Genomic DNA, 56,313 nt, shown 5'->3' with positions numbered 1-56,313 from the left:
CGGCAGCGTCGTCAAGATCATCCTGCTGGGCGCACTCATCACCGGTGGCTACTACATCGCCTCGGTGTATGCCGCAACGTACCTGCAGACCACCGGCGGTCACTCGTCGCGCGTTGCCTTCCTTTCCACTTCTCTTGCGCTGGTTCTCGGCGTCATCACGTTGCCGATCTCGGGATACATGGCAGACAAGTACGGGCGTCGGCCGGTGCTGTTCGCCGGTAGTGCCGCCGCAGTGGTTCTCGGAATCCCGATGTTCATGATGATGGCCGGTTCTGGTATCTGGCAGGCGGTTGTCGGTCAGTCGGTGCTCTTCATCTGCGTTTCCGTTGTCAACGGTGCTTCGTACGTGACCTATGTCGAAATGCTGAAAGCATCTGTGCGGTACAGCGGTCTGGCCTTGGGCAACAACGTCACCAACATGTTCCTCGGTGGCACCGCGCCCTTCATCGCCACCTATCTCATCAGCTTGACCGGTAACTCTCTCGCCCCGGCCGGATACTTCGTGTTCTGTGCCGTGATCACCCTCGTCACGGTCTTCTTCATCAAGGAGACCAAGGGCGTTGAACTGCAGGTTGATTGATCACCTCGGGAGAACAGGAGACGTGTTGTGTCCCTCGCTGACAAGCAAGAAATCACCGAAGTTCTGTATCGCTACGCTCGGGCCGTCGATCGGAAAGATTTCGACAGCGTAGCTCTCTGCTACTTCGACGACGCGATAGACAACCACGGTGGTTACATCGGAACCGTCGACGGGCTCATCGAAGACATGAAGCTCAGGCACAAGACGATCGACTCTTCGATTCACTGCATTTCCAACATACTGATCGACGTCAACGGCGATGTCGCTCAGTGTGAGTCGTACTGTTTGTGTTTTCTGCGGCAGGAGCGTTCCGGTACGGATTCGGTGCAGACGCTTGCCACGATCAAGTGCCGTTACGTCGACAGGTTCGAAAGGCGCGGTGGTGAGTGGCGAATCGCCGATCGGATCGTCGTGTTCGACGAATCCCGTGAAGACATGATCGAGAACATCCTGCCCACTGACTGGGTGACGCAACGTCGATCCTTCGACGATCCGGTGTACACCAGGACGCCTTGACCAGTAGTGCAGACGAAAGGCCTTCACACACGATGTGTGTGAAGGCCTTTCGCCTGTTCGTTGGTCGTGTCAGCCCACTGCGTCCGGTGCGGCGACCTCGGTCAAACGGCCGTCCGAGAGCCTGAGCCAGCGTTCGACCTTGACCTCGGCCAGGAATCTCTCGTCGTGGCTAACCACCACGAACGCGCCCTGATATGCATTCAGGGCACTTTCGAGTTGAGCAACGCTCACCAAGTCGAGGTTGTTGGTCGGCTCGTCGAGAAGAAGCAATTGCGGGGCCGGATCGGCGAAGAGAACGCATGCCAAGGTAGCCCGCAGTCGTTCACCGCCCGAGAGTGCAGCGACGGGTAGGTGAGCACCCGCACCCCGAAAGAGGAAGCGCGCCAGGATGTTCATGCGTTCCGGTGCCGGAAGGCCTGGAGCAGACAATGCAAAGTTCTCGGCGACGGTGCGTGCGGGGTCGAGTAGGTCGAGCCTCTGCGACAGATATGCCACCCGGCCGTCGGCTCGCTTGACCTCACCGGAAGTCGGCGCAACATCCCCGTTGACGATGCGAAGTAGCGTCGACTTTCCGACGCCGTTCGGCCCGGTCAACGCGATACGCTCCGGTCCTCGAATGGCCAGGTCAATGCCGGGGTCGGCGAAGATCTCACGATCGCCGAACGCGAATTGCATTCGCTCACCAAGGAACACCATGCGTCCGGCGGGTACGTGAGTGCCTGGCAGTTCGAGCGAAATTGTCTGGTCGTCTCGAAGAGCGCGGCCCGCTCTGTCGAGTCGGTCCTTTGCCGCGTCGACCCGGGCGAGGTGTGTCTCGTTCGCCTTGCCGGCCGACTCCTGAGCATTGCGCTTCATGGTCCCCGCAAAGATCTTGGGCAAGCCCGCGTTCCCGAGATTGCGGGCAGCGTTACTTGCGCGTCGTGAAGCGCGTTCTCGGGCCTGCTGCAGTTCGCGCTTCTCGCGTTTGACGTCCTGCTCGGCGTTGCGGATGTTCTTCTCCGCCACCTCGCGAGCCGAGCGTGCCGCAGCTTCGTAGTCGGTGAAATTGCCACCGTAGAAGCTGATCTCGCCGCTGTGAAGTTCGGCGATGCGGTCCATGCGGTCGAGTAGTCCTCGATCATGGCTGACTACCAACAGACAGCCACTCCAGTCGTCGAGAACGTCGTAAAGTCTGCGGCGCGCGTCAAGGTCGAGATTGTTGGTGGGTTCGTCGAGGAGAAGGACATCGGGGCGTCGCAGGAGTTGAGCCACCAGTCCGAGCGAGACGACCTGCCCGCCGCTCAGAGTGTCGAGACGACGATCAAACGTCATGTCACTCAAACCGAGTCGGCCGAGTTGGGCTCGGGTCCGCTCTTCGATGTCCCAGTCGGACCCGATTGTCGTGAAGTGTTCTTCTCGTGTGTCTCCGGATTCGACAGCGTCCAGCGCAGCGAGCGTCGGGGCGATGCCCAAGACCTCGGCAACGGTCAGATCGCCCGTCAGTGGAAGGTCTTGCGGAAGGTATCCGAGAACGCCGTCGACGGACATACTGCCGGCGCGTGGGCGGAGTTGACCGGCGATCAATGTGAGCAGAGTGCTTTTCCCGACGCCGTTCTGGGCAACCAGCCCGGTTCGACCACCGGGCACGGTGAAGGACAATTCGTCGAAGACCGGAGTGTCGTCCGGCCAGGCAAAAGACAGATTCGAGCAAACGATGTAGGTATCGGACATGAATAGACCTCAGGTGTCGTGCGGGCGCGGCAACGCTGCTCCGCAAAAAGTCGGGTAAGTGAACGACAACATGGCCACTACGGCAGCGCTCCGAGGCGTCTGCCGGTGGCCGTCATGCCCGGTTTTATCCGGAGATGTCGAGTTCACCAACCATGTCTGATCCTTTTTGGTCTGTGCGGTTTCATCCGACGATAACAGGAGCCGGTATTTACATACGAGCAATACCGGCGCAGAGAAGTTCGACCAGTCTTCGGTAAACCCGATCCGGGTCGGTGCCGGCCGGTTGGCCCTCTACCGATTCGAGGATGCAGAAACCGTGCAGCGCGCTACGAAGAGACCACGCCGCCTGCTCCGAATCATCCGGGCTCAGACCGTATCCCGCGATCACCTTGTTGATGACGTCTACCACCTCGCCCACGGCGGAGACCAGATCGGGATGCGGAGCAGTGGGGTAGCGGTCGGTGATGGCGTAGAGCCCGGGGTGCACCCGGACGAAGGCACGCCATGCGTCTGCGAGCGCCATGACGGCGTCGTCGCGCGAGAGACCAACCGCGGCGGCACGCAGTTGTTCGGCGAGAAGGTTGCGTGCGAGGAGGCTGAGTTGATGGTGGACGTCGTCGACCCCGTCGACGTGTTTGTACAGGGCTGACTGCCGGACGTCGAGGGTCTCGGCGAGTTGACTCAGTACCAGAGCGTCGGCGCCTTTGCTGTCGACCAGGTCGGCTGCGGCAGCGATCACGCGTTCACGGGTAACCGGAGTTCTCATGCACGCATCTTCCCTGTATGACAGGCTTTGCGTCGGTGATACATTATCACCATGAGTGATGCAGTATCGCCACGCGTGCCGTCCGGCGATCAACTACGCCGTCGTGACCTGCGCGTAGTCGTCACCGGTGCATGCATCCTCGGGTTGACCTCGGTGCTCTATGAACTCTCAGGAGTGTCTCCGTCGACGGGTGCCTTCTTTCGGTGTCTCTATGCGCTCATCCCTCTCGGCATACTCGTGCTCGTTCAGCGTCGTCGGTCATCCCGGTCTTCGATCTCGGCGCCCTGGATCGTGAAGTCTTTGCTTGCCGGCGCGTTCCTCGGAATCGATCTGGTGCTCTGGCACGAGTCGATTCATTCGATCGGGGCAGGTCTTTCGACTGTGATCCTGAATTTGCAGGTGCTGTTCGTCGCAATCCTCGGCTACGTTGTTCTGCGCCAACGGATCGGCCGGGAACTGGTCGCCAGCCTTCCGTTGCTCTTCGTCGGAGTTGCTCTGGTAGCCGGGACGAGCACAACGCTCACCGGGTCGAATCCTGCTGTCGGAGTGTCGTTTGCCGTGATCGCCGCAGGCGCCTACGCGGTCTACATCTTCCTGATGGGTCTGGCTACTCGGGCGGCGGGTAGAACGGCTCTGCCGATGTTCGTCTCGACGGGAGCCACTGCCCTCACTGCAGGTGCATACGGCCTCGTGAGTGGAACTTTGGATCTGACGCCTTCGCTCGTAGCTCAAGGCTGGCTTGTCCTGCTCGCGTTGGTATCTCAGGTGATCGGGTGGCTCCTGGTGGCCAGCGCCAGTCAGCGTCTGCCTGCCAGTGCAGTCGCCGCCAGCCTGGTGTTGCAATCGGCGTCGGCACTGCTGTTCGGCGCGGTGATGCTTGCGCAGACCCCAACTCTCGTCCAACTTGCAGGTGCCGGAATGATTTTGGCCGGAGTGGTTGTGGCGACGCGGATACCTGCGAAGAAGTCCTCGACGACTGTAGTCGGAAAACGAATGGAGACAAGCGTATGACACCGGTGGCTGACCACATCTACATCAACGGCGAGATCAGGACCATGGACGGTGCTGTCAGCGATAACGCGACCGCTGTGGCAGTCAAGGACGGCAGATTCGTCGCCCTCGGAACTGATGCCGAGATCTCGGCGCTGACCGATTCCGAAACCTCCGTTGTCGATCTCGCCGGAGCGGTGGTTGTTCCGGGGTTCATCGAGACGCACCTTCATCCGATGATGTGGGGTTTGATGCTCAGTGGGGTCGACGCAACGACGAGTGCGTGCCCGACCATCGAGCAGTTGATCACGGCGTTGGCCGCGCGGGCCGCGATCACACCAGTTGGCGAGCCCATAGAAGCGTGGGGCTTCGACGACAGCCTCGTGGCGGAAGATCGAGGTCTGACCGCAGCTGATCTGGACAAGGCATCCACCGAGCATCCGATTCTGGTGCGGCACTTGTCTGCTCACGGGATCTATGTCAACTCGGTCGCACTGGAGAAGGCCGGGATCGATGCCACCACGGTCGATCCGGAGGGTGGTGTCATCGTTCGGGACAGCGCCGGTGTACCCACCGGTGAACTGTGCGAGGTTCCGGCAATGTCTCTGGTGCACGGACTTGTTCCGGATATGAACCCGGATGCGTCCAAGATCGCGATGCTGCGGGCGCAGGAAGTCATGGCTTCGGTGGGCGTGACAAGTTTTCACGACATGTACGTCACAGCCGAGATGTACGAGGCGTACCGACAACTGGACGCTGATGGTGACCTGCGTCTGCGTGCGCGCCTCTATCTCGGCCACGGGGTGCGCGATCAATTGGGCGAACTCGCCGATTCGACAGATCGAGTTCGTGTGGGCGGCGTCAAACTCATTTCGGACGGGTCGATTCAGTTGCACACCGCTGCGCTGACCGAGCCGTACCACGATCTGGGCGGATGCCACTGCGGCGGAATGGCAATCCCGGCAGGTGCACTCGGGGTGCTCGTCGCGGAACATCACGCTGCCGGCCGGCAGGTTGCGATCCATACCAACGGTGATCAAGCCATCGATTTTGCACTGGACGCAATTGCAGCGGCACGGACGGCACACCCGGACGTCGAAGTTTCGCATCGACTCGAGCACGTTCAGACGTTGCGGGAAGATCAGATCGCGCGGATGGTCGACCTCGGGGTGGTGGCGTCGATCTTCGTGAACCACGTCTACTACTGGGGCGACCGGCACCGTGATCGGTTCCTCGGACCGGGTCGTGGCGAGCGGATCAGCCCCGTGGCGTCGGTCGTGGCGGCGGGGCTTGCCTACGCGCTGCATTGCGACTGCCCTGTCACTCCCGTGAACCCGCTCTTCACGATGAACACAGCCGTACACCGTGTGACGCGAGAAGGTCATGTTCTGGGTGCAGAGCAACGGGTTTCCGCGTCCGATGCGTTGGCCGGTTACACAAGCGCTGCCGCCCGTCTCACCGGTGAGTCATCGGACAAAGGTCGGATAGCGGTGGGACTTTTGGCGGATTTTGTTGTGCTCGACGGAGATCCGTTGCGGAGCGCTTCTCAGGAATTGAACGAACTGTCGGTCCTGCGCACGGTTGTCGGCGGTGAGACCGTCTTCGAGGTGTAGGTGCTCGTAGTTTTACCTTGGGATTGGGTGCCGGTAGTCAACTCCTTACCGGCTTCGCAACTGTAGACGCACGTGGGCCGGGTAGCGAATTCGCTTCCCGGCCCACAGCTTTGGACGCACCAGGGGCAGTCGCTATTCAATGGTCGGACAAAGTTATTGGTGGAGTGCTGGTTTCGGAGCGTGCGAGGGTTTGTCGTGGCCGTCTGATCCGGCGAGGCGCGGCGATCGATGATGCCCGTGTCCGTGGCGTTCGTGAACGAAATGCAGCACGTGCTCGAAACGGTTCGATCCTTCTGTTTGCTCGAGGGTCGCTGTTCTCGACGAGTTCGTTCGTGAATATCCTCGGACATACCAAGAGTATGTAGAACGTGTTCTCGTATCGAGCGGAACGAATCGCCCGTTCGACGCCAAAGGGTTTTTCGGGAACAAGTTACGAAGCGCAGCTAACTGTTTCTAACAGTACTGGTCAGCGCGCTTAATTCATCCGCATGGGGTGTTCGAATTCCTCCTGAACGTTTGACCAGTAAAACCGCCACAAAAGCTGATACGTGTGATAAAAATTGATCCGAAGCGGAGCAGTAGCTATGTATGAGCGAGGGCATGCACAGCGTCACGGTTCGGCTCGCAAGCCTTCTGCAACATGTTCGGCACCGATGGCGGATGTACCTGGATCTGTCGTCTTATCACCCCAATGCCCGGCAACGGGACAGACGAAATGAGTCTTCACATGCCTCGATTTTTCCCGGTCGGGGACGGACGCGAATCCCGTCTCCCCCGGCGCGCCACTGCTGTGTTGGCTGCGCTGCCGGCTGCATTGCTCCTCGCGACCTCGGGTGCGCTGCTTGCTCCCGGTAGCGCCGTGGCTGCCCCGGGCGACGACATCACTGACCAGTGCCTGGAGATGTCCCAGAACGGTGGACCCTGGGTCAAGCCGCCAGCCTTCGGGCCCAATGGAACCGACTACATCCCGATCCCCGGAGATGAGGGCACGCAGATGGCCTTCGACGTCCGCAATGTCTGCGACCTTCCCGCCACGCTCACACTCTTCAGCGAGGGCTGGTCCGTCTCGGGCGGCGGCACCGCGACAGTACGGGGCAAAATCGGCAGCCAGGTCGGCCAGCAATTCGTGATCGGACCGGATGCGAATTCCGCGACTCGGATCGAGTTGGTGAAGACGCCTCTCGCGCAGAACGTCAACGTGATGGTCGGTTTCATGATTGGTATCCCGGCCAGCGAAGTCCTGCAGGGATACGAGATCAACCCGGGCTGGGGTCTGGTCCTGGTGGAGGGCGAGCCTGCTGTGGTCGCCCCCAGTGCTCCGACCGACTTGTCTCTGGGCGCCGCCGAGGTAGAGGCGGGTACACCCGTCAAGGTCTCCGGCAAGGCAGAGCCGAACAGCACCGTCACTGTCACCGGAGGGGGTGCCACCTGCACCGCCACCGCGGATGCGAGTGGGGACTTCAGCTGCAACCTGACTATCACCACACCCGGCAGTCATCCGATCACCGCCACTGCGACAAATGCGGGTGGGACCAGCCCCGCCTCCGCGGGAGTCACGGTCAAGGTCACGGCGAAAACTACCGATCCGGGTGGCAGCAGCAGCGGTTCGCTCGGCAGTAGCACCGGTTCGCTCGGAAGCCTGGACCTCTTCGGAAGCCTCGGCGGATAACCACTCCGGCCCAACCGGCCACTTAGACCTCGCGATGTGCGGGGCGATCTCGACCATCTCCGCGCATCGCCGGCCTTCTCGGTCACCGAATTCAATTCGGCGGCTTCGTTTCCCATGCCCCTTCCTGGGGCTGTTTCACCGGAGTGCACATCCGCACGGCCCGGGCTCAACCAAGCGCGTCGGATGTCCCGCCGCGAACTGCACAGGAGGAATACCAGATGAACAAGACCACAAAGGGTGCGATCGCCGCAGGTGCGGCTGCTGTTCTGCTCGCAGGCGGTGCGGGCACCATGGCCGCGTGGAATGCATCGACCGGCACTGGCGGAAGCCAGACAGTAGGCGCGGGCTCGATGACGATCAGCGAAGCGGCGGGCTCCGGTGTGTGGAAGCTCGGCGGGAATGCATTCAACCCGACCACCGACAAAATCGTCCCCGGTGACGTCCTCACCTACACCGCGACGTACAACTACAACCTCGTCGGCACCAACCTCAAGGCCACGCTCACACCGACCGTCGGCGGTATTTCCGGGGCTCTCGCGAGCAAGCTGGAGGTCGCGACTGCCGGTGGCCAGAACGCGAGCGTCACCGCGGGCACCGGCACGCGGGATATCACCACCACGATCACGTTCAAGCCAGCCACCACCGACACGGACGGTGCGGGCGAGGCCGCCACGCTGTCCGGAGCCTCGGTCACCCTCGAGCAGACGCTCACCCCGTAATTCGAGACCAGAAGAAGGTCACGTGAAGACCCAATACAAATGGGCGATCGCAGCGTCGTCGGTTCTGCTCATCGGGTTCGTCTCGGTGCAGCAGACCGGCGCGCTGTGGCGCGATACCGCAGAATCGACCGGCGGCACTATTCAGGCAGGCATGCTCGATATCTCTGCCGGCGGTGAAGGGGTCAAGCAGTTCAACCTCGATGGGTTCAAGTTGGACAACAAGGGCCCGGGCGACAGCATTCAGATGCCCTTGCCGGTGATCAACTCCGGCAATGTGCAGATGAACTACGTGCTTTCCGATGTTGTACTCAACGGCGCCACCCCACCGCCGCTGAGCCTGCGCGTGGCCAAGGTAGCCAACGAGGCGGCCTGCACCGCCACTGGTGACGTGGGCACTGAGCTCTACAACGGTGCCATGGACGGTGCGGCCTTTTCGGAGCAGCTGGTTCCGGCCGGGCAGATGCAGGTGTTGTGCCTGCGGGCCACGCTGGGCCAGGGCGCGGCAGCGAGCCAACAGTCCAACGCGACGTTCACCTTCGACGCAAGCTCAGTGAGCCAGTCATGACCGTCACCGCGAGAAGCCGGCGCGCGGGCGAACGTGCCGAGTATCGACCCCGGCACAGCGCACACGTGGAAACATCTGAGCGGCAACATGATCCCGAACAAGACTCAGGAGAGAAGACCACCCTCTGGTGGTGGACTCGCACCATCGTCTCGTGGGTGCTGTTGCTGTTGATGATCGGCGTTCTCGCGGTGATGGTCGTTATCCCTCGACTCACCGGCTCCACCGCGTACACGGTTCTCACCGGCTCGATGGAACCCACCATGCCCCCTGGCACGCTCATAGTGGTCAAGCCGACTCCCAACGAGGATCTGACCACCGGGGACGTGATTACGTTCCAGCCCGTCTCCGGCGATCCAGCGGTGGTCACCCACCGCATCGAGGGCATCTACTACACCGGGGAAGGGGAGCGTCGCATCCACACTCGCGGCGACAACAACCCCGTCGCCGACTCGTGGTCGCTGGTGCCCGAGCAGATCCGTGGTCGGGTCATCTACTCGGTGCCGTATCTGGGCCGGGTGAACTCGGTGATCAACGGGCAATCGCGTTCGATTCTCACGACGGGAGTGGCTGCGGGCCTGGCTGTATATGCCGTGTGGATGGTCGTCAGTGGCATCCGCGACAAGCGGGGCAAGGCCGATGACGACGAAAGTGGCACCGACCCGACTCTTTCCGGCCCTGAACTCGGCGCGCCGGTATTGCCCGCCGATCCATCGGCACCAAACTCCGAATCGAAATAGGACAGCAGAATGTCTACAGAACAGAAATCGGGCGGCGGCGCGCGTCTCGGGGCGCGGATGCGAAGCCGTCTGGGCGAGACCGGTTGGATACGTACCCGGGCCGTGCTCTCTCTCGGCATGGTCCTGGGCCTCGGAGCGGTCGGCACGATGGCGGCGTGGTCCGACAGCGCTACCGCGACCACCGGCATGTTCAGCACTTCGTCGGTCCAGCTGAAAGTCGACAACCAGCGGCCCGCACACCAATTCACCGAACTCAAGCGCAACAGCATGCTGCCAGGCCAGAGTGAGGCCGGGGCATTGACGGTTCAGAACACCGGAACGGCCAACTTCCAGTGGGCAGTATCGGCAACGGCCACCGGCTCGTCCGCGCTGATCGGGAAGCTCAAGGTTTCTCTACATCAGAGCGGTGCCAACGACGGCAGTACCTGTTCAGGACCGATCATCGGGACGCAGCAAGCGTTCTCCGGCAACCCGACACTCGTCTCCGGCAGATCACTCGCTGCCGGTGTTTCGGAGCAGGTGTGTATCAAGGTGACCGTCGATTCGACCGCAGGTCAGACGGAGCAGTTCAAGATCGCCGATCTGGGCTTCAACTTCACCGCAACGGGGCAGTGATCATCGCGATGGACAGCACCGATGAGGAGGTGACCGTGGGACGCAGTCGCGGCAAGGAAATTGCCCTGAATGTGGCTGCGGTCGCCGGGCTCATCTGCATAATCGCCACTCTCGCGTCCCTGATATTCGGGATCAAACCACTGGTGTTCCGCTCGGGTTCGATGGAACCTGCAATCTCCACCGGTGCGCTGGCGCTGGCGAAGACCGTGCCTGCAACTGAACTCGCTGTCGGCGACGTGATCAGCGTCGACAACGACCAAGGCGTGCGCATCACCCACCGCGTGGTCGAACTCGAATCGGCAGGAGCGGACACCGTGCTCGCCACGCTCAAGGGCGATGCCAACAATGTGGCTGATCGGCTGCCGTACACCATCACCGAGGCGGACCGCGTGTTCACCAGTGTCGGTGGGCTCGGCTATGTCGTTGCTTGGCTTTCCAGTCCGCTCGCAACTTTCCTCGGTGGCGGATTGGTAGGCGCGGTGCTGGTCATCGCATTTGGACGAACTAAAGACCGGCGTCTGGAGAATGCCCGCGCCGCCACTACAAATGACGCCCGCGTCGATGCTGACGAAACCTGCGGGGAGCTTCAGGAGGCTCATAATGATTGAAATGCGTCGGGCTAGCACCCGCATGAAGTCGCTGCGGTCGTTGATCGCCATCGGCGGCGCTGCTGCAATGGCTTTCGGCCTGGCTCAGACCACCGGGACGTTGGCCAATCCAACTGACGCGGTCAATTCGACTGGCGCACAGGTGGCGACGGGCAACTTTTATCCGACGCCGTTGACCTCGACTGTGAACTGCTCGACGTCGGGAGGAGCAGACCTATTGGGACGTAGAGCAAACCTGAGCTGGCCCGCGGTTCCAGGTGTCACGGGGTACAAGGTGGTTTTCGTGAGGAAATCCGATCCGAGCTACATCGTTCGAACGGATAATCTGTCGGCGAGCCAAACGTCGATCAGTGGAATTACCCATGGCAGTCGCAATGTGATGTGGGCGCGGGTGTACACCGTGAACGGGCCGGCAATCTCATCTGGTTTCATGTCGTCTGTCGAGATAACCCATAAGGACCTCGTAAGTAACAGGACCGAATGCGAGGGTAATCGTGGTCCGCAATTGGCTAACCAGGCCTGGGAAAATACCAACACCTGGGATCCGACGACACCGGCACCCAACGGGGCGAACCCTCTGAGCAGGATGCAGGCCGAAGCGATGGTGCCGAACGAGCCGGATGCGTTGGAGACGACCACTACCCAAGCTCCGTCCACGAGCGAGACCGTCGATCCGACGACGTCCACCGAGCCGACCAGCACAACCGAGGCCACGACCACGACGGCACCGAGCACGACAACTCCGGCCCCGACCACCCCGGAAACCACGTCGCCGGAGACCACTCCCTCGGCGGATCCGAAGCCGGTTCTCACGGACACAGTCGAGAGTGGTGGCCTCACCGGCGGCTGGACTGCGGGTGGCAACAAGGTTGCAGTGGTCGACGCCGACGGCAACGAACTCGCAAGTGGCCGTGTCGAATCGGGTTCCACTCTGCACTGGTACGACGGCCAGTTGTGGATTGTCGGGGCAACCGAGGTCTACCGCATCATGGAGTCGCCGCAGGACGGCACGTGGAAGTTCTACAAGGACAGCGGGCAGAACATGCCTGACTTCGGGTAGCAGCTGATCACGAGCCCTCTCGATTGTGCCCCCGAGTCTCCAGGACTCGGGGGCACAATCGTAGATCCGCTTGTCTGACGGTGTCCGGCAAACAGGTAACCGGTCGGTCACCGGCTGGTGAGGTTTCGGCGACCCGGGGACGGGATAAAGCAACAGTGGCTGGCAACGACGTGTAGAGATACCTGAATCGCTCGCAGTGGATTCGCATTTCTTCAGGTCTCGAGTTATCTTACTGCAAAGTAAGTTTGGTATCGGCAATCGATCGGGGCGATTGCCGATCTGAGTACGGGGATCGATATGCGGTTAAACCTGGGGGCCGTAGTTCGGCGACGTCGTTGGGCGCGCGGCGTAGTGGTAGCAACGACGGCATGTGCGCTGACGATGTCCGCGTTGCTGTCGGTCCAGACATCAGCCTCGGCGTCCGAACTGGACGAGTATGTGAACTTGCCTTTGGTGAATCGGAATGCCGAACACGGTCCGGGCGGTGTCCATCCCGCGTTGCCGACTGATCTCGGCACCTTGCAAGCCCTTGTGGAAGAAGCCCGCGCCAGTGGTCGCAGTCCGGAATCCTATGCGGCCTTGCTGTTTCAGTATCGATTGGTCGCTGCCACGGAAGCCGCCGGAATCGATCTCTCATCGTGGAACCCGCGCGCCGGAGTGTCGGCTAATCGCACCAACCTGGTGAAGTCGTACCGCTACTACGAGGATCTGCAACTCGGGCACCCGGAATTGCAGTGGGCGGGCATGGGCGGACAGGTAGGCGCAGACTTCGGCGGGGGACTGATCGACTTCGAACTGATGGCGGACGTGTACTCGTTTCCGAATCTCCAGCAGGTTGCCAATTCGATAGTTTCTCAGGTCACGGATCAGGTTGGCGTGCAGGCGCTGAACCAATTGCCGGCAGGGCTGCGCGCACTCGCGGCGGTGGGCAGGAACGTCACGGCGGACGACTTGGATTATGCGCTGGGGATGATCCTGGTGATGCAGAAGAACATCTTCTCGGATCTGATGCCGATGCATCAGGCGTACGTGGATGAAGGACTTTCGGCGCTGGAGGAAATGCAGCACGCGGGATTGTTCGGCCACGACGTCATGGACGCCTGGCGCGATGTCGCGTCCGGCAATCCGGATCGAATTGCACTGGGGAACGCGGCGCTGCTCCAGCGTGAGCAAGGGGTGATCATCCGCGACCAGTGGGATACCGTGCGCGCCTACAAAGGTGATGTGGGAGAAGCGATCACCTACGCATCGACCGTTGCCGGCTCGCCCTCGGTCGCCGGCGTGGTCCCGCCTCGCTCGTTCCGGCCCCTCGAGTTCACGACGACACTTGCCGACGGACGCACCGCGAACGTGACGATGCCACTGCCGGATTGGAACTGGTCGGTATACGAGGACCGGTGGGACTACATCACCTCACAGCTCTTGCCGAAGTACCGAGCGATGGTCGAAGAAGATTGGCCACGGCTCGTAGCCACATTGAGTGTTCCCTACGAAATTCAATTGGAGAGCCACCGCCCGATGATGACCCTCCCACAAACTCTCGAATCGGCCCTCTCCAGTTTGAAAGTGACGGTTCAGTGATGTCGTCGGCCACATTCCGAAGGTTGGCGCCGCTGGTGGCGCTGACCGTTGCGCTGGTCCTGCCAGCAACGGCTGGAGCTGAGGTGCCGGACAGTGATGTCCCGAAAGACGTGCAAACTCCTGTATCCGAGGAGTTTCGGACCGACACCCCAACTCTGGGAGAGGTATTCAACGGGTTCACCGTCGGTGCTCTCAGTTCAGGGGAGTTCGCATCCGAAGAGGAGATCTTCACTGCACTCACCGCCGATGATCCGTTTTACGACGAGCCGGTGTTGACCGGCGCCGAGCGTCCCGGTGATCTCCTGAAGTCGAAGAAGGTGGATGTACTGTTCACCGGATACAAACCGGGACAGCTCGACGCCTACAAGATCATGTATGTCACAACCGGAATCGACGGTTCGACGCCGGTAGTGAGCACTGGAATCATGATGATCCCGATCGACGGAACGCCGGCGTCGGAGAAGAAGATCATCAGCTATCAGGAGGCCAACGACAGCGTCGGCGGCTACTGTCATCCGAGTTCACACTGGACCGGCGGCGATCCGCTGGACGGCGCCTCCTGGTCGGCCTTGGGTCCACTGGCGCTGATGTTCGGAAAAGGCTATGCCGTAGTGATTTCCGACGTCGGGAACAACGGAGACCGTGATCCCCACGGTGTCTTCGCGGGTAAGTTCGCCGGGCACGCCCAGTTGGATGCAGTGCGCGCAGCATTTCAGCTGCAGGATTCCGAGCTGAATCCGGAGGCGGAGATTGCGTTGTTCGGGATCGCTGGTGGTGGAGTCGGTTCGGCATTCGCCGCAGAATCTGCGCAGTCCTACGCGCCGGAACTCGATATCGTCTCGACAGTCCTCGAGGGCATGGTGATCAAGCCCCGAACATTCATGGAGACAACAGATTCCTCGGTCGGCGCGGGCTTCGGATTTGCGACGCTCCTCGGTCTCGAACCGTGGTATCCCGAGATGAAGTTGAACGACAAGCTCAATCCCGTGGGCCGAGTGATTGCCGACGTGTACCGGGGTGAGTGTCAGATGCCGGCGTACTTCACCCTTCCGTTCGTGCCGTTGGCAAGCCTTTTCGCGCCGGGAATCGATCCGATCACAGAACCCAGCTTCCAGCGTGCGTACGACGACAACGTATTGGGCCACGGTGCTCCGGCGTCGAAGGTATTGATAACTTCGTGCGCAAAGGACGACTCCCCGATGTCACTTGTACCGGCAGCTGATGCGCGAGAACTGGCGGACACGTACAGAAGCCGAGGGACGGACGTGAGCTATCAGCCCACGGACTGCAGTATGGATCGCGCAGTCGCGGATCCATACGGTTGGGGGACAGACCTGTTCGGAATGCAGACAATCGATTGGATAGCCCACAATTTCGACAACTGAGTGAAACTATCCGGTGACAGCGAGACGCAAACTCTGATGGCGGCGTACGAACATGCTGGGGACCCAACGTGGCGGGAATTCGGAATCGACTGTGACATGCGAACTGTTTTCGAGAAGTACACCGATGGCGGTCTTTGCTTCCAGTCTGGCCAGCGCGGCCCCGACACAGAAATGTGCTCCCCTGCCGAAGGCGAAATGCGCTCGGAGATTGGCCCGGTCGAGGTTCATCGCATGTGGCTCGGCGAACGACTCCGGGTCGCGGTTCGCCGAGCCCCACAGCAGTATGAGATGACTGCCGGCGGGTAGCGCCACTCCGCCGAGGGTTGTGTCCGCATTGACATGTCGGTGGTGTCCGCGAAAAGGCGACTCGAGTCTGAGCGTCTCCTCCAGGAATGCGCTCACGAGTAGCGGGTCCTCGCGCAGTTGCGTCTGTATCTCGGGGCGCTCGGCGAATAGCCGAGCAGAGTTGGCGATCAGTCCGGCGGTCGATTCGCCGCCTGCACCGACGAGTTGCACCAGCATCAGAACGGCCACGTCTTCACTGAGTTCGCCTGCGTCACAGCAACGGACGAGGTCTCCGAGTAGATCGTCGACCGGGTTTGTCCGCGCCTCACGAAACTTGCTGTAGAGGTACCCGGTGAGTTCGGCCGCCGAGGTGACGACGTCCGTAAACCGTTCCGCCGTCACGATGCCGCTGAGAAGTTCGGTGCTGTCGTAAGACCACGCCAGCAATTGGGGGACGTCGGCTGTCGGCAAGCCGATCAGTGCGGCAACCATCTGCAGTGGGAGGGTGTCCGCTATTGACGTGACCCAGTCGATGTGGCGACCGTCGAAGCCGTTGTCCCACAACTGCTGCGTGTACTCGAGCATTGTCGGCTCGAGTGCTCGTATGCGTTTGGCGACCAGTGTCGGCAGGACAAGTTTGCGATGGTGCTGATGGTCGGGTTCGTCGGCGGTCGCGAGGACATGAACGGCTTGCCCGCCGCCGTTCATTACGAACGTCACGGCCGATCCGTCCGGTGTTCGAACCAGTACGCCGGTGAGGTTGGAGGAGAAGTCCTCGGTACGGGAAACGGCTTCGGTGACCAGTTCCCACGTCGACACCAGATAGAAGTCGGTATCGGGTATTCGATACACGGGGTGCTCGCGCCGGAGTACGTCGTAGAGCGGGTAAGGGTCGTCGATATTCGACGGGAGGAAGGGGTTGATGTCCAGCGTCGGTGGTGTCACGAATGGAAGATTTCACGGCCAGCGAGGAGAAGTCAACAGGTGGAAAATGCCTCTGAACTGGCATTTTGAGAAAATCTCACGCACATCGACCCCCTCGTACTTCTCCCAGGTCAGAGGCTCGCGGCCTTCCATAGCGTTGAGATTGCTGATTGAATCTGTCTCGAGGTGAGACGAGGTGACGGAGAGTGACCGGTGTGAACGAGCGCCGCGCCGCCGACTGGTTGGCCGGCGGTAACCGCCGTGAACTCGCAACCGAGCGCATCTTCGCGGCTGCAGCAGAGCTGATTCGAGAACTGGGATTCGATCGGCTCAATGCCGACGACGTCGCTTCCCGCGCAGGCTGTTCGCGGGCGACGCTCTACCGCTACGTGGGTGGCAAGTCCGCGATCCGTGAGGGGCTGTTGTCGCGAGGTGCGGCGTCCGTGGCGAGCCAGGTTGCGGCTGCCGTCGAATCACTGCGTGGCGACGAGCGGATCGTGGAGTCGATCCTCGTCGCCGTCGACGCGATCAGAGCCGACGCCGCCATGAGCCATGGCCTTGCGGCGGCGCGGGCCAACGGTATCGACGAGTATCTCGTGTCTTCTCCGTTGCTACCGCGTACTGCACTCGAACTTGCTGGATTGGATCCCGAAGGTCAACAGTCGCAGTGGGTGGTTCGGATCGTGTTGATGCTGTTGGCGTGGCCACTGGCCGACAGGGCAGACGAACGACGGATGGTCGAGTCGTTCGTCTGCTCCTGAGCAGGGTTCCGTGTTCGTGAACAGTGCGGCGGGTCGGTCGCTGCTGCAGACGGTTCGGTTCATGCATTCGTTCCTCGGCTCGGTACCCTGAAGCCTGTCCGCTGCCGCGAAGGAGAAAGTCACGATGGTGGTACGCAGTACGTCCATGTGTTTCGACGCAACAGAACTGACGATCGAGGAACACGCGCTTCAGGCTGAAGTGCGGGAGTACCTCGACAAGCGGCTAACCCCCGGCAGCTACCCTCTCGGACTCGGGATGTCCGGGGCGGTGGATCCGGCGTTCTCGCGAGATCTCGGTAGCCGTGGGTGGCTCGGAATGTCACTGCCGAAGGAATACGGCGGGGGCGGACGGTCAGCAGTGGATCGATTGGTCGTCGTCGAAGAACTTCTCGCGCGGGGAGCGCCGGTCGGTTATCACTGGATCGGAGACAGACAGTCGGGTCCGAGCATCGCCGCCAACGGCACGGAAGAACAGAAGCGGTACTTCCTTCCCGGTATCGCGAGCGGTGAGTTCTCGTTCTCGATCGGGATGAGTGAGCCCGACTCGGGTTCGGACCTGGCATCGGTACGCACTCGCGCCGAACGTGTCGATGGTGGCTGGAAAGTCAACGGCACCAAGATCTGGACCACCGGCGCCTTCCACGCCACACACATACTCGCCCTGCTGCGAACCTCGGCAGACAAGCACAACGGACTCACTCAGCTGATCGTCGATCGCGACAGCGAGGGCCTGACCGTCTCACCCATTCCGTTCATCGACGGAAGCGAGGACTTCTGCGAGGTGTCGTTCCAGGACGTTTTCGTGCCGGACTCGCGTCGCCTCGGAGACGTCGGAGCGGGCTGGGGACAAAACACCGGTGAACTCGCACTCGAGCGAGGTGGCGTCGACCGCTGGATGTCGCTGATGCCGGTCCTCGAGAACTGGGCAGCCAACCAGGCGGCGCAGGGCGGTCCCTCTGCCCTCGCCGATCTGGGCTCGATTACGGCGCGCTGCTGGGCTTTTCGTGGGATGTCGCTGTCCATTGCACGGATGGTCGACTCCGGTCGCTCGCCGGTCACGGAGGCCGCGCTGATCAAGGAGATGGCAACACGCTTCGAACAGGACTGTGTTGCGACCGTCGCGCGGCACCTCGGCCGGGCTCCAGACCTTGCCTCCGACGATCCGTACGAGTCGCTGCTCGCCCGGGCCGTGCTGGTGGCGCCGTCGTGGTCGATTCGCGGTGGAACCAACGAAATTCTCCGCACCGTGATCGTGAAAGGATTGAACCGATGAATTCGGGGTCAGAGATCAACGCGTACACATTCGACGCCGACCTCGAATCGATGGTAGAACAATTTTTCGCCGAGAAGTCCGGCACCGAGGTGGTAGCGCAGGCGGAGATCGACGGTCTGTCCACCGGATTATGGAGCGCGGCAGTCGAACTGGGGTTGCCGCTGGTCGGTCTTCCCGAATCCGTTGGTGGTTCCGGTGGCTCGCTCCTCGACGCCGTGACTGTCCAGCGCGCGGCGGCGAGGCACGCTGCGCCGTTGCCGCTCGCCGAGACGTACCTCGCGGGCAGGCTGGCAGCAGCGGCCGGGCTACCGGTGCCCTCCGGAATCGCAACCGTCGCGCCGGGATCGCAGCGCGACGATGTGCGTCGCACCAACGACGGTTTCCTGTCGGGCACCTTTCACGATGTGCCGTGGGGTAGCGCCGCATCAGTGCTGGCAGCAGTTCTCGGTGATCGCGTTGTACTCCTGAACATCTCCGACGCCGAGATCGGTGGAGGGACGGATCTTGCCGGGCAACCGCGTCAGAGCCTGACGTTCGCAGAAGCGCGGATTGTCGATGGCGACAACTTTGTCGACCCGCGGATTCTCAACAGGCTCGGCGCGTTCTTGCGCTCGGTACAGATGGCAGGAGCCATGGAGTCGGTGTCGACGTTGACCCGTCGCTACGTGTCGGAGCGGGTGCAGTTCGGTAGGCCCATCGCGCAGTTCCAAGCCGTCCAGCAGCATATCGTCACTCTCGCTCAGATGGCATCGATGTCCACGCTGGCTGTCGATCGCACTGCACATGCACTCACCAGAGGCGATGCCGACTTCGAAGTGAGCGCAACCAAATTGGTGGTTTCACAAAATGCGCTCGCGAGCGTGCGCGCCGCCCACCAGGCACACGGTGCGATCGGCATGACCCGCGAATACCGCTTGCAACAACTCACCCGACGACTGCATGCCTGGCGATCGGAGTTCGGCGACGAAATCGCGAGCGCTATGCAACTGGGAGAGGCCGTAGCTGCATCGCCGTCACTGCACCGCTTGATCACTGATCCAGAACCGACATTGCAGCTGTAATCCTGACTGTCGTAGAGGATTACGTTGCGTTGCAACGAAGATCGCGCTTCAGTATCTTGCCTGCTGCCGACAGTGGCAATGCATCGACGAATTGGAAGGTACGCGGAGATTTGTAACCGGCGATCAGCGTTTTCACGTGAGCGCGCAGTTCGTCGGCGTCGGCGTCGAAACCATGCCGAAGGACGACTACGGCATGGACACGCTCGCCCCACTGGGTATCGGGCAGGCCGATCACGGCACAGGACGCGACGGATTCATGTTGTGCCAGAGCGTTTTCGACCTCGGTGGAGTAGACGTTCTCGCCACCGGTGACGATCATGTCCTTGATGCGATCGACGATGAACAGGTAACCGCGGGCGTCCAGGTATCCGGCGTCGCCGGTATGCATCCACCCGTCGCGGAGCACTTCTGCGGTCTCTTTCGGTTTGTTCCAGTATCCGAGCATGACGTGGCTGCCGAACGTGACGATTTCGCCCACCTCGCCGGGTGGGAGTTCCGCGCCGGTCGGGTCGACGATTTTCACCTCGCAGTGCGGCAGTACTCGACCGGCGCTGCGGAGGAGATCACCACCTTCGAGGTGATCAGCCGGGCTCAGCATGCTGATGTGCGCGGTTTCAGTCATCCCGTAGCCCTGCACAAACGAGCTGTTGGGGAACATTTGCATGACTCGTTCGAGAAGCGTCGGTGAAATGGGCGAGGCGCCGTATCTCAGGATCCTGACGCTGGACAAGTCATAGGTGGTCGAGTCTTCGTAGTCGACCAACATCTGAAGCATCGTCGGCACCAGACCCACAGTTGTCGGGCGATGGTGATCAACGGCCTCGAGGAACGTGCGTGGGCTGAAGTTCGGCATGAACACCTGGGTGCCACCCATCAGCGACTGAGCCAACCATCCAACTATCCCGGCGATGTGAAACAGAGGGTTGATCGCGAGGTTCGTTCCGTTGCTGACAGCCACGCTGCCTGCCGCGAGAGTACCAAGCGCCGAGGTCATCAGCGCTTGATGACTGATCATCACGCCTTTCGGCACTCCGGTGGTCCCGCCGGTGTAGAGGAGTAGTGCCAGCGTGTCGCCGCCGACGCGCAGATCGTCGACCGGAGTCGCCTCCGCGATCACCCGTTCATAGTCGAGCATTCCGTCGCGAACCGGGCCGCTGCCGCAGTAGACGACAGTGGTCAGGCCTGGACACGCCTCGCGAAGGGTAGATCCGACGGAAGCAAAGTTCTCGTCCACGAGTAATACCGTCGATCCTGAATCTTCCAGGGCGTACGTGATTTCCGCCGTGCTCCAGCGAGAATTGACCGGACTGGCCACTGCTCCGAACCACCAGCAGGCCAGGAGCGCCTCGTGGTAGTAGTCGGAGTTCGATGCCAAGATTGCGACTCTGTCACCGGTGCGCAGGCCCAAAGTCTGAAACCCGCCGGCGAGTCTGCTCGTCCGGTCCACCGATTCCCGGCACGTGCGCAGCCGGCCGTCGAAGATCGTCATCACCGCATCGGGTGATGCTCGCAGGGATCGGTGAACGAATTGAGTCAGCTGCATGCGATTCCTTCTGCGGGTGTGGGCCGAGTGCTCCGACTCGGATCAGTTCCAGCCATGATGCTATTTGCCTGATAATTTCCTTCACTCACCGCCTGAGACCGCGCCTCACCCTCGATGCAGTCTCGGACGATTGTCCAGTTGTCTCTTCCGATTCCGTCCTGCAGCGGCGTGATTTCTGCGAGAGTGTCGAACATGCGTGGAATTCTGGTAGCCGGTGTGAGTGCATTCGCGGCGGTCGTCTCGGTCGTCTCGGCTCCCATTGCCGGTGCCGAGACGACTGCGGACCGAGCTCGCTCGTTCTCCGAGACCACGTCCGTCGGCGTCCACAACTCCTACGAGAAGGCGACATTTCCGTACTTCGCCGACGCTTTGGACTCCGGGGCCTCGCTGCTCGAATTGGATCTGTGGACCAACGGCGGTGGTCCGGACTGGCGTGTCTCGCACATGAATCCGGTGGCGAGTGACAGCAACTGCGTCGGCGCGCAGGACGCATCCGGGTTGCGAAGTGGTCAGCGAGATCAGGGACTGCGCGGATGCCTGGCAGATATGCGGGCGTGGCACGAAGCCGACCCCGAGCATCCTCCGGTGATGATCAAGTTGGAACTCAAGGACGGTTTCACCACCGGCTACGGACGCGGACCTGCCGATCTCGACGCCTTGATCCTCGGGACTCTCGGCGACGCGGTCTTCACTCCATCCGATCTGATGGGTGAGTCCTACTCGACCCCGGATGCCGCCGTCACCGACCGTGGATGGCCGAGCATGTCCGAGATGAACGGCAAATTTCTGTTCGAGCTGATTCCGGGAACGATCGAGGAGGGAAACCCGCTCGACACGGAGTGGACCGACCGGCAGTACGCGACGCACTTGCGAGATCTGTCCGCTGGCGGGCTCGTCCAACTCGGCGCCGCCTTTCCCGCTGTTCACCGGGCGTCACCGGGAGACCCACGAATCGACCGTTACGCCGACCCGGGCATCCGCCCGTGGTTCGTGATCTTCGACGGCGACGCCCTCGATTACACCTCGGGCGTTGTGGATCCGCAGTGGTACCACGATCGTGGCTACCTGCTCGTCATGACCGACGCGCACAAGGTCGCTCCACAGATCGACGGTGCGCATGCCACCGAAGCCGAGGCGAGCGAGCGTCTCGACCGGTTGGCGGGTGATCACGCAAGTTACATCACCGCGGACTGGTCGAGGTTGCCGAACGTACTGTCCACCGTGGTGCCGCGTCGGTGATCTAGAGGGCGGCAATTTTCAGGAACAGGGTGCAGGATGGGTTCATGCGCACTGTCACGTGGAATCCCGAAGTCTACGGCCGCTATTCGGGTGAGCGGTCACGCCCGTTCGTGGACCTGGTGTCACGGGTGGCGACCGAAGACCCGACGCGGGTAGCCGACCTCGGCTGCGGATCAGGTAGCTTGACCGCGATGCTGGGGGAACGATGGCCGGACGCGGCGGTATCCGGTCTCGATTCGTCTCCCGAAATGGTGGCGCAGGCCCCGACAGACCTACCGGGAAACGTCACCGTCGAGTTGGGGGACATCATGTCCTTCGATGCCTCGGGTTACGACGTGGTCGTCAGTAACGCTGCATTGCAGTGGGTTCCGAGCCACCGTGAGCTGATCGACCAGTGGGCGGACACCCTGGCATCCGGGTCGTGGTTGGCGTGGCAGGTTCCGGGAAACTTCGATGCACCGTCACATGCGCTCATGCGAAGCCTCGCGGAGTCCGCGGAATGGAGCGAGCGACTGGGTGGCGTCCTACGCGGCCCGGAAGGCGTCGACAGTCCGGTTGCGTACGCGCAGCGTCTGCAGGAGCACGGATTCGACGTCGACGCCTGGGAGACGACGTACGTACACGTGCTGGCCGGTGCTGATCCGGTGCTCGGATGGGTTCGGGGGACTGGACTTCGGCCGGTGCTGGACGTTCTCGGCGAGGCCGACGCTCCGGAGTTCGAGCGCCAGTATTCGGATCTGCTGCGGGAGGCGTATCCCGCAACAGCCGCCGGAACGCTGTTTCCGTTCCGGCGGGTGTTCTGCGTGGGACGCAAGCGGTAACTACTCGGCTGTGCTGCGGTCCGCCGATCACTCAGCGGTGACAAAGCCTTCCGAGACCAGCCAGTCGCGAGCCACGTCCGCCGGCTCCTTGCCGTCGACGTCGACCTGCCGGTTGAGCTCGGTCATCACCTCGTTGGTCAGTTTCTCCGAGATCGGCGCCATGACTTCGGCAACCTCCGGATGCGCTTCCGCGAAGTCCTTTTTCATGACCAATGCCGGATTGTATTTCGGGAAGAACTGCAGATCGTCTTCGAGCAGAACGAGATCGAGTGCGATGATGCGACCGTCGGTGGTGAACACCTCGCCGAACTTGCACTGATCGCTGTCGGCTGTCGCCTGGTAGATGATGCCGGTCTGCAGGATCTGGCGCTGGGCACGCGAGGCGTCGAAACCGTATTTCGCTGCCAGGCCGGGGTATCCGTCCTGGCGGACGTTGAACTCGGTCTCGACGCACGTCACCGCGGCGCCGGGATCGGATTCGACCAACTTCGCGTAGTCGGAAACCGTCTTGACGCCGGTCTTCTCAGCGGTCTCCTTGCTCATCGCCAATGCATACGTATTGTTCATCGGCGCCGGATCGGTCCACACCATGTCGTTCGCAGCAAGGTCCGCATCACGGACGGCCTCGAACTGCGCCTGCGAATCGGGAAGCGGAGTCTCGTTGCCGAGGTAGTTGATCCAGCCGGTCCCGGTGTACTCGTACGCAAGGTCGATCTGCCCGTTCAACTGTGCGTCACGGGTGCTGTTCGAGCCCTGGATGTTCGTGAGATCTCGAACATCTGCGCCCGCAGCGGCCATCGCGAATTCGATGACGTATCCGAGCACGATCTGCTCGGTGAAGTCCTTGGAGCCGACGGTCATCTTCACACCCTCGAGCTCAGGAACCGGCTCGATGCTGCCGGGGCCGACAGCCAGGGGCAGTGCGCCACCGGACTCGAGGCCACACGAAGCGACAAGTGTGAGGCCGATCGTGGCAACCGCGACTTTCCAGCCCCACGTTCTGGTGATCGAAGTCTTGGTCATCGTAATCCCTTGGGCCCGAGATAAGTTTCGGCGAGCGCGCCGAGCCAGTCGATCAGCAAGGCCAACGACACCGCCAGTACGGCACCGACCACGAGGGTGACGTTGTCGCGGAGCTTGTATCCGGTGTCGATCAGAATGCCGAGTCCGCCGGCACTGACCAGGAAGCACAGCGTCGCGGTGCCGACTGCCAGAACGAGCGAAGTGCGCAGTCCTGCAAGGATGTACGGGACGGCCATCGGGAATTCGAGTTGACGCAGGACCGTGAGCGAAGACATTCCCTGCCCGCGCCCGGCATCGATCAAGGTCTTGTCCACTTGCTGGTAGCCGAGGATGGTGTTGCGCAGCACCGGGAGCAGCGAATAGAACGCGATGGGAAACACGCCGATCCAGAAGCCCGTCGTTCTTGTTGCGAGATAGAACAGCACGAGCAGGCCGATGGCCGGCGCTGCGGCTCCGATGTTGGCTATTCCCACGAAGAACGGTGCCAATCGGGTGAATTTCGGCCTGGTCAGCAGGGTTCCGAGTGGAACCGCGATGGCGACGACGATGATGACCACGGCGGCCGTGATCAGTACGTGCTGCCAGGTCAGTGTGACGATGTTGTCGAGATTGATGCTCGCCTTCTGCGTCGCGTTGAGATCTCGGCTGAATGCCCAGATCAACACGCCCGCAACCAGGATCAGGACGATGACCGGTTGCACATACAGTCGCATCCGTTCCGCACGGCGCGTGGCGGCGTTCTCGGCCGCACCCAGATCGGGGGCGTCCGGTTCCATCTCAGGCGCGGAGACGCGCTCCTCTGTCGTGGCAGTCATGTTCAACCCTCGACGTTCTCGGTGTCTGGCTCTTCGTCGTGGTCGTGCGCATGCTCCTCGCGCATCTCGGAGAGATGGCTGACCAGTGTGTCGATGGTGATGAGACCGACATATTCGCCACGCCGTCCGGTGACCACAGTGGACGCATTGCTTTCAGCGAGAAGAGCCTCCAAGGCATCCTGCAGGGTGGACTGGATGGACACGGCTTCGCCGATCTCGTTACCGACACCTCGAAGCGTCGACGCATGGGCGAGGTGGCCGGGCGAGACCCAGCGAAGCGGCCGTCCACGCTGATCGAGAATCAAGGCCCACTTCCACTTACGCGCTGCGAGTGCGGTTCTCAAATCATCGACCGAATCGGTTTCGCGGGCGGTGAGGCACTGCTTGAGTTTGATCTGGCGCACGCGTGTCAGGGTCAGCTGCTTGAGCGAGGCGTCCGCCCCGACAAATCCTGCGACCATGTCGTTTGCGGGATTGGCGAGAATCGCTTCCGGAGTGTCGTACTGCATGATGCTGGACTGATTGCCCAGCACGGCAATACGGTCACCGAGTTTGACTGCCTCGTTGAAATCGTGGGTGACGAAGACGATGGTCTTACCCAACTCCGACTGCAGACGCATCAGTTCGTCCTGCAGCAGGCCGCGGGTGATCGGGTCGACGGCACCGAAAGGCTCGTCCATCAACAAGACAGGGGGATCTGCAGCCAGAGCCCGCGCCACGCCCACACGCTGTTGCTGGCCACCGGACAACTGGCGAGGGTAGCGGTCGCGATAAGTATCGGGATCGAGGCCGACGAGGTCGAGCATCTCGTCGGTGCGAGCTGCGATACGTTTCTTGTCCCAACCGATGAGGCCGGGCACCGTCGCGACGTTCTTCGCAATGGTGAAGTGCGGGAACAATCCTGCCTGCTGGATCGAGTAGCCGATGCCGCGGCGAAGCTTGTCCGGGTCGATGGACAGCGCGTCCTTGCCGTCGATGGTGATCTTGCCCGAGGTGGGTTCGATCAGACGGTTGATCATGCGCATCGTCGTCGTCTTGCCGCAACCCGAAGGTCCGACGAAGACCACGATCTCACCGGCCGGAACAGTCAGTGAAACATTGTCCACCGCTGCAGCTTTCTGGCCCGGGTAACGCTTGGTCACGGATTCGAGAACGATCTCGACCCCGGATACCTTCTGATCTGCAGATACGTCAGACGGAATGGTTTCAGTCATTGCAGCCCCTTCGAAGTAGTGAGACGACCGATGACGACGTAGATTCCGTCGAGAATCAGAGCGAGAATGACGATCAGTACGGTGCCGACCAGCGCTTGAGGAACAGCGTTCGGGCTACCGACACGCGAGAGTCCGGAGAAGATCAGGTTTCCCAGACCAGGACCCTTGGCGTACGCCGCGATGGCGAGGATGCCCATGAGCATCTGTGTGCTGACCCGCATGCCGGTGAGGATCGACGGCCACGCAATCGGCAGCTCGATTCGACTCAGAACGTGCATGCGATTCATTCCGACACCGCGGGCTGCGTCCGTGATCGCCGGGTTGACCGCATCCAGACCGATGATCGTGTTCCGAATGATCGGGAGCAGGGCATACAAGATCAACGCGGTGATCGTAGGAGCGACGCCGAGACCGAGAATCGGAATGAGCAGTCCGAGGAGGGCGAATGAAGGAACCGTCAGGATCGTGCTGGCCAACGCCGTAGCGATGGAGGATCCCGCCGGGCTCCGGTAGACGAGAATGCCGATGATCACGGCGGCAATCGTCGCGATGATCACGGACTGGATAACTGCTGAAACATGTAGGTACGAGTCGGTCATCAATTGCTGTCGTCGTGCAACGACAAAATCCCATAGCGCGCCCATATTTCCGAACCCACTTTCTTCGGACTTCTGCTCGCTCGAACGTCTTCCCTCGACACCGACCGGCGCACAAGGGCTTTCCCCGCAGCCTCCGTAGGCCGAGGGGTTTCCCTCGACTGTCGTCCAAAAACTGAGATACTGCAACTAATTCCGATTGCAGCGTGTCGGATGTTGTTCTGGACGTGAGATTTTGCGGGACGCGGGTATGTACCCACTGCGTGCGGAGTTGAAACGTGCTGGAGACAGCAAACGCTCGAGACAGCAATGCGGGAGGGCTCCGGAGAACCCTCCCGCATTGTGGGAACCGTACGAATCGGCCTCAGGCCCAGCTGAGCGCATCCTCATTGGACAGCCGCGGCAGACGGTCGAACCACGGGTTCTCGCCGGGATGGCCGATGTTGACCACCAGGGTGGTCTTGAAGCGTCCGTCCGCGAAGAACTCGCCGTCGATGCCGTCGGCGTCGAAGCCGGCCATCGGGCCGGCGACCAGGCCCTGCGCCCGAATCGCGAGGATCACGTAACCAGCCTGCAGTGCGGCGTTGAACTTGCTGCTCGATGTGGCGGCAGCGTCGTCGGACTCGAAGTAGTCCTTCATCTCCGGACGGATGGGGAACAGTGCCGGAATGTGCTCGTAGAACTTGGTGTCGACGGCAAGAACCGCGACAGCAGGCGCCGATGCGGTCTTGGCCTTGTTGCCGTCGGACATGTGCTCGACGAGGCGCGCTTTGCCCTCCTCCGTACGCACGAACAGCACGCGCAGTGGATTGGTGTTGGCCGCGGTCGGTGCCCACTTCGCGAGCTCCCAGATCGCAGTCAGTTCGTCGTCGGTGACCGGTTCGTTGGAGAAGGAGTTTGCCGTGCGGGCTGCTGTGAAGAGCAGTTCACGGCCGGCTGCGTCGAGCTGCTGTGCGGTAAATGGGGTGGCTGCGTCGAGTGACATCGGTGGTTCCGTTTCCGTTGTAGCTCATCCGAGCGTTACCCGGTAAAGCTAGTTGCTAGTAAAAAGAAAGTACTTGGATACGGTAGCACCAGTCGTAGGGTTCAGCGCGGGGGAGTGACGAGTCAGACCGTCTGGGTGGCGAGAATCCTCACCGCCAGATCCTCGATCGCGCACTGTCGTGATTCGAGTCGGACGCGCGTGAGGTCGTTGATCATGCTGATGGTTGCCAACACCGTCGCCCGTGCATCCGCGGTTTCGTTACCGAGCAGGTGTACCCACTCGTCGATGTACTCGCGTTGTGCAATCTGCGTCGAGGCCTGCGCTTCTTCGGGCAAGTTCGCTGTTTCTTCGATGAGAATGGCAATCGCGCTGTCAGGTGAGATCACCGAATTGGTGTACGAATGTACGACGCGGGCAATCGCGTCTTCCCGTGAGTCTGCGTTCCTCAAAGCCTGGACCAGGCCGAGCCGGAGTGTTTCGTTCCCGCGGGCCAGAATTGCTTGCAGCACTTCGGCTTTACTTCCGAAATGGGTGTAGATGCTCGAACTCGGAACACCGGCGGCGCTGCCGATGTCGTCCATTGTCACGGATCGGTAGCCGCGTTGATCGAACAGCGTGATTGCGGCGCCCATCAAACTTTCGCGACGCGAAGTGTGGCTGAAGTTCGAAGTCGGCTGCGGCTGTGCCGCCGGCTCCTCGGGAAGGGCCGGAGCGGTACGAACGACATCGAACAACCTGGCCAACAAAGCCTCGAAGCGCTTTCGAGGAAGCGTCGTGCGGTGTCGAGCGGGGCTGAACGCGATACTGGTGAGTGCCCACCCCAGAACGACGGAATCGGGAACCGACAGGTCGGGACGCTCGTGTCGAAGGGCGGCTGCGACCCGGCTCGTGACTTCCCGAACTCCGGCACGCGCCTCCGTTCTGCGCTCAGGGGTCAGGTTACGGGCCTCCTGATCGAAGAGAAGACTACGGAAGTTGTTGTCGAGTCCGTAACGAACCAGTGCCGTGAAGACCACCTTGGAATCGGTTCGATCGACCTCGTCGAGGATCGCGAGGATCGAAGACGAGCCGTCGAGCATTGCCTGCGCGAGGAGTTCCTGCTTGTTCGGGAAGTGGCGGTACAGCGCGCCTGCGGTAATCCCCACCGCAGACGCGATGCCTTCCATGCTGACGTTGTGGTACCCCGAGCGGCCGAACTGTTCACGAGCCACGGTGATGATCTGCGCCTTGCGGTTGCGTGGGCGCAGCGTCTTCTTCGGGGTCGTTTTCGGCGCGGCCGGCCGGTCCGGCGAGGCCGCAGGTGTGCCGTCCGATGTATCGATCGTCATGGGGCCCTCGAGGTCGGTGGCGTGGTCAGGTGATGGTGCTGGTTGCCAAGTCGGAGAACTGCCTGCGGAGTTCTCTCTTGAGTATCTTGCCAGCCGGGGACACGGGCATTTGCTCGACGATGGTGATACTTCGCGGAGACTTGTAGCCGGCAATCAGCGTCTTCGAGTGTGCGCGGACTTCTTCGCACGTCAGAGACACCCCGGGACGCACGACCAGGACCGCGTGGACTCGTTCGCCGTACTGATCGTCGGGTACGCCGATCACAGCACAGCTGATCACGTCCGGATGTGTGGCCAGAGCGTTTTCGACCTCCGTCGAATAGACGTTCTCACCACCCGAGATGATCATGTCCTTGAGCCGATCCACGACGAAGAGATACCCGGCTTCGTCCATGTAGCCTCCGTCGCCGGTGTACAGCCAACCGTCGCGCAATGCCGATCGTGTTTCTTCCGGCCGATTCCAGTAGCCGCACATGATGTTGCCGCCGCGGGCGATGATTTCGCCGACCTCACCGCGAGGAAGCTCGTTGCCGTTCTCGTCGACCACCTGAATCTCGACGTGTCCCATCGGCCGACCGGCAGATTTCAGGCGGGTCGCGTCGACGTGATCTTCTGCGCTCAGGCTGGTGAGTCCGGGTCCGGCCTCGGTCATGCCGTACCCCTGCATGAAGGCTGCCTGTGGAAAAGCCTGTTGCGCTTGCCGAAGCAAGGTTTCGGAGATCGGGGAAGCGCCGTACTGCACGGCCAGGATGCTGGACAGGTCCCGGTTCGTCCGGTCCGGATGACGAATCAGCATTTGAATCATCGTGGGTACCAACAGCATCGACGTAACTTTGTGCTGCTCGATCAAGCGCAGTGCGGTGGCCGGTTCGAAACTTGGCTGAATCACCAACGTCGCCCCGACAGTGTTACGACCGATCCAATTTGCCAGCGACGCAAGATGAAACATCGGGGCGGTGATCAGAGCCAGGCCGTCGGTACCAGGCGTTCGATTACTGGCCACTGCTCCGAGGCTCGACGTCACGAGGTTGGCGTGGGTGAGCATGACCCCCTTGGGGTGACCGCTGGTTCCGCCGGTATAGAAGATTCCGGCCAAGTGGTCGCCGCCGAGTCGCAGGTCCGGTGTGGGTTCGCTCGAGGCGATCAGATTCTCGTAGTCGAGAGCGCCGGCCGGCGTCGGCAGTTCGCCGGCATGTATCACTACGGCGAGCTGTGGGAACAACACCCGTACCTCGTCGAGTAGCGGCAGAAAGGTGTCGTCGACGACCAGCACTCGTGTATCGGAATCGTCCAGCGCAAAAGCGATCTCGGCAGCGCTCCATCTGGTGTTGAGCGGATTGACAGCGCCTCCCATCCACCAGGTGGCAAAAAAGTACTCGTGATAGCGATCGGAGTTGAGCGACAGTATCGCGACGCGATCGCCTACCTGTACACCGAGGTCACGGAAAGCGCCCGCAAGACGGGTTACTCTCCCGCCGACCTCGGCGCAGGTGCGGATACGGTCCCCACACACGGTCATGGGTTGGTCAGGGCGTTGCTGCATTGATCGTTGCAGAGACTGAGTCAAGTACATGGGGACCGCTCCTTTCGGGAAACGTGAGGTCAGCGACTGCCGCCGTCGCACACCAGGCATTGGCCGCTGACGTAGTCGGTTTCGGGCAGGCAGAGCGCAAATACCGCGCCGGCCGCTTCGTCCGGACGTCCGGCGCGGCCCAGTGGGATGGTCCGCTCGGCTGCCGCCAGGAGCTGTGGGTTGACGCCGACTTTGATCTCGCGACCCTCGACGTCGATGGTCGAGTTACCGTCTGCCGACGCTTCCGTCAGGCGGGTGTTGATCAGACCGTACGCAACGGCATTGACGTTGACCTTGTAACGACCCCACTCACGCGCAAGGGTCTTGCTCAAGCCGATGATGCCGGCCTTGGCGGCTGCGTAGTTGGACTGTCCGGCATTGCCCACCACTCCGGCATTGGAGGAGATGTTGACAACCTTGCGGTGGTAGTCGGTGGGATTGGCCTTGATGTAGGGCTGAGCGGCGCGCAGGATCTGGAACGGTGCCTTCAGATGCAGATCGAGAATCGTGTCCCACTGCTCGTCGGTCATCTTCTGGATGACGTTGTCCCAGGTGAACCCGGCATTGTTGACGATGATGTCGAGGCCGCCGAAGGTATCGATTGCGGTGTTGACGAATCGATCCGCAAAACCTTCTTCGGTGACCGAACCGACGCACGCCACTGCCTTGCCACCGGCCGCGATGATCTCCTCGACCGTCTCCTTGGCCGGGCCCGGATCAAGATCGTTGACTACGACGCTCGCGCCTTCCGCGGCGAACTTCATGGCGATGGCGCGGCCGATACCGCGGCCGGATCCGGTGACGAGTGCTGTCCTGTTGTCGAGCTTGCCCATGTCGGGGTTCCTTTCGGTAGAGAGAGTTTTCAAGCGGCTACGACGGCGTCGCCGCGCAGGGTGACGGTGCCGTCGGAGAGAGTGACGGCAATATCGAGATGGGCCAGTCCGTCCTCGACCTTGGTGACGGTCCCGGTGCACGTCGGCTTGGCGTGCAGCGGTGTGATGGAGGCAAAGCGAACACTGTAGGTGCGGATGCGTTCCTGCGGAACGTAATTGGTCAGCAATCGACCGAGGTAGGCCATCGAGAGCATGCCGTGTGCGAACACGTCGTCCATTCCGCCGGAGCGAGCGACGTCGAGATCGATGTGCATCGGGTTGTGGTCACCCGAAGCGCCGGCGTAGAGCGCGAGAGTGGTGCGACTGATCTCGGGCAATTCCAGGGAGGGAAGAACGTCTCCTGTTTTCATTTCTGCGCCTTAGGGTTTCGAACGACCAGGGTGTTGGTGAGGCGGGCGATCAACTCGCCGTCGCGGGTGACCTCGGCGGTCCGGACAAGGAAGTCCAAGGCGCCGTTCTTCTTCGAGTACACGTCCGTGACCTTGCCGTTGTAGGCAAGTGTGTCGCCGGCATAGGCGAGTGCGTGATATTCGAAGGACTGCTCGCCGTGCAGGACGTACCTCATGTCGATTTTCAGCGATCGGACCAGGGCAAACGGGTCCGGTTTTTCCATGTCGAGGCAAAACAGGAATGTCGGCGGTACCACCAGGTCACGATGCCCCGCAGCCTTGGCGGCCTCGACGTCTCCGTAGATCGGGTTGGTCTCACCGATGGCCTGGGCGAAGAAGCGCAGGCGTCCGCGCTCGACCAGTGCCTCGTGGCCCGGGATGATCGTTCCGACGACGGACGGATCGAGCGCCATGTCAGCCCACCTTCTTGAAGATGCTGACCACACACGCACCGCCGAGTCCGAGGTTGTGCTGCAGTCCGATTCGTGCTCCTTCGACCTGCCGCTTGCCGGCCTGACCGCGCAGTTGCCAGACCAGTTCGGCGCACTGGGCAAGACCGGTGGCGCCGAGGGGGTGGCCCTTTGACAGCAGGCCTCCCGACGGGTTGGTGACTACTCGTCCGCCGTAGGTGTTGTCGCCGTCCAGGATGAACTTCTCGGCAGTACCTTCGGGCGTGAGGCCAAGACCTTCGTACGTGATGAGTTCGTTGGCGGAGAAGCAGTCGTGCAGTTCCACGACCTGAACGTCCTCAGGTCCGATGCCGGCGGCTTCGTAAACCTGCGAGGCTGCGGCAGCCGTCATGTCGTAGCCGACGACCTTCATCATGTCGCGGTCCTCGAAAGTGCTTGGTGTATCGGTGGTCAGGGCCTGTGCCTCGATCACTACGTCAGCCGCCAGCCCGTGCTTGCGGGCGAACTCTTCGCTGCAGACGACAGCGGCAGCGGCACCACAGGTGGGTGGGCAGCATTGGTAACGAGTGAGCGGGCCGAAGATGTGCGGTGACTCCAGTACCTGCTCTTCGGTGAGAAGATCACGGAAGACCGCGTTGGGATTGTTGGCCGCGTGCTTACGTGCCTTGACCGAGATCTTTGCGAAGGTCTCGGGCTTGGTGCCGTACTTCTCCATGTGCGAAAGTCCTGCGCCACCGAACATCTGGGCTGCGCGCGGTGCGTCGTGGACGCCTTGGATCTCGGTCATCAGATCGTCGAAACGGTACATCGGGGCAGGGCGGTCGTCCCAAACTCGCTTGAGCGCACCGGGTTTCATCTGCTCGAAGCCGACAGCCAATGCGCATTCGACGGCGCCACTCGCGACGGCTTGGCGTGCGAGGAAAAGGGCCGACGAGCCTGTGGCGCAGTTGTTGTTGACGTTGATGACCGGGATTCCGGTGAGCCCGAGACCGTAGACGGCGGCCTGTCCGGCAGTGGAATCGCCGTAAACGTAGCCGGCATAGGCCTGCTGGACCAGCGAGTAGTCGATACCGGCGTCGTCGAGGGCGGCACGGGCGGCCGTCTCTCCCATGACGTTGTAGTTCTCACTCTTGCCCGGCTTGGTGAACGGGATCATTCCCACTCCGGCAACATGGACTTTTCTGGTCACGATTGTCTCCTAATTGATCGGATAGAAATTTACTTAACACCACGATTCGAGTTTTGTCTACTGGGTCACAGTGCGCCTTTACGTGGGACTTTCGTTGCAATTTCCGATGGTTTGCCGAGGTATGTGGATGATTTTGCGAGACTATTGCGTCAGCATGCCGATTGATGATTTACTTTCTGGGCGGCAAGGTGGCGTGTGTCACAGAGTAGGTGCCTGACGGTCGAAGCGGCCACGTCGGGTTCGCACCGGACCGGTCTCCGAGTCCCGCATCCAGTACTTCGGTGCTGAGATCAGTTCACCCAGCTTCTGTTTCGCATTGCGCTCACTCCGTGGCGCAGTTGTCGCACTTGTCTGAGAGGATCGATGAGAATGACGTTGAGCAAGCCGGCTCTTCCCACCGCCGCACCACCGCGAGAAGTAGGGGAATCCCGAGTGCGGGCATGGGGGCTCACCGGAGTTCTCGTTCTCCTTGTCGTCGTCAACTGGGCTGACAAGGCAGTCTTCGGCCTGGTTGCACAGCCGCTGGCCAAGGAATTCGGACTGACCTCTGCACAGATCGGACTGGTCGGCAGTGCATTCTTCCTGGCCTTCACCGTCGGTGGCTTCTTTGCCGGGGTACTGCACAAGTGGATGTCGCTGCGGTGGTTGCTGGTTCTGCTCTCACTGGGGTGGGCAGCGTCGATGATCCCGCTCGTGGTGGTTGCCGGTTTCGGGATGCTCCTGTTCACGCGCATGATGCTCGGATTCTTCGAGGGGCCAGCAGGCGCGCTCGTTCACACCGGTGTCTACTCGTGGCATCCTGCGGAAAAGCGTGGCCTTCCAGGAGCTTTTCTGGCTTCCGGTGCTTCGATTGCCAAGATTGCGATCGCGCCGCTGATGGCCTTGGCTGTAGCCAGTTGGGGGTGGCGAGCAACGTTCGTCATCCTCGCCGGGGTCGGCGTGGTCTGGTGTGTTCTGTGGTTGTTCACCTGGAAAGAGGGGCCGTACATGCAGCGGCCGGTTCGGAAGTCCGACACGGTTGCGTCGACAGTGGCAGACGGGACGGTTGTCGCCAAGGTGCCGCTGACGAAGATATTCTTCACGCCGACATTCCTCGGTGCGCTTGCCGCGGTGTTCACCATGTACGCTCTCATCACGGTGGTGCTCACGTGGCTGCCGTCGTACTTCGAAGTGGGACTTGGATACTCGCGGGTTCAGGCGGGAACCATGTTCGGCATTCCCAGCATCGCGGGACTGTTCTTCATGTTCCTGTGCACGTCGATCAGTGACAGGCTGATGGCGCGGGGTGCCAGCTCTCGGATCCTGCGCGGTATCGTTCCCGGAATTGCCCTGCTGATCTGTGGGCTTGCCCTCGTCAGCATGCCGTTCATCAAGACTCCGATCGTTGCGGTGCTCGTGGTATCAGTGGGTTACGGCATCGGGACGGTCATCATTCCGCAGTTCAACGCAGCGATCTCCGAAATCTGCCCGCCGCAGCAGATGGCCTCGGTACTGGGTGTTTTCATGGCTCTGATGGCCACCGGCGGTCTGATCGCTCCCTACCTCACCGGCGTCATCGTCGACAGCGCCGCAACCCCGGCCGAGGGATACGCCACCGCATTCCAGATCTTCGGAATCGCGACTGTCATCGGTGCCGTCATCGCGCTCTGCGCCGTCAACGCCACCCGCGATCGGGTGCGAATCCTCGGCTGAGCACTACTCACTTTCATTTCACAATATCCAGGAGAAACAATGCAGCGCACAGTATTCAACGAAGAGCACGAGGATTTCCGCAAGGTCATCCGTAGCTTCATTGAAGCCGAGGTAGTGCCCAACTTCTCCGATTGGGAGCGCGAGGGCATGGTGCCCCGCGACTTCTATCGCCAGCTCGGCAAGCTCGGCGTTCTCGGAATGACGGTTCCCGTGCAGTACGGCGGAGCGGGTGAAACAAGCTTCAAGTTCCAGGCTGCCCTGACCGAAGAGACGGCTCGTGCGGCAGTCAGCTTTGGCGCATTCGGTGTACACACCGGCCTGGTCCTGCCATACATCCTGACCTACGGAACCGAAGAGCAGAAGCAGCGTTGGCTGCCCGATTTCATCAGTGGCGACATGATGACTGCCATCGCGATGACCGAACCGGGCACCGGCTCGGACCTGGCGGGCATCAAGACCACGGCCAAACGGTCCGAGGACGGCACTCACTATGTTCTCAACGGCGCAAAGACATTCATCACCGGCGGCGTTCAGGCTGATCGGGTTCTCGTGATCTGCCGTACGTCACCGCCGACGGCAGAGAACCGTCGCGCCGGGTTGAGCATCCTCGCAGTGGACACGTCGAGCGAAGGCTACGAGGTCGGTCGCAAGCTCGAGAAGATCGGCATGCGCACTTCGGACACGGCAGAGCTTTCCTTCACCGACGTGCGGGTGCCGGCCGAGGATCTACTCGGTGAGGAAGGCGCAGCGTTCGGTTACCTGGCCAACAACCTTCCGCAGGAGCGACTGATGATCGCGGTCACCCAGACCGCCGCGGCCGTCGGTGCTATCGAGTTCGCTTCTGCTTACGTGCGTGACCGCAAGGTGTTCGGCCAGGCGGTGGCGGAGTTCCAGAACACCAAGTTCGTCATCGCCGAGTGCATCGCCAAGGTCGAGGCTGCGCAGTGCATGGTCGACCGGGCTCTGGAATTACACGAGACCGGCGACCTCAGTGTTGCCGACGCCGCCAAGGCAAAGCTGTTCTGCACCGAGACGGCAGCCGAGGTCATCGACAAGTGCTTGCAGCTTCACGGGGGCTACGGCTACATGCTGGAATACCCCATCGCGCGTCTGTACGCGGACACCCGTGTGTCGCGCATCTACGGCGGAACCAACGAAGTGATGAAGACGATCATCGCCAAAGCGGCCGGGTTCTGAACGAATCCAGGGAAACCATGGCAGAGCTTCTCTACGACGTCGATGACGGTGTCGCCACGATGACTCTGAACCGACCGGATCGACGCAACGCGATTACGTACACGCTGCTCACCGAGCTGCAGAACGCGCTTACGTCGGCGGCCGGTGACGAGGCCGTGAGAGTCGTCGTGCTCACGGGCGCTGGAGGGAACTTTTCGGTCGGTCGCGATCAGTCCGGTGATCGGTCGAGCCGTGTAGTGCGGGGTGATTCACAGCAAGAGGATCGCACTCGCTTGCTTGATGTTTCACGGGTGATACCAACTTTGGTGCAGCATCCCAAGCCTACGGTGGCGGTGATTCGCGGTGGCTGTGCGGGCGCCGGCTTGAGTCTCGCTCTGGCGTGCGATCTTCGCTATGCCGGAGCCGATGCGATGTTCAACACGGCCTTCCTGGGGGCTGGAATGTCCGGTGACATGGGAATGGCGTGGTTGCTGACCCGCGCAGCGGGCACATCGAAGGCGCGGGAATTGATGCTGCTGTCCGAACGAATCAAAGCTGATCGCGCTGCCTCGTTCGGAATGATTCACGAGGCTTTCGCCGAAGAATCGCTGGAAGCGAGGACTACGGAAATTGTTCAGCGGCTCTCTGTTTCGGCACCGTTGGCAGTGCGTGGTGCAAAGCTGAACCTCGATTCGGCGATGTCGCGGCCGCTGTCCGAATTCTTGATGGACGAAGCCGACCGGCTGATCACGTGCGCGTATTCCGAAGACATGGAGGAAGCGCGCTCGGCATTCCTCGAGAAACGAGTACCGCACTTCACGGGCCGCTGAAAAGAACTGGAACACATTGTTATCGGGATCAGGAGAGTGAACGAGAATGTACTTGACTCAGGGTTTACATCGGTCGGTCCAGCGTGAACCCGACGCGATCGCCGTCGTTGACGGGCAGCGCCAGTTGACGTTCGCTCAACTGGAGAGTCGCGTTGCGCGATTGGCCGGTATGTTCACGTCGTACGGGCTCGACCGAGGTGACCGGGTAGGAATACTGGCCACGAACTGTCTCGAGTATGTCGAATACTCCTTCGCCTGTGCCTGGGCGTCGATGGTCGCGTCCCCGGTGAACAACCGCTGGAGTCCCGACGAGATGGCATTTCACATCGAAGATGCCGGAATCACAGTGCTTCTCGTGGACGGACCGCGTCTGCCCGCTGCGCTGGAACTGCGTGATCGGTGCGCTGTACTGGAGACCGTGATCGTATTCGGTGCGGCGGATCTGCCCGGCGATACGGTCGACTACGACTCTGCTTTGGCGCTGCACGGTCCGATTCCCGATACTCACGCAGATCCCGATGCCTTGGCGTTGCTCATGTACACCGGCGGAACTACAGGCCGCCCCAAAGGTGTCATGCTGAGCGCAGGCCAGATCCTGACATCGGTGCTCGGAGTCCTTGCCGGTAGTGGTGAGCCGAATCTGCCAGGCCGCTCCCTGCACGTGGCGCCCCTGTTCCACCTCGCAGCCTTCGCCGGTTTGGTCCAGGCCTCGGTTACCGGATCCGTGCATGTTTTGATGGGGGACTTCACCGTCGAGAAACTCGTCGAAACCATTGCAGAGAAGGAAGTTACACAATCTCTGCTCGTGCCGACAATGGTGCAAGCGATGCTCGAATACGCTGATCGGACAGGTCTGCCGATCGACAGTCTCACCTCGATCACCTACGGCGCATCGCCGATGCCCGAACCACTGGTTCGGCGCTTGATCGAACGATCACCTGATCTTCGACTGCGCCAGGGCTACGGAATGACCGAGTTGGCCCCGGCAGCAACACTTCTCCGCGACGACGACCACCGCAATCCTGATCACCCGGAACGACTTCGATCAGTGGGACGTGCTGCGCCACACACCGAGGTGCGGATTGTCGACGCAACCGGCACAGAGCTTCCGCGCGGCGATATCGGTGAGGTCGTCGTGCGGGGCTCGAACGTCATGATGGGTTACTGGAACAACGAGGCGGAGACGGCGCACGCGGTGCGCAGTGGATGGATGCATACCGGTGACCTCGGCTTCATGGACGAGCATGGCTACGTGTTTCTCGTAGACCGACTCAAGGACATGATCATCTCGGGCGGCGAGAACGTCTACAGTGCCGAAGTCGAAGCCGCCCTGTCCCAGCATCCCGGTGTGAGCAGTTGCGCGGTCATCGGAGTACCCGACGACAAATGGGGAGAACGCGTCCATGCAGTGGTGGTGCGCACACCTGAAAACAATTCGAGCGGTGATGAACTCCGAGATTTTGTCGGTGAGCGTATAGCTCGGTACAAGGCGCCGCGGTCGGTCGATTTTGTCGACGCACTCCCGCTGTCGCCGGTAGGGAAGATCCTCAAGCGCACTCTGCGTGAGACCTACCGGTGACACAGCCATCTTCCCAACATGCTTCCAGGAGTAGAACCGTGATCGACCCACAGATTCGCGACCTCGATTTCGACGCCTACCGGCAGGTGATCCGCGACTTCACCGACAATGAGCTCATTCCTCGTGAGAACGAAATGGTCTCTGCTGGTGAGGTTCCCGCTGACCTCGTGACAAGGATGGCCGAGGTCGGACTATTCGGCATCACGCTTCCGAGGAGCGTCGGCGGATTGGGGTGGACCGTCGAACAGCAGGTGCTGCTGACTTTCGAGTTCACCCGGTCATCGGCGGTGTACCGTTCCCGATTCTCGACCAGTATCGGACTGGCTTCGCAGATCCTCCTCGAATACGGCACCGACGCTCAGCGTGAACAGTATCTACCGGCGATGGCGGCGGGGGAGTGCGTCATGGCGTTTGCTCTCACCGAGGAGCAGGCGGGTAGTGACGCCTCCGCCGTGCGCGCCACCGCTACCAACACCCCGGACGGCTACGTCATCAACGGTGAGAAGCGCTTCATCACCAACGGAGCGTGGGCTGATGTTCTGGTGGTGTTCGCCCGCACTGCGGACGGCGAGATTTCATCCTTCCTCGTAGATCGGGAATCGCCGGGGGTAGAGACCCGGGTGCCTGAATTGATGAACGGTCATGCCGAAGGCCCAGTCGCCGAGATCAGCCTGCGTGACGTTGTGGTCAGCGCCGACCGGTTGATCGGCGGTGCAACAGGTTTGGGGATGGTTCACGCGATGCGCGGAATCAACCAGGCTCGCACGCACGTTGCCGCGACCGCAGTCGGTCAGGCGACTCGGATGCTCACGGAGGCAATGAAATACGCAGGTTCTCGTGAACAGTTCGACCAACCTTTGGCCGAGTTCGGTGCCGTGCAGGCGATGCTCGGACGCAGCTATGCGGAACTCGAGGCAGGACGAGCGATGATCCTCGACTGCGCCCGTGAGTTCGACCGCGGAACGCCGCCGCGTCATCGGATTGCCGCGGCAAAGCTGTACTGCACCGAGATGGCGTCGGTGGTCGGGGACCGGGCGGTGCAGGTGCTCGGCGGGGTCGGCATCGTCGGCAATCACCCGGTACCGCGTATGTGGCGGGATGTGCGTGCGTTGCGCATCTACGAGGGCGCCTCCCAGATTCACGAACGCAACCTCGCCCGGGCGCTGCCGTCATTGCTCGGCTGAAACCCGTACTTACACAAATATTTCGAGACGAGAGAAAACCGAGGGACAATCATGGGTACCACCACAGGCCGCGGACCGCTCGCCGGACTTCGCGTCGTAGAGCTTGCCGGAATCGGTCCAGGTCCCCACGCAGCGACGTTGCTCGCTGATCTCGGCGCTGACGTCGTCCGTGTTCAACGCGCCGGTCGGATCCCCGGTCCCGGTCAGCCACGGGATCAGACCCAGCGTGGGCGTCGTATCTGCGAGGTGGACCTCAAGGACCCTGCCGGCGTCGACATTGTTCTCGGATTGATCGAGCGTGCGGACGTGCTCATCGAGGGTTTCCGTCCTGGGGTCACCGAGCGGCTCGGCCTCGGACCGGAGGTTGCGCTGGAACGGAATCCAGCCCTGGTGTACGGCCGGATGACAGGATGGGGTCAGGAGGGGCCGCTTTCGCAGGCTGCCGGGCACGACATCAACTACATCTCGCTGACCGGTGTCCTGCACGCGATCGGTCGTGCCGGTGAGCGTCCGGTTCCGCCGCTGAACATGGTGGGGGACTTCGGTGGTGGCTCGATGTTTCTGTTGTTCGGAATACTTGCCGCGCTCTTCGAGCGACAGAAGTCCGGGCAGGGTCAGGTTGTCGATGCCGCAATGGTCGACGGGACGCTGGCGCTGTCGCACATGATGTGGAGTTTCCGCGGTCTCGGACGCTGGTCTGACGAACGCGGTGTGAACATGCTCGACACCGGCGCCCCGTACTACGACACCTACGAGACATCCGACGGCAGATACATGGCCGTCGGTGCCGTCGAACCGCAGTTCTATGCACTACTTCTGGCCGGTTTGGGACTTGATCCCGCGACGTTGCCGAGCCAGAACGACAAGAGTGCATGGCCGCACACGAAGAAGGTGTTTGCCGATGTGTTCGCGTCCAAGACACGCGACGAGTGGGCGGCGATCTTCGACGGCACCGATGCATGCACGACACCGGTTCTGACGTTTGCGGAAGCCTCATCCAATCCCCATGTTGCCCAGCGTGGTTCGCTCGTGGAACTGGACGGGGTCACTCAGCATCGTCCGGCGCCGCGATTCTCCCGCTCCGATCCGGGTCTGCCGTCGGCCCCTGCCGCTGAAGCCGTTGACGCAGGGACGTTGTGGACGTGACGCTCACCGAATCTCGAGAACTCGAGTCCTTCGATCTACACACGTTGCTGAGCCTGGACGACGTCGGACCCGACAGATTCCATGGGTACTGCCACGCTGGCTCTCCCGGGCGCATCTTCGGCGGGCATCTCGCGGCACAGGGCTTGACCGCCGCTGGTCGGACAGTGCCTGCGACTGCGGTGGTGCATTCCCTTCACGGATACTTCCTCAGCTCAGGCGATCCGCGGCAGCCCATCACCTACGAAGTCGGTCGTCTTCGTGACGGACGTACGTACTGGTCCCGTCAGGTCACTGCCCTGCAACTGGCCACGCCGATCTTCACACTGTCCGTGTCCTTCAAACTTCCGGAGGACAGCACCGATCGACAGGGGGAGATGCCCGTCGTACCTGCTCCGGAGGACCTTCCCGATCCATACGAGCGCTGGGCGAGTGCGCGCGCCGACGAGTTCCGCGACAACAAGACACATCGTGCGATGGACATGAGATTCGTTGCCGACGAGGGTGAGCGCGAGCGGGGGTCGGTCGCACAGTCGGTGTGGTTCAAACCGAATCACGCTTTTCCTGACGAACCGTTGTTCCACGCTGGTGTGCTCACCTACGCGTCGGACTTGTCCTTGGCATCGACGGCCTCACTCGACATCCAGCCCCACCGGTCGTTGATGGTCGGACCTTCGCGAGTGCTGATGGCGTCACTCGACCACGCGATCTGGTTTCACCGACCCTTCCGGGCCGACGAGTGGATGCTCTTCGCTCAGGAAAGCAACTCCGCCACTGACGGTCGGGGATTCTCGACGGGCCACTTCTGGACACGCGACGGCGTCTTGGCTGCAACCGTCGCCCAGGAGTCCCTCTTGCGGAGAGTTGACGGGCCACCGTGGCCTCGGGCCTAGGATGAAGCAATGCCTGGGAAGAGTGAAGCCGAGCACCAACCACGCGTCTGTGACGCGGCGTTGGCTCGCGCTTTCAGCTTTCTCGGCAAACGCTGGAACGGTGTGATCCTGGCGACGCTCCTCGGTGGTCCGGCGGGATTTGCGGAACTCAAGCGTGCAGTGGGCAAGATCAGCGACTCCGTGCTCTCGGACCGATTGACCGAACTGGCTGGTGCGGGCCTGGTCACGCGGACCGTCGACGCCGGCCCGCCCATCGCTGTGGAGTACGAACTCACGGCGTCGGGGCAGGCGCTGCTCCCCGCTCTCAGTGAACTGACAACGTGGGCAGCCGAAAACCTGCCACCCGAGAGTTGCCCGAACTGACCTATTGCGTGTGAACAGTCTTGTGAGATTCGTACCAGGTGTCACCTGCCGGTTCTCCCGCCAAGTTCCAACTCCACGAGACTGTCGGAGTGATGCGTGAATAGATTCCGGGACCGACCATTCCTACCCTTTCGATCGGCCGCTCAGCGACTCCGTAGATCCTGATCCCGCGCGCGACAAACGGCTCGAATGACGGCATGTCGTCGATGACGAGGGCTACTTCGAGTTGTCCTGACCCGATATTGCGGAACTTCCTGGTTTTCAGGACACTCTGGCCGCCCCCGCCGATCCAGAAGTGGGCCCCGTCGTATTCGAAGGCCAATGGCACGACGTCTGGTTGCCCGTGCGGTGAGAGCGTCGCAACGCGCGCCAGTGGCTGCGACTGCATGTATGCGATTTCTTCTTCCGTGAATGCCATCTGTTCTCCTTCGGGGACGAAACACGTACGCAACGTAGATGCAACGTAATCAAAACTAGTGTTCTGGATCACACAGTGTTCGTGTGGTCGAGAGGCCTTTGGTCACGAATCTGTGGGCAGAACGGGTCCTGGTTCGCTACCGGTGGTGGATGAGGACAAGGTTCCGCGGGTTGAGCACACAGCTCGCGGAACCGCCCCACCACACGCCCCGACGAGGGCACCGGCCGACAGGAGTTCAGGTGTCCGTAGTTGCGGAAGTCTCGGCGATCGATTTCGCGGAGACCGAATTCGATTGGGCGCAGCGATCGACGCTGATTCGTGAAGTCGACCCACTCGTTCCGGGGCCACCATCCTTGGCGATGTGTCTGAGCGAGCCGACGCGCGGACTGGTCGACATCGCTTCACTGCTTCTCGCGGCTCCTTGGTTGCTTCGATCGCCGCGTGGGGACGGGCATCCGGTCCTCGTTCTCCCCGGATTGCTGACTTCGGACGTGTCGACTCTCGCCTTGAGGACGTACCTGAGCTTTCTCGGATACCGGGTTCACGGTTGGAATCTGGGTCTGAACACCGGTCCGACGGCGACGGTGGTCGACGGATTGCCTGCCGCATTGGCCGAGGTAGCTGATCGATACGAGCAGAAGGTGTCGGTGATCGGCTGGAGTTTGGGCGGTATCTACGCTCGAAAGCTGGCGAGGGATCTGCCGGATTCCGTACGTCAGGTAGTGACACTCGGAAGTCCTTTCGCTCTCACCAGTCTGGAGCAGACGAGAGTCGGATCTCTCTACGCTCGTTTGTCCGGTAATCACGCGATACTGCCTCCGGTCGACGGCATCGAATCCGAACAGGGATCGCCTATTTCCGTTCCTGCCACGTCGGTCTACTCCAGGCACGACGGTATCGTTCCATGGCAAGCGTGCTGTGAAACCTCGGCAGGCCTGTCGGAAAGCATTGCGGTGCAAGGCAGTCATATGGGGTTGACCCACAACCCGTCGGCGTTGTGGACGGTTGCCGATCGTCTGGCGCAGGACGTGGACAACTGGCAACCTTTTGCGGCTCCGAAACGGCTTCGACGCATGTTTCCCTGCTGAGGTACGAGGCTGGGGTTCGAGGCTGGGGTGTGGGGGAGAACCCTGAGTCCGACGCGGGGACGGACTCGTACCTGAGGACACACCGCGTCGGAAAAGATGGGTCCATGGCCTGATGCGCACAGGTGGATCGGCAGCGGATAGTGGAGGTCGACGCGGATGAACCGCGAGTTCCGTTGAAAGGAAACAACACATGACCTCCCCGATGAAGACCCGCAAGCTCACCCGCGCCCGCTCGGGAGCAATGTTCGGTGGGGTGTGCGCCGGAATCGCTCGATACTTCGGTTGGAAGTCGTCGACTGTCCGCTTGCTGTTCGTGCTCTCGTGCCTGCTGCCCGGCCCGCAGTTTCTGATCTACATCGTGATGTGGATTTTCATTCCTCGTGAGCAGATCTGACCGAACCGCTCAACGGCGGCGGTCTTTCAGGCATTGCTTGGCCTCGTGCAATTCCTCCGAACTCAGCGGAGGAAGGGGGAGTGCGTCACGGTGCAAGCCCTCCGTGCGTAGGCCGTCGAGCATTACCGAGAGGTATCGACGCCACACGGTCGGGTTGACGGGCTGAGCAAATTCGGTGACTGCGCCCACCATGAAGATGAGGCCGAACAGGTCCGTCGGTACGGCGTCGGGGCGCAGCATCCCGGCCTCCTGGGCCCGGTAGAAGATCCTCTCGACCGACGGTTCGATGATGGATCGTTGGCATGCGACTTGCTCGCATCCCTCGTCGGTTCCATTCAGGACGTCTTTGAGCCCGCGGTTGACCGACATACGGCTGCAGGCGAATTCGGCAAAGGTGACCAGGCCGTCCCACGGATCCGGATTGGCGAGTGACGCGTCCGCGGCCGCCGCCATGTCGGCGAAGTTCTGTTGGAAGACTCCGTCGATCAATTCTTCTTTGCTGGCGAACCGCCGATAGACCGTTCCGACGCCGACACCCGCGCGCCGGGCGACGTCGTCGAGTGTGACGTCGATCCCTTCTTCGGCGAACAATTCACGTGCGGCGTCGATGATCAACTGCCGATTACGTGCAGCATCGGCGCGAAGGGGGCGCTCCATTGCGGTACTCATGTCCCCACTCTACCCGCCAAGTGGAGACAGCCTCTCCGTTTTCGTGTAGCGTTTTTGCTAACCGGAGAAGCCATCTCCGCATAGGTTGGGCGAGGGACTATGTCAGACATTGCTGAACGGACTGAATTCGAGCAGTCCTCAGCGCCTTCAGGGGACAACCACGCAAAGCGGTGGCTGGTTCTCGCGGTTCTGGGAATTGCGCAGCTGATGGTGGTCTTGGATGCCACCATCGTCAACATCGCGCTGCCTGCTGCGCAGCGCTCACTGGAGTTCGGTGATTCGGACCGCCAGTGGATCATCACGGCATACGCATTGGCGTTCGGCAGCTTGCTGCTACTCGGCGGTCGATTGAGCGACTTGTTCGGGCGCAGGCGAACTTTCATCGTCGGGCTTATCGGCTTCGCCGTGGCTTCCGCCATCGGTGGCGCAGCCGTCAACTTCGAAATGCTTGTTGCCGCTCGTGCCGGCCAGGGCGTATTCGGTGCGCTCCTTGCCCCGGCAGCCCTGTCGCTGCTGTCCGTGACATTCACGGATCCAGGTGAGCGTGCCAAGGCTTTCGGTATCTTCGGTGCCGTTGCCGGCGGTGGTGGCGCCATCGGACTGCTGCTCGGCGGCGCACTCACCGAGTGGGTCGACTGGCGCTGGTGCCTCTTCGTGAATCTCTTCTTCGCGGCGATCGCCCTGGTCGGAGCAGTCCTGTTGCTCGCGCCGCACACCAGTGACTCGCGACCCAAGCTCGACATCCCGGGAACGATCCTGGTGTCGATCAGCTTGTTCAGCATCGTCTTCGGATTCTCGAAGGCCGAATCGGACGGGTGGAGTGCAACTCCCACTATCTCGTGGCTCGTTGCCGGCGTCGTGTTCATGGCGGCGTTCATCTACTGGCAGACCAAGTCCGAGCACCCGCTCCTTCCGCTGCGGGTGGTCCTCGACCGAATCCGGGCTGGCTCGTACCTGGCGATCTTCCTTTCCGGCGCAGGCATGTTCGCAGTCTTCCTGTTCCTGACGTACTACATGCAGCTGATCCTCGGGTACAGCCCGATCATGACCGGCCTCGCATTCATGCCGATGGTGTTCGGAATCGTGACAGCGGCAACGCTTTCGACAGCGGTTTTGCTACCGCGCGTCGGTCCGCGAGTGCTGATCGTGAGCGGAATGGTCATCGCGGCGATCGGAATGACGCTGCTGGCCCAGATTTCCGTGGACAGCACCTATGCAGTCCACATTCTGCCGGGGCTCGTTGTCACCGGACTCGGCATGGGCAGCATTTTCGCCCCGTCGATGCAGGGAGCAACTTCAGGCGTGCACCACGAAGATGCTGGCGTCGCATCTGCCACGGTCAACACGATGCAGCAGGTCGGCGGCTCGATCGGCACCGCGCTGCTCAGCACGATTGCAGCCTCGGCTTCCACCAACTACCTGGTGGGACGCGAAATGAATCCGCTGACCCAGGCACAGGCTGCCGTCGAGAGTTACACCACGACGTTCTATTGGGCCGCAGGCATATTCGCGGTCGGTGCGGTCTTGACCGGACTGGTTCTTCGGAGTGGACTGCTTCCGGATTCGCCGGAAGGTGAACCGGTAATCGCCCACTGACAGCAAATTTCGGGGTCGACGCCATTGCGGCGTCGACCCCGAAATCGAGTCAGCAGTTCTTATCGGGCGATGCCTGAAACCGATGAAGGACGTGATCGAGTTGTTCGGAGGAAAGCGCCGGGACGGGCAACTCGCGATGGCCGGTGCGGGACGCGCAGAGTCCGTCGATCATGAACCCGAGTGCGCGGCGGTAAGCCTGAGGGGCCTCGTCGCCGCCGAACTTCTGGGCCATCTTGACGACCTGCATGAGAAGCGGAATGTCGTTAACTTCGAAGTCGCTCCGCAGGGTGCCCTGTTCCTTGGCACGATTGACAAGTGCCGCGGTGTGCTGAGCGATCCCGGCGCGCGCGCGAGCGAAAGTGTCGGACGCGAAGCGCCCGTCCATCAGGAGATCGCCGAATCCGCGGTTGTCTGCCATGCGCAGGGAGATCACGTCGAGAAAGTAGACAAGACCTTCCCAGGCGTCTGGCATCTCCCGGGCGGTGGCGGCAATCGTTTCGATCTCGGAGCACCGTGTGTCGAACAGGGCCTGGATCAGCTCGTCCTTGCTGGCGAACCGGCGATAGACGGTGCCGACGCCGACGCCGGCGTGCTTGGCGACGTCCGCCAGCGTGGCGTCGAGTCCTTGGGCAGCGAACACCTCGCGAGCGGAGTTGAGGATGCGCTCGAGGTTGGCCTTGGCGTCGGACCGAAGGCGCGGCTGTGAGCAGTCGGCCGAGGTCCCCGCATGAGAAGCGTCGGGGTGTGTTGTCGGCATCCTCACAGTCTACGGCACTAAGCGGAATGATCGATTCCGTTAGTGCTATATTACTAAGCGGAACGTGTGGTTCCGATTGTCCGTATGAGAGAAGCCGATATGAGCACGTCTGACATCTGGGTCGGGAGCAATCCGATCTCGATGGTGGGTACGCGGAGTGCAGGTTTCGCGGCAACGAGGCTTCGCGCTCTTGCCGGCGACGGCGCCTTTGCTCAGCTCGTTCGTTTTGCCCTCGTCGGCGGAGCTAGCAACATCTTGTACTTTGCCGCTTTTCTGGCGCTGCGCGGTGACGGAGCGCTGGTCGCCAACGCCGTTGGTGCAGTCTTGAGCACCATTCTGGCCAACGAGCTGCATCGCCGGCTCACCTTCCATGCCGCGGATCGCGTCAACTGGTTCACCGCACAGTGGGAAGGCGGTGGACTCGCTCTGGTCGGGTTGATCGCCAGTTCGGCCGCTATCAGTGCGCTCGGCTTCCTTCTCCCCGGCGCCGACGGACTTCTTCAAGCCGGGCTTGTGATCGCAGTGAGTGGAATTGTCGGTGGCCTGCGATTCGTCGCTCTTCGCGGTTGGGTTTTCTGAGCGGTTCTCGAATTCGAATCGGACTCGGCTCGTAGGGAACACTGTGACCTATGAGCCTTTCGATAGCCGACTCCGGCATCCGTCTGGCTGTGCTCTGCATCGTCATGGCTCTTGTCGCCACGCTCGTCTACCGATTCACCTCTCTCGGTAGCGTTCGGGTAGTCCCCGGCGCACTCGTTCGTGGCGCTCTTCAGTTGGCTGCGATTTCGTTGATACTCGCCGCTGCCTTGGCTCACATCTGGTCAGCGATCCTCGTGCTTGTCGGCATGTTCGCTGCGGCGTCGTTCACCGCTGCACGACGCTGCGGCGCAGGAACGTCCGGAGCGTGGCTGACCATCGCCTTGGCGTCGGGAATCGGTGTGGTTCTGCCACTGATGCTGCTGTCCGGAGTGGTTCCGCTGGAAGGCATCGCTCTGGTGCCGATCGGCGGAATTGTTCTGGGCGGCGCTATGACTGCAACATCGATGGCAGCCAAACGCGGACTCGACGCCGTCGATGATCGATACGGGGAAGTCGAAGCCGCACTGAGCCTTGGATTTTCCCAGCGCGATGCACGGTGGGAAGTAGCCCGCACCGCAGCCTCCGACGCCCTGCTACCGGGAGTCGACCAGACGCGCACCGTCGGCCTCGTGACATTGCCCGGCGCTTTTGTCGGCGTTTTGCTCGCGACGGGTTCGGCCGTTCAAGCCGGTGCCGTGCAAATTCTTGTGCTGGCAGGGCTGCTGTTGGCGCAAACCTGCTCGGTCGCCGCGGCGTTGGAACTCGTCGCCCGCGGCTTCGTCTTTCGAGGTAAGACTGTCAGGCCTGCGCGAGTTCGTTGATCTTGTCGCTGCGAAGGACGCGGTCGGGAAGATCTGGCGTGTTTGCCGCGAGGGTGATCATTGCCCTGCCGATGTTTTCGCTGGTGGTCACGCTGCTGGGCCAGACCTTGCGCAAGAGTGGGTAGAGAGGCACGGAGATTTGATAGAAGGCCTTGTACCACCACGTCTTCGACGGCGATCCCGGGCGCGGACGGATGAATCCGGGCCGGAGGATGTAGGTCGTGAGAGGGAGGGCGAGTAGCGCATTCTCGGTCGCGCCACGTACTCGCTTCCACATGGTCTTGCTGGTTTCGGTGGAGTCGGCGCTTTCGCCGGACACGTAGACGAACACCACCTGAGGGTTCACACCCGACAGTGTCGTGGCGGCGGCAAGCGTGATGTCATGCGTGATGCGGGTGTAGTCGGCTTCGTTCATGCCGGCAGAGGAGACACCGAGGCAGAAGAAGCAGGCGTCCGCGCCGGTCAGATCGGCTTCGATCGCCGAGAAGTCGAGCATGTCGCGGTGAACGATGTCGACGATCTTCGGGGCAGTTGTACCGGACGGATTGCGGCCGACGGTCACGACTTCGTCGATTCGTGGATCGTCGAGGCATTCCCTCAGGACGCTGTTGCCGACCATTCCTGTTGCCCCGAAAACGACGACCTTCATGATGTTCCCCCCGGCGTTGGTTCCACTTTCTGTGATGCGCACACTACGGAACGGTCTGCAGTTCATCCGACCGGAGTGGCCAACTGAACGCTTGACCTGCAATTATGAGTCCATTTTGACCCGACTCGTGACTAAAGTCCCTACAAACCGGCTGGACGGTTGGCTGAAAATAGTTTTATGAACGAAGGAGTTGATGAAATACACGTTCTGGGATCGGAGTCAGCCGGTCGAATGGTAGAGGCGTCGACGATCATCGTTCTCGGTGCGCTCTGTGCCGTGGTCGCAGGTTCTGGCGTGTTCTTTGTCGTCGGATCGATTGGTGGCTTCGCCAGACTGCTCTACCTGGTTGTTCGTGGTCCGCTCAACTCTTGCTCGGTACCGGCGTCGAATGTCGAGCTGGTGCCTTCGAGAACGTCATGTGGTCGTTGATGCTCCTGAACGTGGAGTGAAGACGGTCAAGGATGTAGTTCTGACGCATGTTCCACGGTGACTTCGATCCCTGCTTCGGGAACTGTTCCACGGCACGCATGACATACCCCGACGCCAGATCCAGGATCGGCCGCTGGTCCATTTCTTCGGTCGCGTGCGGCACGCACTTCGAATAGTCGCGCTTGTCCATCTCCGTCAGCAGTCGGCACACGTACATCGACGTGAGATCTGCTCGCAGAGTCCACGAGGCGTTGGTGTAGCCGACGCACATCGCGAAGTTCGGTACGTCGCTGATCATCATGCCCTTGTAGACGTAACGATCACCGAGGGTGACGAGTTCGCCGTCCACTTCGATGGACATCCCGCCGCACGCCTCCATCTTCAATCCTGTTGCAGTGACGATGATGTCAGCTTCGAGTTCGCGACCTGACGCGAGAAGGATCCCGGTCTCGGTGAAGGTGTCGATGTGATCGGTCTCGATCGAGGCCTTGCCGGATCGGAGGGCTTTGAACAAATCGCCGTCGGGTACGACGCACAAGCGCTGGTCCCAGGGATCGTAGGAGGGTGTGAAGTGAGGATCGAGGGGGATGTCTTTCGGGAGTTGACGACTGATCGCGAGGTTCAGCATCCTCTTTGCACGCGCCGGACTGCGTCGGCACAATTGGTAGAAACTCAGGTTCACTACGACGCTCTTCCATCGAGCGATGCTGTGCGCGAGTTGATTCGGCAGTACCGCGCGAATGGTGTCCGATAATTTGTCGCTGGACGGCAGCGCCAGAATGTACGTCGGTGATCGCTGGAGCATCGTGACGTGGCTTGCGTCCCGTGACATCGTGGGGACCAAAGTGACTGCGGTGGCGCCGCTTCCGATCACAACGACCTTCTTGTCGGAGTAATCGAGTTCTTCGGGCCAGAACTGGGGGTGCACTACCTCACCGGCAAACGATTCACGTCCGGGGAAGTCGGGGGTGTATCCGCCGTCGTAGCTGTAGTACCCGCTGCAGAGATAGAGGAAGTTACAGGTCAATGTTTCGTCTTCGTCGCCGGTCGTGACCGTGACTGTCCAGGTCGAGGTCGCTGACGACCATGATGCGGCCGTCACCTTCCGGTTGTACCGAATCTTCTTGTCGATCCCGTTCTCTCGCGCGGTGTCGCGCACGTACCGCAGGATCGAATCACCGTCGGCGATTGCTTTGGCATCTGTCCACGGGCGAAACGGGTAGCCGAGCGTGAACATGTCGGAATCCGATCGGATGCCGGGATACTTGAAGAGGTCCCAGGTTCCGCCGCTGTTCGCTCGGGCCTCGAGGATTGCGTACGACTTTCCTGGGAGCTCGGTCTGGAGTCGATAAGCAGCACCGATGCCGGACAAGCCGGCGCCGACGATCAGGACATCGAGGTGTTCGGTGCTCATCAGTTCGGACTCCGTATCGACTATGTGGGGCCACCGGCAGAGTTAGTGCTCGATCACCACACTACTGAACGATGCTCAGTAAGGCGAGGAGGACCATGTGATCGTTGGTGGTCGGATTGCCGCGCACAGTGGTTTACCTGCGGCGTCGGTGAGCCCGAGGTCTCCGTGGAGCACGCCGGAAGCGTCGGCCTGCTCGACGATGTGCTCGGGGATCGCGTCGAGCATCAGCTTTGCGCGCCGGAACATCTCGAACGTCTGGTCATCGGATACCGTCACCCAGGACAGGTAGATGAAGCGTCCGCGAGGTGGACCCTGGATGTGTGGACCGAGAATGTCCCAGGCACCGGACTTTCGCTCCTGGCTCGCTGTCAGTTCCCAGCGCACTGTCTCGGTATCTCCTGGTACGAGGTCGAGGATTTCGTGTGGCTTGCCTCGGCGCTGAACGCCGACGTGGATGTTGCTGCGCCCTTCGAAGGTTGCGGTTTCGGAACACTCACGTCCGGGCAGGCTGTGACCGGTGATGATGATCTGCATATCGACATCATGCTCTGCATAGGTCGGGAGGGGTTGGCGTGGTGAGTCGTTCGGGTAGAACCTTTGTTGCGGCCGTGGTGGCGAGCATTCTGTTGTCGAGTCTCGGGTGGGGGTCAGGGGCTGCCGCGGCGACGACGGACGAACCGGAAGTCGCGGGCGCGCTGGAGTCCTATGGCGAACTCTCGGCCGCAGTGTTTCCGGTCGGCGCCGGTGAGACGCAGCGGGTCGTGTATCGCACTCTGCGTACCGCTGGCAGATGGGGGGAGTCGTCAGGGTCCGTGTTTCTGCCGGAAGGCGCCCCACCGGCGGGCGGTTGGCCCGTCATCTCCTATGCCCACGGAACTTTGGGCAGTGCGGATCAGTGTGCACCCTCGTCGACCGGATTCGGTCCGGGCGAGATCGAACCGATCGAACGCTGGTTGGAACAGGGATACGCGGTAGTAGCTACCGACTACTCGGGACTTGGTACCGACGGGGTGCTGGCCTATCTCGACGGACATGCCGCCGGCGCGAATGCGGTCGACATCGTGCGGGCTGCGCACGAGTTGTACGGCAGTGTGCTGAGTCCGCGGTGGATGGTTGCGGGTTTGTCCGAAGGCGGTCATGCGGCGTACTTCGCGGGACACGAGGCCACCACTCGTGCACCGGAATTGGATTTCCGCGGCTCGGTCGTTGTTGCCGGCCCCACCCATATGGAAGGTTTGTTTCCGTTGGGCGGACCGCTGTTTCCCGACATCGGCATCACCGGGTTGGTGGGATACGCGCTGTACGTTCTGGCCGGGATCGACGATCAACGACCCGAAGAGAACATTCGGGATGTTCTCTCGCTGCAGGGGATCGAGTGGATGGAAAAGGCTCGGACACTGTGCGCCGGAGAACTCGGCCGCCACATTCGCGCCGAACGAATCCAGTTGAGCTCGTTGTTTTCTCGGTCGGTGTGGACGCCACGCTTCCACGATCTGTTTCGCGAGATGATGCAGGTGCCGGTCGACGGCTACGACCGGTCACTGCGTGTGGTGCAGAGCGTGTCGGACACAACGGTTCCTGTCGCCCTTACCTGGGCGCAACTGGTCGACATGCGTTCGCGAGGAACGCAGTTCGAGTATCAAGAACTCAGCGGAATCAGCCACGGCCAAACGACGGTCGCTTCGATGGACCAGACCATGGAGTTCATCGATCGATTGACGAGGTGATGTTCGGCGGTGTTGTTGTTGCGGTGTTGTTGTTTCAGGGTGGTTGTTCAGCGCATACGTCGCGGCCCGTAATCGTGGCCACCGTTGGCGAACCACACGATTGCCGCAATCGCGTACAGGATGCAGACCAGGAGTAGTAGCCCGCCTGCGATCCACAGCGAGATCTGACCGAGTCGTTTCACTCGATCGGACGCGTACCGCGACCCGGCCACATCGCCGTCGGCCCACAGCGGATACACGTTGAAGGCGTGCGTGAAAGCGGAGAAGGAGAGCGGCCAGAAGAACAGCAGCGAGACCACTGCCCAACCCGCATTGACGGGCGGTCGAATCGGATGCTGAGGAACGGATTGCTGGACGGTGGGTTGATCCGGGTTGGTCATGGGGGCTCCTGACATGAGGTGGCCCTTTCGACGCTACTGCGATGGCGCTGAAGAATCACTGAGTGTGCACGATCAGCCGTAATGCCAGTCGCGATCCATCCGTCGGAAGTACGGAAAGAGTGTGGCCTCCTCGAAATCGAGGTGCGACTGCATATGATCCGCCAATTCGGAGATTGCGGCGTGTGCCCGATTGACCGTGGAGGATTCGGTGCTCAGCGCGAGTGACGCACGCTTGGCTTCCGACACGATCTCCCCGACAAGCTTGTGTTCTGCCTGCAGTCGTTCGACCGCAGGGGCCAACTCGGGAAAGTTCCTGGTCATTACCGGGAACATACGTTGATCTTCGATGGTGTGGTGCAGAGTCAGCGTGTTGCAGTAGAAGTCGCAGTTGACCCGTAGTTGCCAGACGAAATCCGCGATCGTCAGATTGTCGATCATTTCGGGTATCCGAGTCAGATCGGCGGTTTCGTCCGACAACTGTTGCAGGGCGTTCTCGAGTACCTCGATATCGGCTCGTAGAGGTTCGTGAACCTGACGTAGCTGTTCGATCATCCTCAGACCGGCAACTGTTGCCGTGTTGTGCGAATGAGGGGCGTTCACGTCAGCGCAACTCGATCCCGCTCCGCGAGCATCCTCGCTACCGGCAGGACGTCCTTTGCTGCCATCTCGATACGCTCGAATACCTCGGGGTTGAGGATAGTCGTTCCGTCGAAATCACCTGAGCTGAGATAGATCCCGACCGGAGCGGTCAGCGCTTGGAAGAAAGCGAACAGTGGACGCAGGGCATGGTCCAACACGAGAGCGTGGCGGTCGCTGCCACCTGTCGCAGCAAGAATCACCGGAGTGTTGGCAAGCGCGTACTGGTCCACGAGATCGAAGAAATGCTTGAACATTCCCGTGTACGAGCCGCGGAACACCGGTGACGCCGCGATGACGATATCGGCGGACTCGACTGCTGCCAGCGCTTCGGCGGTCACTGAGTCGACGTGATCGCGATCCAGAGCAGATGCAAGACCTGGAATCAGATCCACGATCTCGAAAACTCGTGTGTCGATCTGCTCGAAGTCTCCCAAGGTTTCGACGATCAGGTCGACGAGGGCACGAGTCTTGGAGGGTTTTTGGAGGTTGCCGACAACGGCAACAATTTTGAGCGGTGTGCTCATCGAAACTCCTATTTTTGGGACGATTTCAGTGATTCGATTTCCTTACGCACAACGGGGGCTACTTCGGTGCCGAGGATCTCGATCGCACGCAGCATGTCCTTCTGTGGCACGTTGCCGAACCCCATCTGGATCATGATGCGGTCATGATGGAACAGTTCGTACTGCGCCATCGTCTTGTCGATGATTTCCTGCGGGCCGCCGAGGAAGAACGCACCCGCGGTGGTTGCCTGCGCTTCGTATGCCCTGCGCGGCATGGGAACTCCGTTTCCCCGCTGATGATGATTCTGCATCCACCCGGCCTGGAAGTACGGGTACGACGTGTCGAGTGCTGTTTGCTTCGAGGTATCGACAAATCCTGGCGAAGCAATCGAGACAGCCAGCTTCTTCGGATCGTGTCCGAACTCCGCTGCAGCCCTGCGGTACAGATCGACGAACGGTTCGAACTGTTGGTAGCTTCCGCCGATGATGGCCAGTGAGAGGGGCAGGCCCAGTTTCGCGGCTCGGACGACAGAGGCCGGAGTACCTCCGACTGCGATCCACACCGGAATCTGACGGTCCGGGCGGGGCGTCACGTCACCGTCGATCAGTGGTGCGCGAAGTTGTCCTTCCCAGTTGATCGGGTTCTCGTCGCGCAGTTTCAGTAGTAGATCGAGCTTTTCGGCGAAGAGTTCGTTGTACTGGGACAGGTCGTACCCGAAAAGCGGAAATGACTCCGTGTACGAACCTCGGCCGGCAATGATCTCGGCACGGCCTTCGGAAAGCAGGTCGACTGTCGCGAACTGTTGGAACACACGGACGGGATCGTCGGAACTGAGTACAGTTACGGCGCTGGACAGCTTGATGTTGTCGGTAGCCTGAGCCATTGCCGCGAGCACAACTGCAGGGGCTGAGACTGCGAAGTCGGTGCGATGGTGCTCGCCGACACCGAAGACATCGAGTCCAACCTGATCGGCAACGGTTGCCTGCTCCACCAAATGGCGAAGGTGGACACCGGGATTCATCATCGCGCCGGTAGTGGGATCTGGGGTGAGTTCACCGAAATGGTAGACGCCCAATTCGAAAGCCATGTTGTTTCTCGCTATCTGTTCGTGGGGGTGATGGAAAGTTGTTCTACGTGCGCATCGCATGCGCCGCCTTGATTCGTGTGATGTGCGGCAAGTCGGGAGAAGAAGCGTTCGAGTACCGGAAGCTCCTCGGTTTCAATGAGATCGGAGAAGTATTCGGCGATCCCTCGCGTGTGTATGGCGGACGCTTTTCGAAGCGTCTTCTTGCCCGCAGGCGTCATCGATACCGTCACGACGCGTCGATCGTTGTCCGGTCGAACGCGCTCTGCCAGTCCTGCCTCGACCAATCGATCGACGACGCGCGTCACGCCACTGGTGGTGACCAGGACCAGTTCGGCCAGATCGCCCATTCGGATCGTGTTTCCCGGCGCTTCGTGCAGTCGGAGCAGAACGTCGTACTGGCCAAGGGTGAGCCCGGTGGTGGTTCGAAGGTCCGCCTCCATCTTGCCGAGGATGACGCTGTGGCTGACCACTAGGTCGCGCCAGACGGAACCACGTCGACGTTCATCGGTAGTCATCGGTGACAGCCTCCATTTATTTGCGCTCGCAAGTATTGCTTACTCAAATAATACGCCTGGATCGATCGAACTATTCCCCGCTCTCATTTGTGCTGGTAGCAAGGTATTGACTCGAACACGTGTTCGAGTATTGTTGGGGGTGGGGATCGGGGGATTCAATGAGCGTCTTGTTGTCGGATGTGGTGTCGGGTTCTGCGGTGGGGTTGCGCGGACGTCTGTGGCAGTTGTCTGCTTCTGAGTTGCGTGCTGCTGCTATCGAGGCGAGTGCGGAGATTCTTCGTCTCGAGGCTGTGCGTGTGGCGGTGGTGGACGAGTTGTCGTTGCGGCCGGATGATCAGGTGATTGCCAGCC

The 56,313-nt window shown here is 61.3% G+C and carries 58 protein-coding genes and 1 pseudogene (1 of these 59 only partly in view); 33 read left to right on the top strand and 26 right to left on the bottom strand.

Annotated features, from left to right (window positions below; all coding sequences use genetic code 11):
- Together QMA15_RS23690 and QMA15_RS23685 are read left to right on the top strand one after the other, a co-directional pair.
- Nucleotides 1-580 carry the 3' portion of an MFS transporter gene (locus QMA15_RS23690; protein WP_113682873.1) on the top strand. It extends 734 nt beyond the left edge of the window, so only the last 580 of its 1,314 coding nucleotides appear in the window; its start codon lies off the left edge, out of view; the stop codon is at nucleotides 578-580.
- Between the two features lie 27 nt (nucleotides 581-607).
- Nucleotides 608-1,096, top strand: coding sequence for a nuclear transport factor 2 family protein (locus QMA15_RS23685; RefSeq protein WP_029256188.1), 489 nt, complete (start codon nucleotides 608-610; stop codon nucleotides 1,094-1,096).
- 69 nt (nucleotides 1,097-1,165) lie between these two features.
- On the opposite strand, the gene QMA15_RS23680 is transcribed toward QMA15_RS23685, so the two are convergent.
- Together QMA15_RS23680 and QMA15_RS23675 are read right to left on the bottom strand one after the other, a co-directional pair.
- The gene (locus QMA15_RS23680) at nucleotides 1,166-2,806 is read right to left on the bottom strand and encodes an ABC-F family ATP-binding cassette domain-containing protein (protein WP_279164285.1); all 1,641 of its coding nucleotides are present in this window, start codon (nucleotides 2,804-2,806) and stop codon (nucleotides 1,166-1,168) included.
- Between the two features lie 208 nt (nucleotides 2,807-3,014).
- A complete protein-coding gene (locus tag QMA15_RS23675) occupies nucleotides 3,015-3,572 on the bottom strand; it encodes a TetR-like C-terminal domain-containing protein (protein ID WP_003940110.1) in 558 nt (185 codons plus the stop codon).
- Nucleotides 3,573-3,623: 51 nt separating this feature from the next.
- Between QMA15_RS23675 and QMA15_RS23670 the strand changes: the two genes are divergently transcribed.
- The 11 genes from QMA15_RS23670 (at nucleotide 3,624) to QMA15_RS23620 (ending at nucleotide 15,114) form a co-directional block, all read left to right on the top strand.
- Nucleotides 3,624-4,583, top strand: a complete 960-nt coding sequence (locus QMA15_RS23670) for a DMT family transporter (RefSeq protein ID WP_279164286.1) — start codon at nucleotides 3,624-3,626, stop codon at nucleotides 4,581-4,583.
- Nucleotides 4,580-6,175, top strand: a complete 1,596-nt coding sequence (locus QMA15_RS23665; protein ID WP_279164287.1) for an amidohydrolase — start codon at nucleotides 4,580-4,582, stop codon at nucleotides 6,173-6,175. The genes QMA15_RS23670 and QMA15_RS23665 overlap by 4 nt, the downstream gene beginning before the upstream one ends.
- A gap of 727 nt (nucleotides 6,176-6,902) precedes the next feature.
- Complete coding sequence (locus QMA15_RS23660) at nucleotides 6,903-7,844, top strand: Ig-like domain-containing protein (protein WP_037133753.1); 942 nt, start codon at nucleotides 6,903-6,905, stop codon at nucleotides 7,842-7,844.
- A gap of 218 nt (nucleotides 7,845-8,062) precedes the next feature.
- On the top strand, nucleotides 8,063-8,563 hold the full coding sequence (locus tag QMA15_RS23655; RefSeq protein ID WP_020970703.1) for an alternate-type signal peptide domain-containing protein: 501 nt from the start codon (nucleotides 8,063-8,065) through the stop codon (nucleotides 8,561-8,563).
- Nucleotides 8,564-8,585: 22 nt separating this feature from the next.
- Nucleotides 8,586-9,128, top strand: coding sequence for a hypothetical protein (locus QMA15_RS23650; protein WP_019745195.1), 543 nt, complete (start codon nucleotides 8,586-8,588; stop codon nucleotides 9,126-9,128).
- A 65-nt stretch (nucleotides 9,129-9,193) separates the two neighbouring features.
- Nucleotides 9,194-9,865: a signal peptidase I gene (locus tag QMA15_RS23645; RefSeq protein ID WP_223257981.1), complete on the top strand. Its 672-nt coding sequence runs from the start codon at nucleotides 9,194-9,196 to the stop codon at nucleotides 9,863-9,865.
- A gap of 9 nt (nucleotides 9,866-9,874) precedes the next feature.
- Complete coding sequence (locus QMA15_RS23640) at nucleotides 9,875-10,480, top strand: SipW-dependent-type signal peptide-containing protein (protein WP_021345457.1); 606 nt, start codon at nucleotides 9,875-9,877, stop codon at nucleotides 10,478-10,480.
- An 8-nt stretch (nucleotides 10,481-10,488) separates the two neighbouring features.
- A complete protein-coding gene (locus QMA15_RS23635; RefSeq protein WP_046380050.1) occupies nucleotides 10,489-11,088 on the top strand; it encodes a signal peptidase I in 600 nt (199 codons plus the stop codon).
- Nucleotide 11,089: 1 nt separating this feature from the next.
- Nucleotides 11,090-12,148, top strand: coding sequence for a hypothetical protein (locus tag QMA15_RS23630; protein ID WP_256921993.1), 1,059 nt, complete (start codon nucleotides 11,090-11,092; stop codon nucleotides 12,146-12,148).
- A gap of 297 nt (nucleotides 12,149-12,445) precedes the next feature.
- Nucleotides 12,446-13,729 (top strand): hypothetical protein, encoded by a 1,284-nt coding sequence (locus QMA15_RS23625; RefSeq protein ID WP_279164289.1) that lies wholly within the window; start codon nucleotides 12,446-12,448, stop codon nucleotides 13,727-13,729.
- The gene (locus QMA15_RS23620) at nucleotides 13,726-15,114 is read left to right on the top strand and encodes a lipase family protein (RefSeq protein ID WP_042952865.1); all 1,389 of its coding nucleotides are present in this window, start codon (nucleotides 13,726-13,728) and stop codon (nucleotides 15,112-15,114) included. Before QMA15_RS23625 ends, QMA15_RS23620 begins: the two co-directional genes overlap by 4 nt.
- Nucleotides 15,115-15,120: 6 nt before the next feature.
- Here the strand turns inward: QMA15_RS23620 and QMA15_RS23615 are convergent, their stop codons facing one another.
- A complete protein-coding gene (locus QMA15_RS23615) occupies nucleotides 15,121-16,344 on the bottom strand; it encodes a cytochrome P450 (protein ID WP_279164290.1) in 1,224 nt (407 codons plus the stop codon).
- Between the two features lie 185 nt (nucleotides 16,345-16,529).
- Here QMA15_RS23615 and QMA15_RS23610 point away from each other — a divergent pair, with 185 nt between their 5' ends.
- The 3 genes from QMA15_RS23610 (at nucleotide 16,530) to QMA15_RS23600 (ending at nucleotide 19,418) form a co-directional block, all read left to right on the top strand.
- Complete coding sequence (locus tag QMA15_RS23610) at nucleotides 16,530-17,084, top strand: helix-turn-helix domain-containing protein (RefSeq protein ID WP_279164291.1); 555 nt, start codon at nucleotides 16,530-16,532, stop codon at nucleotides 17,082-17,084.
- A gap of 124 nt (nucleotides 17,085-17,208) precedes the next feature.
- A complete protein-coding gene (locus tag QMA15_RS23605; RefSeq protein WP_279164292.1) occupies nucleotides 17,209-18,357 on the top strand; it encodes an acyl-CoA dehydrogenase family protein in 1,149 nt (382 codons plus the stop codon).
- Complete coding sequence (locus QMA15_RS23600) at nucleotides 18,354-19,418, top strand: acyl-CoA dehydrogenase (protein ID WP_290286835.1); 1,065 nt, start codon at nucleotides 18,354-18,356, stop codon at nucleotides 19,416-19,418. Before QMA15_RS23605 ends, QMA15_RS23600 begins: the two co-directional genes overlap by 4 nt.
- Before the next feature lie 19 nt (nucleotides 19,419-19,437).
- On the opposite strand, the gene QMA15_RS23595 is transcribed toward QMA15_RS23600, so the two are convergent.
- Nucleotides 19,438-20,961 carry a long-chain fatty acid--CoA ligase gene (locus QMA15_RS23595; protein WP_290286833.1) on the bottom strand — a complete coding sequence of 508 codons (1,524 nt, stop codon included), beginning with the start codon at nucleotides 20,959-20,961 and terminating at the stop codon, nucleotides 19,438-19,440.
- A gap of 192 nt (nucleotides 20,962-21,153) precedes the next feature.
- Between QMA15_RS23595 and QMA15_RS23590 the strand changes: the two genes are divergently transcribed.
- Complete coding sequence (locus tag QMA15_RS23590) at nucleotides 21,154-22,200, top strand: phosphatidylinositol-specific phospholipase C domain-containing protein (protein WP_290286831.1); 1,047 nt, start codon at nucleotides 21,154-21,156, stop codon at nucleotides 22,198-22,200.
- A 44-nt stretch (nucleotides 22,201-22,244) separates the two neighbouring features.
- Nucleotides 22,245-23,021, top strand: coding sequence for a trans-aconitate 2-methyltransferase (locus QMA15_RS23585; protein ID WP_290286829.1), 777 nt, complete (start codon nucleotides 22,245-22,247; stop codon nucleotides 23,019-23,021).
- A gap of 27 nt (nucleotides 23,022-23,048) precedes the next feature.
- Here QMA15_RS23585 and QMA15_RS23580 read toward each other — a convergent pair whose 3' ends face one another.
- From QMA15_RS23580 to QMA15_RS23530, 11 genes are all read right to left on the bottom strand, one after another.
- Nucleotides 23,049-24,044, bottom strand: coding sequence for a glycine betaine ABC transporter substrate-binding protein (locus tag QMA15_RS23580; protein ID WP_019745161.1), 996 nt, complete (start codon nucleotides 24,042-24,044; stop codon nucleotides 23,049-23,051).
- On the bottom strand, nucleotides 24,041-24,820 hold the full coding sequence (locus QMA15_RS23575) for an ABC transporter permease (protein ID WP_007731455.1): 780 nt from the start codon (nucleotides 24,818-24,820) through the stop codon (nucleotides 24,041-24,043). The genes QMA15_RS23580 and QMA15_RS23575 overlap by 4 nt, the downstream gene beginning before the upstream one ends.
- A 41-nt stretch (nucleotides 24,821-24,861) precedes the next feature.
- A complete protein-coding gene (locus tag QMA15_RS23570; protein ID WP_020908997.1) occupies nucleotides 24,862-26,073 on the bottom strand; it encodes an ATP-binding cassette domain-containing protein in 1,212 nt (403 codons plus the stop codon).
- On the bottom strand, nucleotides 26,070-26,717 hold the full coding sequence (locus tag QMA15_RS23565) for an ABC transporter permease subunit (protein WP_019745160.1): 648 nt from the start codon (nucleotides 26,715-26,717) through the stop codon (nucleotides 26,070-26,072). The genes QMA15_RS23570 and QMA15_RS23565 overlap by 4 nt, the downstream gene beginning before the upstream one ends.
- Nucleotides 26,718-27,033: 316 nt before the next feature.
- Nucleotides 27,034-27,654 carry a malonic semialdehyde reductase gene (locus QMA15_RS23560; RefSeq protein WP_020908996.1) on the bottom strand — a complete coding sequence of 207 codons (621 nt, stop codon included), beginning with the start codon at nucleotides 27,652-27,654 and terminating at the stop codon, nucleotides 27,034-27,036.
- Nucleotides 27,655-27,776: 122 nt separating this feature from the next.
- Entirely contained in the window at nucleotides 27,777-28,982 is a 1,206-nt protein-coding gene (locus QMA15_RS23555; RefSeq protein ID WP_141488423.1) for a TetR/AcrR family transcriptional regulator, read from the bottom strand.
- A gap of 25 nt (nucleotides 28,983-29,007) precedes the next feature.
- Complete coding sequence (locus tag QMA15_RS23550; protein ID WP_020970676.1) at nucleotides 29,008-30,555, bottom strand: long-chain fatty acid--CoA ligase; 1,548 nt, start codon at nucleotides 30,553-30,555, stop codon at nucleotides 29,008-29,010.
- A gap of 29 nt (nucleotides 30,556-30,584) precedes the next feature.
- Nucleotides 30,585-31,388: an SDR family oxidoreductase gene (locus tag QMA15_RS23545; RefSeq protein WP_020908993.1), complete on the bottom strand. Its 804-nt coding sequence runs from the start codon at nucleotides 31,386-31,388 to the stop codon at nucleotides 30,585-30,587.
- Nucleotides 31,389-31,417: 29 nt separating this feature from the next.
- Nucleotides 31,418-31,798, bottom strand: a complete 381-nt coding sequence (locus tag QMA15_RS23540; RefSeq protein WP_020908992.1) for a MaoC/PaaZ C-terminal domain-containing protein — start codon at nucleotides 31,796-31,798, stop codon at nucleotides 31,418-31,420.
- Nucleotides 31,795-32,250 (bottom strand): MaoC family dehydratase N-terminal domain-containing protein, encoded by a 456-nt coding sequence (locus QMA15_RS23535; protein WP_020970674.1) that lies wholly within the window; start codon nucleotides 32,248-32,250, stop codon nucleotides 31,795-31,797. The genes QMA15_RS23540 and QMA15_RS23535 overlap by 4 nt, the downstream gene beginning before the upstream one ends.
- Before the next feature lies 1 nt (nucleotide 32,251).
- On the bottom strand, nucleotides 32,252-33,436 hold the full coding sequence (locus QMA15_RS23530; protein WP_172932567.1) for a lipid-transfer protein: 1,185 nt from the start codon (nucleotides 33,434-33,436) through the stop codon (nucleotides 32,252-32,254).
- A 369-nt stretch (nucleotides 33,437-33,805) separates the two neighbouring features.
- On the opposite strand from QMA15_RS23530, the gene QMA15_RS23525 reads away from it, so the two are divergent.
- The 8 genes from QMA15_RS23525 to QMA15_RS23490 are packed head-to-tail and all read left to right on the top strand — an operon-like array spanning nucleotide 33,806 to nucleotide 42,296.
- Complete coding sequence (locus tag QMA15_RS23525) at nucleotides 33,806-35,128, top strand: MFS transporter (protein ID WP_232253214.1); 1,323 nt, start codon at nucleotides 33,806-33,808, stop codon at nucleotides 35,126-35,128.
- Between the two features lie 39 nt (nucleotides 35,129-35,167).
- A complete protein-coding gene (locus QMA15_RS23520) occupies nucleotides 35,168-36,325 on the top strand; it encodes an acyl-CoA dehydrogenase family protein (protein WP_020908988.1) in 1,158 nt (385 codons plus the stop codon).
- Between the two features lie 17 nt (nucleotides 36,326-36,342).
- Entirely contained in the window at nucleotides 36,343-37,134 is a 792-nt protein-coding gene (locus QMA15_RS23515; protein ID WP_290286812.1) for an enoyl-CoA hydratase-related protein, read from the top strand.
- A 46-nt stretch (nucleotides 37,135-37,180) separates the two neighbouring features.
- Entirely contained in the window at nucleotides 37,181-38,713 is a 1,533-nt protein-coding gene (locus tag QMA15_RS23510; protein ID WP_046379215.1) for a long-chain fatty acid--CoA ligase, read from the top strand.
- 38 nt (nucleotides 38,714-38,751) lie between these two features.
- Nucleotides 38,752-39,897: an acyl-CoA dehydrogenase family protein gene (locus tag QMA15_RS23505; RefSeq protein ID WP_197941576.1), complete on the top strand. Its 1,146-nt coding sequence runs from the start codon at nucleotides 38,752-38,754 to the stop codon at nucleotides 39,895-39,897.
- Nucleotides 39,898-39,948: 51 nt separating this feature from the next.
- Entirely contained in the window at nucleotides 39,949-41,043 is a 1,095-nt protein-coding gene (locus tag QMA15_RS23500) for a CaiB/BaiF CoA-transferase family protein (protein ID WP_197941577.1), read from the top strand.
- Complete coding sequence (locus QMA15_RS23495) at nucleotides 41,040-41,933, top strand: acyl-CoA thioesterase domain-containing protein (protein ID WP_069145795.1); 894 nt, start codon at nucleotides 41,040-41,042, stop codon at nucleotides 41,931-41,933. Before QMA15_RS23500 ends, QMA15_RS23495 begins: the two co-directional genes overlap by 4 nt.
- A gap of 9 nt (nucleotides 41,934-41,942) precedes the next feature.
- A complete protein-coding gene (locus QMA15_RS23490) occupies nucleotides 41,943-42,296 on the top strand; it encodes a helix-turn-helix domain-containing protein (protein WP_019745158.1) in 354 nt (117 codons plus the stop codon).
- Between the two features lies 1 nt (nucleotide 42,297).
- Here QMA15_RS23490 and QMA15_RS23485 read toward each other — a convergent pair whose 3' ends face one another.
- Nucleotides 42,298-42,714, bottom strand: coding sequence for a PPOX class F420-dependent oxidoreductase (locus QMA15_RS23485; RefSeq protein ID WP_019745157.1), 417 nt, complete (start codon nucleotides 42,712-42,714; stop codon nucleotides 42,298-42,300).
- A gap of 239 nt (nucleotides 42,715-42,953) precedes the next feature.
- On the opposite strand from QMA15_RS23485, the gene QMA15_RS23480 reads away from it, so the two are divergent.
- Complete coding sequence (locus QMA15_RS23480; RefSeq protein WP_041815226.1) at nucleotides 42,954-43,802, top strand: alpha/beta hydrolase; 849 nt, start codon at nucleotides 42,954-42,956, stop codon at nucleotides 43,800-43,802.
- 190 nt (nucleotides 43,803-43,992) lie between these two features.
- Nucleotides 43,993-44,196, top strand: a complete 204-nt coding sequence (locus QMA15_RS23475; protein WP_019745155.1) for a PspC domain-containing protein — start codon at nucleotides 43,993-43,995, stop codon at nucleotides 44,194-44,196.
- 9 nt (nucleotides 44,197-44,205) lie between these two features.
- Here QMA15_RS23475 and QMA15_RS23470 read toward each other — a convergent pair whose 3' ends face one another.
- Nucleotides 44,206-44,865: a TetR/AcrR family transcriptional regulator gene (locus QMA15_RS23470; protein ID WP_019745154.1), complete on the bottom strand. Its 660-nt coding sequence runs from the start codon at nucleotides 44,863-44,865 to the stop codon at nucleotides 44,206-44,208.
- A 99-nt stretch (nucleotides 44,866-44,964) separates the two neighbouring features.
- On the opposite strand from QMA15_RS23470, the gene QMA15_RS23465 reads away from it, so the two are divergent.
- Entirely contained in the window at nucleotides 44,965-46,461 is a 1,497-nt protein-coding gene (locus QMA15_RS23465; protein ID WP_003940566.1) for an MFS transporter, read from the top strand.
- A gap of 49 nt (nucleotides 46,462-46,510) precedes the next feature.
- Here QMA15_RS23465 and QMA15_RS23460 read toward each other — a convergent pair whose 3' ends face one another.
- Nucleotides 46,511-47,218, bottom strand: a complete 708-nt coding sequence (locus tag QMA15_RS23460; protein ID WP_020970663.1) for a TetR/AcrR family transcriptional regulator — start codon at nucleotides 47,216-47,218, stop codon at nucleotides 46,511-46,513.
- Between the two features lie 141 nt (nucleotides 47,219-47,359).
- Here QMA15_RS23460 and QMA15_RS23455 point away from each other — a divergent pair, with 141 nt between their 5' ends.
- The gene (locus tag QMA15_RS23455; RefSeq protein WP_020908979.1) at nucleotides 47,360-47,797 is read left to right on the top strand and encodes a GtrA family protein; all 438 of its coding nucleotides are present in this window, start codon (nucleotides 47,360-47,362) and stop codon (nucleotides 47,795-47,797) included.
- 50 nt (nucleotides 47,798-47,847) lie between these two features.
- Nucleotides 47,848-48,618, top strand: coding sequence for an ABC transporter permease (locus QMA15_RS23450; protein WP_290286800.1), 771 nt, complete (start codon nucleotides 47,848-47,850; stop codon nucleotides 48,616-48,618).
- Here QMA15_RS23450 and QMA15_RS23445 read toward each other — a convergent pair.
- From QMA15_RS23445 to QMA15_RS23435, 3 genes are all read right to left on the bottom strand, one after another.
- On the bottom strand, nucleotides 48,596-49,267 hold the full coding sequence (locus QMA15_RS23445; protein ID WP_290286798.1) for an NAD(P)H-binding protein: 672 nt from the start codon (nucleotides 49,265-49,267) through the stop codon (nucleotides 48,596-48,598). The genes QMA15_RS23450 and QMA15_RS23445 overlap by 23 nt on opposite strands.
- Nucleotides 49,268-49,628: 361 nt before the next feature.
- A complete protein-coding gene (locus tag QMA15_RS23440) occupies nucleotides 49,629-51,110 on the bottom strand; it encodes an NAD(P)/FAD-dependent oxidoreductase (RefSeq protein WP_290286796.1) in 1,482 nt (493 codons plus the stop codon).
- A 75-nt stretch (nucleotides 51,111-51,185) separates the two neighbouring features.
- Nucleotides 51,186-51,644 (bottom strand): DUF5990 family protein, encoded by a 459-nt coding sequence (locus QMA15_RS23435; RefSeq protein WP_020908975.1) that lies wholly within the window; start codon nucleotides 51,642-51,644, stop codon nucleotides 51,186-51,188.
- A gap of 38 nt (nucleotides 51,645-51,682) precedes the next feature.
- Between QMA15_RS23435 and QMA15_RS23430 the strand changes: the two genes are divergently transcribed.
- Entirely contained in the window at nucleotides 51,683-52,837 is a 1,155-nt protein-coding gene (locus QMA15_RS23430) for a lipase family protein (protein WP_290286794.1), read from the top strand.
- A 47-nt stretch (nucleotides 52,838-52,884) separates the two neighbouring features.
- Here QMA15_RS23430 and QMA15_RS23425 read toward each other — a convergent pair whose 3' ends face one another.
- The 5 genes from QMA15_RS23425 to QMA15_RS23405 all read right to left on the bottom strand — a co-directional run bounded on the left by QMA15_RS23425 (nucleotide 52,885) and on the right by QMA15_RS23405 (nucleotide 55,962).
- Nucleotides 52,885-53,217, bottom strand: a complete 333-nt coding sequence (locus QMA15_RS23425) for a CD225/dispanin family protein (RefSeq protein WP_003940071.1) — start codon at nucleotides 53,215-53,217, stop codon at nucleotides 52,885-52,887.
- A gap of 72 nt (nucleotides 53,218-53,289) precedes the next feature.
- Nucleotides 53,290-53,817, bottom strand: a complete 528-nt coding sequence (locus tag QMA15_RS23420; protein ID WP_020908972.1) for a hemerythrin domain-containing protein — start codon at nucleotides 53,815-53,817, stop codon at nucleotides 53,290-53,292.
- Nucleotides 53,814-54,380: an FMN reductase gene (gene msuE, locus QMA15_RS23415; protein WP_019745144.1), complete on the bottom strand. Its 567-nt coding sequence runs from the start codon at nucleotides 54,378-54,380 to the stop codon at nucleotides 53,814-53,816. The genes QMA15_RS23420 and msuE overlap by 4 nt, the downstream gene beginning before the upstream one ends.
- Before the next feature lie 8 nt (nucleotides 54,381-54,388).
- Nucleotides 54,389-55,447, bottom strand: coding sequence for an LLM class flavin-dependent oxidoreductase (locus QMA15_RS23410; RefSeq protein WP_021332078.1), 1,059 nt, complete (start codon nucleotides 55,445-55,447; stop codon nucleotides 54,389-54,391).
- 11 nt (nucleotides 55,448-55,458) lie between these two features.
- Nucleotides 55,459-55,962, bottom strand: a complete 504-nt coding sequence (locus QMA15_RS23405; protein WP_020970654.1) for a MarR family transcriptional regulator — start codon at nucleotides 55,960-55,962, stop codon at nucleotides 55,459-55,461.
- Nucleotides 55,963-56,120: 158 nt separating this feature from the next.
- Here QMA15_RS23405 and QMA15_RS23400 point away from each other — a divergent pair.
- Nucleotides 56,121-56,313, top strand: a pseudogene (locus QMA15_RS23400) (HNH endonuclease); the annotation flags it as partial.

Source organism: Rhodococcus sp. APC 3903, from assembly GCF_030407755.1.
In the GTDB taxonomy this organism is placed as follows: Bacteria; Actinomycetota; Actinomycetes; order Mycobacteriales; family Mycobacteriaceae; genus Rhodococcus_F; species Rhodococcus_F erythropolis.
Note: the sequence above shows the minus strand (reverse complement) of the source record. Positions and strands in the feature narration are given on the sequence as shown.

Coding starts and splice junctions, on each gene's coding strand:
- QMA15_RS23680 (WP_279164285.1), bottom strand. CDS start 2,806: ATGTCCGATACCTACATCGTTTGCTCGAATCTGTCTTTTGCCTGGCCG.
- QMA15_RS23675 (WP_003940110.1), bottom strand. CDS start 3,572: ATGAGAACTCCGGTTACCCGTGAACGCGTGATCGCTGCCGCAGCCGAC.
- QMA15_RS23670 (WP_279164286.1), top strand. CDS start 3,624: ATGAGTGATGCAGTATCGCCACGCGTGCCGTCCGGCGATCAACTACGC.
- QMA15_RS23665 (WP_279164287.1), top strand. CDS start 4,580: ATGACACCGGTGGCTGACCACATCTACATCAACGGCGAGATCAGGACC.
- QMA15_RS23660 (WP_037133753.1), top strand. CDS start 6,903: ATGCCTCGATTTTTCCCGGTCGGGGACGGACGCGAATCCCGTCTCCCC.
- QMA15_RS23655 (WP_020970703.1), top strand. CDS start 8,063: ATGAACAAGACCACAAAGGGTGCGATCGCCGCAGGTGCGGCTGCTGTT.
- QMA15_RS23640 (WP_021345457.1), top strand. CDS start 9,875: ATGTCTACAGAACAGAAATCGGGCGGCGGCGCGCGTCTCGGGGCGCGG.
- QMA15_RS23635 (WP_046380050.1), top strand. CDS start 10,489: ATGGACAGCACCGATGAGGAGGTGACCGTGGGACGCAGTCGCGGCAAG.
- QMA15_RS23630 (WP_256921993.1), top strand. CDS start 11,090: ATGCGTCGGGCTAGCACCCGCATGAAGTCGCTGCGGTCGTTGATCGCC.
- QMA15_RS23625 (WP_279164289.1), top strand. CDS start 12,446: ATGCGGTTAAACCTGGGGGCCGTAGTTCGGCGACGTCGTTGGGCGCGC.
- QMA15_RS23605 (WP_279164292.1), top strand. CDS start 17,209: ATGGTGGTACGCAGTACGTCCATGTGTTTCGACGCAACAGAACTGACG.
- QMA15_RS23600 (WP_290286835.1), top strand. CDS start 18,354: ATGAATTCGGGGTCAGAGATCAACGCGTACACATTCGACGCCGACCTC.
- QMA15_RS23595 (WP_290286833.1), bottom strand. CDS start 20,961: ATGCAGCTGACTCAATTCGTTCACCGATCCCTGCGAGCATCACCCGAT.
- QMA15_RS23590 (WP_290286831.1), top strand. CDS start 21,154: ATGCGTGGAATTCTGGTAGCCGGTGTGAGTGCATTCGCGGCGGTCGTC.
- QMA15_RS23585 (WP_290286829.1), top strand. CDS start 22,245: ATGCGCACTGTCACGTGGAATCCCGAAGTCTACGGCCGCTATTCGGGT.
- QMA15_RS23580 (WP_019745161.1), bottom strand. CDS start 24,044: ATGACCAAGACTTCGATCACCAGAACGTGGGGCTGGAAAGTCGCGGTT.
- QMA15_RS23575 (WP_007731455.1), bottom strand. CDS start 24,820: ATGGAACCGGACGCCCCCGATCTGGGTGCGGCCGAGAACGCCGCCACG.
- QMA15_RS23570 (WP_020908997.1), bottom strand. CDS start 26,073: ATGACTGAAACCATTCCGTCTGACGTATCTGCAGATCAGAAGGTATCC.
- QMA15_RS23565 (WP_019745160.1), bottom strand. CDS start 26,717: ATGGGCGCGCTATGGGATTTTGTCGTTGCACGACGACAGCAATTGATG.
- QMA15_RS23560 (WP_020908996.1), bottom strand. CDS start 27,654: ATGTCACTCGACGCAGCCACCCCATTTACCGCACAGCAGCTCGACGCA.
- QMA15_RS23555 (WP_141488423.1), bottom strand. CDS start 28,982: ATGACGATCGATACATCGGACGGCACACCTGCGGCCTCGCCGGACCGG.
- QMA15_RS23550 (WP_020970676.1), bottom strand. CDS start 30,555: ATGTACTTGACTCAGTCTCTGCAACGATCAATGCAGCAACGCCCTGAC.
- QMA15_RS23545 (WP_020908993.1), bottom strand. CDS start 31,388: ATGGGCAAGCTCGACAACAGGACAGCACTCGTCACCGGATCCGGCCGC.
- QMA15_RS23540 (WP_020908992.1), bottom strand. CDS start 31,798: ATGAAAACAGGAGACGTTCTTCCCTCCCTGGAATTGCCCGAGATCAGT.
- QMA15_RS23535 (WP_020970674.1), bottom strand. CDS start 32,250: ATGGCGCTCGATCCGTCCGTCGTCGGAACGATCATCCCGGGCCACGAG.
- QMA15_RS23525 (WP_232253214.1), top strand. CDS start 33,806: ATGACGTTGAGCAAGCCGGCTCTTCCCACCGCCGCACCACCGCGAGAA.
- QMA15_RS23520 (WP_020908988.1), top strand. CDS start 35,168: ATGCAGCGCACAGTATTCAACGAAGAGCACGAGGATTTCCGCAAGGTC.
- QMA15_RS23515 (WP_290286812.1), top strand. CDS start 36,343: ATGGCAGAGCTTCTCTACGACGTCGATGACGGTGTCGCCACGATGACT.
- QMA15_RS23510 (WP_046379215.1), top strand. CDS start 37,181: ATGTACTTGACTCAGGGTTTACATCGGTCGGTCCAGCGTGAACCCGAC.
- QMA15_RS23500 (WP_197941577.1), top strand. CDS start 39,949: ATGGGTACCACCACAGGCCGCGGACCGCTCGCCGGACTTCGCGTCGTA.
- QMA15_RS23490 (WP_019745158.1), top strand. CDS start 41,943: ATGCCTGGGAAGAGTGAAGCCGAGCACCAACCACGCGTCTGTGACGCG.
- QMA15_RS23485 (WP_019745157.1), bottom strand. CDS start 42,714: ATGGCATTCACGGAAGAAGAAATCGCATACATGCAGTCGCAGCCACTG.
- QMA15_RS23475 (WP_019745155.1), top strand. CDS start 43,993: ATGACCTCCCCGATGAAGACCCGCAAGCTCACCCGCGCCCGCTCGGGA.
- QMA15_RS23470 (WP_019745154.1), bottom strand. CDS start 44,865: ATGAGTACCGCAATGGAGCGCCCCCTTCGCGCCGATGCTGCACGTAAT.
- QMA15_RS23465 (WP_003940566.1), top strand. CDS start 44,965: ATGTCAGACATTGCTGAACGGACTGAATTCGAGCAGTCCTCAGCGCCT.
- QMA15_RS23460 (WP_020970663.1), bottom strand. CDS start 47,218: ATGCCGACAACACACCCCGACGCTTCTCATGCGGGGACCTCGGCCGAC.
- QMA15_RS23455 (WP_020908979.1), top strand. CDS start 47,360: ATGGTGGGTACGCGGAGTGCAGGTTTCGCGGCAACGAGGCTTCGCGCT.
- QMA15_RS23450 (WP_290286800.1), top strand. CDS start 47,848: ATGAGCCTTTCGATAGCCGACTCCGGCATCCGTCTGGCTGTGCTCTGC.
- QMA15_RS23445 (WP_290286798.1), bottom strand. CDS start 49,267: ATGAAGGTCGTCGTTTTCGGGGCAACAGGAATGGTCGGCAACAGCGTC.
- QMA15_RS23440 (WP_290286796.1), bottom strand. CDS start 51,110: ATGAGCACCGAACACCTCGATGTCCTGATCGTCGGCGCCGGCTTGTCC.
- QMA15_RS23435 (WP_020908975.1), bottom strand. CDS start 51,644: ATGCAGATCATCATCACCGGTCACAGCCTGCCCGGACGTGAGTGTTCC.
- QMA15_RS23425 (WP_003940071.1), bottom strand. CDS start 53,217: ATGACCAACCCGGATCAACCCACCGTCCAGCAATCCGTTCCTCAGCAT.
- msuE (WP_019745144.1), bottom strand. CDS start 54,380: ATGAGCACACCGCTCAAAATTGTTGCCGTTGTCGGCAACCTCCAAAAA.
- QMA15_RS23410 (WP_021332078.1), bottom strand. CDS start 55,447: ATGGCTTTCGAATTGGGCGTCTACCATTTCGGTGAACTCACCCCAGAT.
- QMA15_RS23405 (WP_020970654.1), bottom strand. CDS start 55,962: ATGACTACCGATGAACGTCGACGTGGTTCCGTCTGGCGCGACCTAGTG.